Origin of the sequence: Pseudomonas mucoides, assembly GCF_015461845.1 — a bacterium.
GTDB lineage: Bacteria > Pseudomonadota > Gammaproteobacteria > Pseudomonadales > Pseudomonadaceae > Aquipseudomonas > Aquipseudomonas mucoides.
Genome location: NZ_JACOPW010000006.1, coordinates 282197 through 324046, shown reverse-complemented (window position 1 = coordinate 324046; position 41850 = coordinate 282197). Strand labels below are relative to the sequence as shown.

49 protein-coding genes, 4 tRNA genes and 1 rRNA gene are annotated in these 41850 nt (G+C 55.4%); 53 read left to right on the top strand and 1 reads right to left on the bottom strand.

All coding sequences use genetic code 11. The features are described 5' to 3' along the window. From rrf to bfr, 51 genes are all read left to right on the top strand, one after another. Nucleotides 1-95: ribosomal RNA gene (gene rrf / locus H8F22_RS24880) — 5S ribosomal RNA — on the top strand; the annotation flags it as partial. Between the two features lie 135 nt (nucleotides 96-230). After that, on the top strand, nucleotides 231-1190 hold the full coding sequence (gene birA, locus H8F22_RS24875; protein ID WP_027924381.1) for a bifunctional biotin--[acetyl-CoA-carboxylase] ligase/biotin operon repressor BirA: 960 nt from the start codon (nucleotides 231-233) through the stop codon (nucleotides 1188-1190). Beyond that, a complete protein-coding gene (locus H8F22_RS24870) occupies nucleotides 1180-1929 on the top strand; it encodes a pantothenate kinase (protein WP_027924380.1) in 750 nt (249 codons plus the stop codon). The genes birA and H8F22_RS24870 overlap by 11 nt, the downstream gene beginning before the upstream one ends. A 7-nt stretch (nucleotides 1930-1936) precedes the next feature. After that, nucleotides 1937-2377 (top strand): hypothetical protein, encoded by a 441-nt coding sequence (locus H8F22_RS24865; RefSeq protein WP_027924379.1) that lies wholly within the window; start codon nucleotides 1937-1939, stop codon nucleotides 2375-2377. A gap of 144 nt (nucleotides 2378-2521) precedes the next feature. Continuing rightward, nucleotides 2522-2606 (top strand) — tRNA-Tyr (locus H8F22_RS24860). Nucleotides 2607-2630: 24 nt separating this feature from the next. Next, nucleotides 2631-2704, top strand: a tRNA-Gly gene (locus H8F22_RS24855). 26 nt (nucleotides 2705-2730) lie between these two features. Then, a tRNA-Thr gene (locus H8F22_RS24850) sits at nucleotides 2731-2806 on the top strand. An 84-nt stretch (nucleotides 2807-2890) separates the two neighbouring features. Then, a complete protein-coding gene (gene tuf, locus H8F22_RS24845) occupies nucleotides 2891-4084 on the top strand; it encodes an elongation factor Tu (RefSeq protein WP_027924378.1) in 1194 nt (397 codons plus the stop codon). A gap of 53 nt (nucleotides 4085-4137) precedes the next feature. Then, nucleotides 4138-4213 (top strand) — tRNA-Trp (locus tag H8F22_RS24840). Between the two features lie 45 nt (nucleotides 4214-4258). Then, on the top strand, nucleotides 4259-4627 hold the full coding sequence (secE, locus tag H8F22_RS24835) for a preprotein translocase subunit SecE (protein WP_007896620.1): 369 nt from the start codon (nucleotides 4259-4261) through the stop codon (nucleotides 4625-4627). Between the two features lie 9 nt (nucleotides 4628-4636). Beyond that, nucleotides 4637-5170, top strand: a complete 534-nt coding sequence (nusG, locus tag H8F22_RS24830; RefSeq protein WP_007896622.1) for a transcription termination/antitermination protein NusG — start codon at nucleotides 4637-4639, stop codon at nucleotides 5168-5170. Nucleotides 5171-5287: 117 nt separating this feature from the next. Further along, nucleotides 5288-5719 (top strand): 50S ribosomal protein L11, encoded by a 432-nt coding sequence (gene rplK, locus H8F22_RS24825; protein ID WP_007933726.1) that lies wholly within the window; start codon nucleotides 5288-5290, stop codon nucleotides 5717-5719. Beyond that, a complete protein-coding gene (gene rplA, locus H8F22_RS24820) occupies nucleotides 5719-6414 on the top strand; it encodes a 50S ribosomal protein L1 (protein WP_003186095.1) in 696 nt (231 codons plus the stop codon). Before rplK ends, rplA begins: the two co-directional genes overlap by 1 nt. 198 nt (nucleotides 6415-6612) lie before the next feature. Further along, nucleotides 6613-7113, top strand: coding sequence for a 50S ribosomal protein L10 (rplJ, locus tag H8F22_RS24815; RefSeq protein ID WP_027926086.1), 501 nt, complete (start codon nucleotides 6613-6615; stop codon nucleotides 7111-7113). Nucleotides 7114-7191: 78 nt separating this feature from the next. Next, nucleotides 7192-7557 (top strand): 50S ribosomal protein L7/L12, encoded by a 366-nt coding sequence (gene rplL, locus H8F22_RS24810; protein ID WP_027926087.1) that lies wholly within the window; start codon nucleotides 7192-7194, stop codon nucleotides 7555-7557. 220 nt (nucleotides 7558-7777) lie between these two features. Beyond that, complete coding sequence (rpoB, locus tag H8F22_RS24805) at nucleotides 7778-11851, top strand: DNA-directed RNA polymerase subunit beta (RefSeq protein WP_027926088.1); 4074 nt, start codon at nucleotides 7778-7780, stop codon at nucleotides 11849-11851. Nucleotides 11852-11915: 64 nt separating this feature from the next. Continuing rightward, nucleotides 11916-16115, top strand: coding sequence for a DNA-directed RNA polymerase subunit beta' (gene rpoC / locus H8F22_RS24800; protein WP_007896632.1), 4200 nt, complete (start codon nucleotides 11916-11918; stop codon nucleotides 16113-16115). Nucleotides 16116-16331: 216 nt separating this feature from the next. After that, nucleotides 16332-16703 carry a 30S ribosomal protein S12 gene (gene rpsL / locus H8F22_RS24795; protein WP_002555494.1) on the top strand — a complete coding sequence of 124 codons (372 nt, stop codon included), beginning with the start codon at nucleotides 16332-16334 and terminating at the stop codon, nucleotides 16701-16703. 118 nt (nucleotides 16704-16821) lie between these two features. Then, on the top strand, nucleotides 16822-17292 hold the full coding sequence (rpsG, locus tag H8F22_RS24790) for a 30S ribosomal protein S7 (RefSeq protein ID WP_002555493.1): 471 nt from the start codon (nucleotides 16822-16824) through the stop codon (nucleotides 17290-17292). A gap of 30 nt (nucleotides 17293-17322) precedes the next feature. Beyond that, on the top strand, nucleotides 17323-19428 hold the full coding sequence (gene fusA, locus H8F22_RS24785) for an elongation factor G (RefSeq protein ID WP_027926089.1): 2106 nt from the start codon (nucleotides 17323-17325) through the stop codon (nucleotides 19426-19428). Between the two features lie 30 nt (nucleotides 19429-19458). Next, entirely contained in the window at nucleotides 19459-20652 is a 1194-nt protein-coding gene (tuf, locus tag H8F22_RS24780; protein WP_027924378.1) for an elongation factor Tu, read from the top strand. 159 nt (nucleotides 20653-20811) lie between these two features. After that, complete coding sequence (gene rpsJ / locus H8F22_RS24775) at nucleotides 20812-21123, top strand: 30S ribosomal protein S10 (protein ID WP_003186070.1); 312 nt, start codon at nucleotides 20812-20814, stop codon at nucleotides 21121-21123. A gap of 80 nt (nucleotides 21124-21203) precedes the next feature. Beyond that, nucleotides 21204-21839, top strand: a complete 636-nt coding sequence (gene rplC / locus H8F22_RS24770; protein WP_003186059.1) for a 50S ribosomal protein L3 — start codon at nucleotides 21204-21206, stop codon at nucleotides 21837-21839. A gap of 12 nt (nucleotides 21840-21851) precedes the next feature. After that, on the top strand, nucleotides 21852-22454 hold the full coding sequence (gene rplD / locus H8F22_RS24765; RefSeq protein WP_007896707.1) for a 50S ribosomal protein L4: 603 nt from the start codon (nucleotides 21852-21854) through the stop codon (nucleotides 22452-22454). Next, complete coding sequence (gene rplW, locus H8F22_RS24760) at nucleotides 22451-22750, top strand: 50S ribosomal protein L23 (protein ID WP_002555488.1); 300 nt, start codon at nucleotides 22451-22453, stop codon at nucleotides 22748-22750. Before rplD ends, rplW begins: the two co-directional genes overlap by 4 nt. A 14-nt stretch (nucleotides 22751-22764) precedes the next feature. Further along, the gene (gene rplB, locus H8F22_RS24755) at nucleotides 22765-23589 is read left to right on the top strand and encodes a 50S ribosomal protein L2 (protein WP_003176423.1); all 825 of its coding nucleotides are present in this window, start codon (nucleotides 22765-22767) and stop codon (nucleotides 23587-23589) included. A gap of 16 nt (nucleotides 23590-23605) precedes the next feature. Continuing rightward, on the top strand, nucleotides 23606-23881 hold the full coding sequence (rpsS, locus tag H8F22_RS24750; RefSeq protein WP_002555486.1) for a 30S ribosomal protein S19: 276 nt from the start codon (nucleotides 23606-23608) through the stop codon (nucleotides 23879-23881). 11 nt (nucleotides 23882-23892) lie between these two features. Continuing rightward, nucleotides 23893-24225, top strand: coding sequence for a 50S ribosomal protein L22 (gene rplV, locus H8F22_RS24745; protein ID WP_003103908.1), 333 nt, complete (start codon nucleotides 23893-23895; stop codon nucleotides 24223-24225). A gap of 13 nt (nucleotides 24226-24238) precedes the next feature. Continuing rightward, nucleotides 24239-24925 carry a 30S ribosomal protein S3 gene (rpsC, locus tag H8F22_RS24740; protein ID WP_003176422.1) on the top strand — a complete coding sequence of 229 codons (687 nt, stop codon included), beginning with the start codon at nucleotides 24239-24241 and terminating at the stop codon, nucleotides 24923-24925. Between the two features lie 12 nt (nucleotides 24926-24937). Further along, nucleotides 24938-25351, top strand: coding sequence for a 50S ribosomal protein L16 (gene rplP, locus H8F22_RS24735; RefSeq protein ID WP_007943783.1), 414 nt, complete (start codon nucleotides 24938-24940; stop codon nucleotides 25349-25351). Then, nucleotides 25351-25542, top strand: coding sequence for a 50S ribosomal protein L29 (rpmC, locus tag H8F22_RS24730; protein WP_002555481.1), 192 nt, complete (start codon nucleotides 25351-25353; stop codon nucleotides 25540-25542). Before rplP ends, rpmC begins: the two co-directional genes overlap by 1 nt. A 2-nt stretch (nucleotides 25543-25544) precedes the next feature. Next, entirely contained in the window at nucleotides 25545-25811 is a 267-nt protein-coding gene (gene rpsQ / locus H8F22_RS24725; RefSeq protein ID WP_003176419.1) for a 30S ribosomal protein S17, read from the top strand. A 23-nt stretch (nucleotides 25812-25834) separates the two neighbouring features. Continuing rightward, entirely contained in the window at nucleotides 25835-26203 is a 369-nt protein-coding gene (gene rplN / locus H8F22_RS24720; RefSeq protein WP_002555479.1) for a 50S ribosomal protein L14, read from the top strand. An 11-nt stretch (nucleotides 26204-26214) separates the two neighbouring features. After that, a complete protein-coding gene (rplX, locus tag H8F22_RS24715; RefSeq protein WP_003176416.1) occupies nucleotides 26215-26529 on the top strand; it encodes a 50S ribosomal protein L24 in 315 nt (104 codons plus the stop codon). Between the two features lie 20 nt (nucleotides 26530-26549). Next, nucleotides 26550-27089 carry a 50S ribosomal protein L5 gene (rplE, locus tag H8F22_RS24710; RefSeq protein WP_003176415.1) on the top strand — a complete coding sequence of 180 codons (540 nt, stop codon included), beginning with the start codon at nucleotides 26550-26552 and terminating at the stop codon, nucleotides 27087-27089. 13 nt (nucleotides 27090-27102) lie between these two features. Beyond that, nucleotides 27103-27408 carry a 30S ribosomal protein S14 gene (gene rpsN, locus H8F22_RS24705; protein WP_003176414.1) on the top strand — a complete coding sequence of 102 codons (306 nt, stop codon included), beginning with the start codon at nucleotides 27103-27105 and terminating at the stop codon, nucleotides 27406-27408. A gap of 209 nt (nucleotides 27409-27617) precedes the next feature. Further along, the gene (rpsH, locus tag H8F22_RS24700; RefSeq protein ID WP_003186040.1) at nucleotides 27618-28010 is read left to right on the top strand and encodes a 30S ribosomal protein S8; all 393 of its coding nucleotides are present in this window, start codon (nucleotides 27618-27620) and stop codon (nucleotides 28008-28010) included. 12 nt (nucleotides 28011-28022) lie between these two features. After that, a complete protein-coding gene (gene rplF / locus H8F22_RS24695; protein ID WP_003176412.1) occupies nucleotides 28023-28556 on the top strand; it encodes a 50S ribosomal protein L6 in 534 nt (177 codons plus the stop codon). 10 nt (nucleotides 28557-28566) lie between these two features. Next, nucleotides 28567-28917: a 50S ribosomal protein L18 gene (rplR, locus tag H8F22_RS24690; RefSeq protein WP_003186037.1), complete on the top strand. Its 351-nt coding sequence runs from the start codon at nucleotides 28567-28569 to the stop codon at nucleotides 28915-28917. A 3-nt stretch (nucleotides 28918-28920) separates the two neighbouring features. Next, nucleotides 28921-29421 (top strand): 30S ribosomal protein S5, encoded by a 501-nt coding sequence (gene rpsE / locus H8F22_RS24685; RefSeq protein WP_007943782.1) that lies wholly within the window; start codon nucleotides 28921-28923, stop codon nucleotides 29419-29421. Nucleotides 29422-29423: 2 nt separating this feature from the next. Continuing rightward, nucleotides 29424-29600, top strand: a complete 177-nt coding sequence (gene rpmD, locus H8F22_RS24680; RefSeq protein WP_003186033.1) for a 50S ribosomal protein L30 — start codon at nucleotides 29424-29426, stop codon at nucleotides 29598-29600. 3 nt (nucleotides 29601-29603) lie between these two features. After that, nucleotides 29604-30041, top strand: coding sequence for a 50S ribosomal protein L15 (rplO, locus tag H8F22_RS24675; RefSeq protein ID WP_007896782.1), 438 nt, complete (start codon nucleotides 29604-29606; stop codon nucleotides 30039-30041). After that, nucleotides 30042-31370 (top strand): preprotein translocase subunit SecY, encoded by a 1329-nt coding sequence (gene secY, locus H8F22_RS24670; protein ID WP_003228718.1) that lies wholly within the window; start codon nucleotides 30042-30044, stop codon nucleotides 31368-31370. A 27-nt stretch (nucleotides 31371-31397) separates the two neighbouring features. Further along, entirely contained in the window at nucleotides 31398-31514 is a 117-nt protein-coding gene (gene rpmJ, locus H8F22_RS24665) for a 50S ribosomal protein L36 (protein WP_002555468.1), read from the top strand. Nucleotides 31515-31644: 130 nt separating this feature from the next. Next, entirely contained in the window at nucleotides 31645-32001 is a 357-nt protein-coding gene (gene rpsM, locus H8F22_RS24660) for a 30S ribosomal protein S13 (protein ID WP_003186020.1), read from the top strand. A gap of 30 nt (nucleotides 32002-32031) precedes the next feature. Beyond that, the gene (gene rpsK / locus H8F22_RS24655) at nucleotides 32032-32421 is read left to right on the top strand and encodes a 30S ribosomal protein S11 (protein WP_002555466.1); all 390 of its coding nucleotides are present in this window, start codon (nucleotides 32032-32034) and stop codon (nucleotides 32419-32421) included. Nucleotides 32422-32439: 18 nt separating this feature from the next. Beyond that, on the top strand, nucleotides 32440-33060 hold the full coding sequence (rpsD, locus tag H8F22_RS24650; protein WP_003210056.1) for a 30S ribosomal protein S4: 621 nt from the start codon (nucleotides 32440-32442) through the stop codon (nucleotides 33058-33060). A gap of 22 nt (nucleotides 33061-33082) precedes the next feature. Next, nucleotides 33083-34084, top strand: a complete 1002-nt coding sequence (locus H8F22_RS24645; protein ID WP_003186012.1) for a DNA-directed RNA polymerase subunit alpha — start codon at nucleotides 33083-33085, stop codon at nucleotides 34082-34084. 42 nt (nucleotides 34085-34126) lie between these two features. Further along, nucleotides 34127-34513, top strand: coding sequence for a 50S ribosomal protein L17 (rplQ, locus tag H8F22_RS24640; RefSeq protein WP_007918448.1), 387 nt, complete (start codon nucleotides 34127-34129; stop codon nucleotides 34511-34513). A gap of 239 nt (nucleotides 34514-34752) precedes the next feature. After that, nucleotides 34753-36207, top strand: a complete 1455-nt coding sequence (locus H8F22_RS24635) for a catalase (protein WP_194940792.1) — start codon at nucleotides 34753-34755, stop codon at nucleotides 36205-36207. A gap of 149 nt (nucleotides 36208-36356) precedes the next feature. After that, the gene (bfr, locus tag H8F22_RS24630; RefSeq protein WP_027924376.1) at nucleotides 36357-36821 is read left to right on the top strand and encodes a bacterioferritin; all 465 of its coding nucleotides are present in this window, start codon (nucleotides 36357-36359) and stop codon (nucleotides 36819-36821) included. Between the two features lie 64 nt (nucleotides 36822-36885). Here bfr and uvrA read toward each other — a convergent pair whose 3' ends face one another. Beyond that, on the bottom strand, nucleotides 36886-39720 hold the full coding sequence (uvrA, locus tag H8F22_RS24625) for an excinuclease ABC subunit UvrA (protein ID WP_027924375.1): 2835 nt from the start codon (nucleotides 39718-39720) through the stop codon (nucleotides 36886-36888). Nucleotides 39721-39911: 191 nt separating this feature from the next. On the opposite strand from uvrA, the gene H8F22_RS24620 reads away from it, so the two are divergent. Together H8F22_RS24620 and H8F22_RS24615 are read left to right on the top strand one after the other, a co-directional pair. After that, entirely contained in the window at nucleotides 39912-41309 is a 1398-nt protein-coding gene (locus H8F22_RS24620) for an MFS transporter (protein WP_059182082.1), read from the top strand. A gap of 9 nt (nucleotides 41310-41318) precedes the next feature. Next, nucleotides 41319-41846, top strand: a complete 528-nt coding sequence (locus tag H8F22_RS24615) for a single-stranded DNA-binding protein (protein ID WP_017341065.1) — start codon at nucleotides 41319-41321, stop codon at nucleotides 41844-41846. Nucleotides 41847-41850 lie beyond the last annotated feature (4 nt).

Here is a 41850-nt window from a genome sequence, read left to right as displayed (position 1 = left end):
GAACCACCTGATCCCATCCCGAACTCAGCAGTGAAACGATGCATCGCCGATGGTAGTGTGGGGTTTCCCCATGTGAGAGTAGGTCATCGTCAAGATTAAATTCCGAAACCCCTATCTGCGTATGCAGGTAGGGGTTTTGTTTTGCCCGCTGGAAATCCGTCTTGTCGGTTTTCTATGCAACGGCTCGGGGCATGGCTATCATGCGGGCCTCATTGTGAGGCGAGACTTGCATGCTGACGTTGTTAAAGCTTCTTAAAGATGGCCGGTTCCATTCGGGCCAGACCCTGGGTGCTGCACTGGGGATCAGTCGTAGTGCGGTGTGGAAGCAGCTTCAGCATCTAGAGGCTGAGCTTGGCTTGTCAGTTCATAAGGTGCGCGGTCGCGGATATCAGCTGGCTGCACCGTTGACGCTATTGGATCCTGTCGCCATATCGGACGAGGCGCCTGCTTGTGGCTGGCCAATTTTGCTCTTCGACTCAATAGACTCCACCAACGCTGAGGCCTTGCGCGCTATCGAGCGTGGTCAGGCTGCGCCATTTTTGGTGCTTGCCGAGCGCCAGACAGCTGGTCGCGGGCGGCGAGGGCGCAAGTGGGTCAGCCCTTTTGCAGAGAACGTCTATTACAGCCTGGTATTGCGCATTGATGGTGGAATGCGGCAGCTGGAGGGTTTGAGCCTCGTTGTCGGTCTTGCTGTCATGCAGACATTGCGAGCGCTCGGTGTTCCAGGAGCGGGATTAAAATGGCCCAACGATGTTTTGGTGGGGCAGAAAAAGATCGCCGGGATATTGCTCGAATTGGTGGGTGATCCTGCGGATGTCTGTCACGTAGTGCTGGGTGTTGGAATAAACGTCAATATGCAGATGACTGAAGAGGTTGATCAGCTATGGACGTCAATGCGTCTGGAGTCAGGTAAGGCCTTTGACCGCAATCACCTGGTTTCGGAATTGGGCTCGATGCTCCAGAAATACCTGGCTCGACACCAGTTAGACGGATTTTCCTCTATCCAGTCGGAGTGGGAGCAAAACCATCTTTGGCAGGGGCGGGCAGTGTCTTTGATTGCCGGCGTAAGCCAGATAGATGGTGAGGTATTGGGTATCGACAGTCAGGGGGCTTTGCGCTTGAAAGTAAATGGCGTTGAAAAAGTCTTTAGTGGTGGTGAGCTCAGTTTGAGGTTGCGCGATGATTCTTGAGCTCGACTGTGGAAACAGTTTTATCAAATGGCGTGTGCTCTGTGCAGATGTCCGGCGAGTGTTTAGTGAAGGTGTGGTTGATTCGGATGATGCTTTGTTGGAGGGCTTGAGCAATCTAGATGGGCTCGCACTTAAGCATTGTCGGTTGGTCAGCGTTAGAACGGCTGAAGAAACCGCTGCTTTAGCTTCTATATTGACGCAAGCTTTCGGTGTATCCGTGGTGTGCGCGACTCCAGCCCGCGAAATGGCCGGAGTACGCAACGGGTATGACGAGTTTGAGCGGCTGGGTCTCGATCGCTGGCTTGCGATGCTCGGAGGGTTTCATCTGGCTTCCGGCGCGTGTCTGGTGCTTGATTTCGGTACCGCTGTGACGGCCGACTTCATTGCAGCGGACGGGGAGCACCTCGGTGGCTTTATCTGTCCTGGGATGCCCTTAATGCGCAACCAGTTGCGAACCCATACTCGAAAAATTCGATACGGTGACCTGGCTGCCGAGCGAGCGCTCGAAAGTCTCGCTCCTGGCCGTACAACCGTCGAAGCGGTAGAGCGAGGGTGCTCTCTTATGCTGAGGGGGTTTGTCCTGACTCAGTTGGAGTTGGCGCGTAGTTACTGGGGGGATGAGTTTACTGTATTCCTTACCGGGGGCGATGCGACGCTGGTTTCCGGAATCGTGCCCGAAGCCAGGCTGGTTCCAGACCTGATTTTTGTAGGTTTAGCGATGGCATGTCCATTGTCCTGAGGTTTTTATGCGCTGGTTGTTCCTCTTGCTGCTCGTACTCAACGTCTTCTATTACATTTGGCATCAACAAGAGGCCCCGCTGCGGGCGAAAGATGTAACGCCTTTGAGCTTGTACCGAGGGGCGCAACAGGATATTCGCTTGTTAAGCGAGGCGGCGGAAACGACTCGAGATAAAGGAAAATCCGCAGAGGCGGTTAATGGTTGTCTCTATTTGGGGGGCTTTGCTCGCCAGGAGACCGTCCTGCTGGTAGGGCGCCGACTGGGAGAGATAGGCGTCAAGTATCAGTCTTTGCCGAAAGACGCCGTCGAGTCGTCTGGTTATTGGGTGCGTGTAGCCCCCGAAAGCCAGCGTTTGCTGGATGATTTGCAGCTGCTAAACCTTTCTAAAGAATTCAATGAGTTAAAACATAAAATAATGCCGTGTGAGGGGGTTGCACCGGCTGAATAGTTTGCATAGAATGGCGCCCGCTTCGCAGTGAAGACCTTTAGCGGTCAGCAGTGCGGAAGCGGTGTTAATGCAGCTAACCTCAGGTTTTTAATGAGAAAAATGCTTGACAGAAGGCTGGCATGATGTAGAATGCCGGCTCGCTTAGGAGGGGTTCCCGAGCGGCCAAAGGGATCAGACTGTAAATCTGACGTCTACGACTTCGAAGGTTCGAATCCTTCCCCCTCCACCAATTTTAGCGAGAGCTGCAAGCTCCGCGGGTATAGTTTAGTGGTAGAACCTCAGCCTTCCAAGCTGATGATGCGGGTTCGATTCCCGCTACCCGCTCCAAGTTTGCAGATCCTGCAAAGTGTTACGCTCTTGTAGCTCAGTTGGTAGAGCACACCCTTGGTAAGGGTGAGGTCAGCGGTTCAAATCCGCTCAAGAGCTCCATATAACAAGGCAGATATGAAAATATCTGCCTTTGTTTTAATGGTTGATATTACTTGCTCAATTCTTTTGTTGGGGGTTGTTTCGATGGCTAAGGAAAAGTTCGATCGTTCGCTGCCGCACGTTAACGTTGGTACTATCGGTCACGTTGACCATGGTAAGACTACGCTGACTGCTGCTCTGACTCGCGTTTGCTCCGAGGTTTTCGGTTCGGCCATCGTTGATTTCGATAAAATCGACAGCGCGCCAGAAGAAAAAGCTCGCGGTATCACCATTAACACCGCACACGTCGAGTACAACTCGAAGATTCGTCACTATGCTCACGTTGACTGCCCAGGTCACGCTGACTATGTGAAGAACATGATCACTGGTGCTGCCCAGATGGACGGCGCTATCCTGGTTTGCTCGGCCGCTGATGGTCCGATGCCGCAAACCCGTGAGCATATCCTGCTGTCCCGTCAGGTAGGCGTTCCGTACATCGTGGTTTTCCTGAACAAGGCTGACCTGGTAGACGACGCTGAGCTGCTGGAACTGGTTGAGATGGAAGTGCGCGATCTGCTGAGCACTTACGACTTCCCAGGTGACGACACTCCGATCATCATTGGTTCGGCGCGTATGGCTCTGGAAGGTAAAGACGACAACGAAATGGGCACCACTGCCGTTCGTAAACTGGTTGAGACTCTGGATAGCTACATCCCAGAACCAGTTCGTCTGACCGACAAGCCGTTCCTGATGCCAATCGAAGACGTATTCTCGATCTCCGGTCGCGGTACTGTTGTGACTGGTCGTATCGAGCGCGGTATCGTTCGCGTTCAGGACCCACTGGAAATCGTTGGTCTGCGTGACACTACCGTCACCACCTGCACCGGTGTTGAAATGTTCCGCAAGCTGCTCGACGAAGGTCGTGCTGGCGAGAACTGCGGCGTGCTGCTGCGCGGCACCAAGCGTGACGACGTTGAGCGTGGCCAGGTTCTGGTTAAGCCGGGTTCGGTTAAGCCGCACACCAAGTTCACCGCAGAAGTTTACGTTCTGAGCAAGGAAGAAGGCGGCCGTCATACTCCGTTCTTCAAAGGCTACCGTCCACAGTTCTACTTCCGTACTACTGACGTGACTGGTAACTGCGAGCTGCCAGAAGGCGTTGAAATGGTAATGCCAGGTGACAACATTCAGATGACTGTTACCCTGATCAAAACCATCGCGATGGAAGATGGTCTGCGTTTCGCTATCCGTGAAGGCGGTCGTACCGTCGGCGCTGGCGTCGTAGCCAAAATCATCGAGTAAATTGTTGTAATGTCTTTTTCGGGCCGGCATAATGGTCGGCCTGATTTTGTTTTAGGTCAGTAGCTCAATTGGCAGAGCGACGGTCTCCAAAACCGTAGGTTGGGGGTTCGATTCCCTCCTGACCTGCCAGATTCACTTGGTGTGTCTGGCTTTCTTTTCACAGGATCTTCATAGATGACTCCTAAAGCTGAAGCTCAAGGCTCTCGCTTCGATCTGCTCAAGTGGCTAGTAGTAGTCGCTTTGGTGGTTGTTGGCGTTGTTGGCAATCAGTATTACTCTGCTTCGCCGATCCTGTACCGTGTACTTGCACTGCTCGTCATTGCTGCTGTAGCTGCCTTTGTAGGCCTGCAGACAGTCAAGGGCAAGTCTTTCTTTGTACTGGTTAAGGAAGCTCGCACTGAGATTCGTAAAGTCGTATGGCCAACTCGCCAAGAAACCACGCAGACCACGTTGATTGTTGTGGCTGTTGTTCTGGTTATGGCGTTGCTGTTGTGGGGGCTTGATTCCCTCCTCGGCTGGCTTGTTTCCTTGATTGTCGGCTAAGGGTGTCCCGTGGCTAAGCGTTGGTACGTTGTGCATGCTTACTCCGGTTACGAGAAGCATGTCATGCGCTCGTTGGTAGAGCGCGTAAAGCTGGCTGGCATGGAAGATGGCTTCGGCGAAATTCTGGTTCCCACTGAAGAAGTGGTTGAAATGCGTAATGGCCAGAAGCGCAAAAGCGAGCGCAAGTTCTTCCCAGGTTACGTGCTGGTACAGATGGATATGAACGAGGGTACTTGGCACTTGGTCAAGGATACGCCTCGGGTGATGGGCTTCATTGGCGGTACTGCCGATAAGCCTGCGCCAATTACAGATAAAGAGGCAGAAGCAATTCTGCGTCGCGTCGCTGATGGTAGTGATAAGCCGAAGCCGAAGACATTGTTCGAGCCGGGTGAGTCGGTACGGGTCAATGACGGGCCGTTTGCTGATTTTACCGGCACGGTTGAAGAAGTTAATTACGAGAAGAGCCGGATCCAAGTGGCAGTGCTCATTTTCGGTCGCTCTACCCCGGTAGAGCTAGAGTTCAGCCAGGTCGAAAAGGTCTAGCTGAGCAAGCATCCCAACCCCGCAGCCCTAGGCTGTGGGGTTTTGTCGTCACTGGGATAAACGCGCAAGTAACCGGGGAGCCTTTCGAGGCGTTTGAACCCGTAATTGGAGTGCCTCATGGCCAAGAAAATTACCGCTTACATCAAGCTGCAAGTGAAGGCCGCTCAGGCTAACCCAAGCCCACCTGTTGGTCCTGCTCTGGGTCAGCACGGCGTGAACATCATGGAATTCTGCAAGGCCTTCAACGCCCGTACTCAGGGTCTTGAGCCAGGTCTGCCGACTCCAGTGATCATCACTGTCTACAGCGACCGTAGCTTCACTTTTGAAACCAAGTCCACCCCTGCTTCGGTTCTGCTGAAGAAGGCTGCTGGTCTGACTAGCGGTTCCGCTCGTCCGAACACCGTTAAGGTTGGCACCGTGACCCGTGCTCAGCTGGAAGAAATCGCGAAAACCAAAAACGCGGATCTGACTGCAGCTGATATGGAAGCAGCCGTGCGTACTATCGCCGGTTCTGCTCGTAGCATGGGCCTTAACGTGGAGGGTGTGTAATGGCTAAGTTGACCAAGCGTCAAAAGGCTATCGCCGGCAAAATCGAAGCAGGCAAGGCCTACAACTTTGTAGACGCTGCTGCTCTGCTGGCTGAGCTGTCGACTGTCAAGTTCAGCGAGTCGTTCGACGTTGCTGTTAACCTGGGTGTTGACCCGCGTAAATCTGACCAGGTTGTTCGTAGCGCTACTGTGCTGCCGCACGGCACTGGCAAGACCGTTCGCGTTGCTGTGTTCACCCAGGGTCCAGCTGCTGAGGCCGCTCTGGCTGCCGGCGCTGACCGTGTAGGTATGGACGACCTGGCTGCCGAAATGAAAGGCGGCGACCTGAACTATGACGTAGTTATCGCATCCCCGGATGCAATGCGCGTTGTTGGTCAGTTGGGTCAGATCCTCGGTCCACGCGGCCTGATGCCTAACCCTAAAGTCGGCACCGTAACTCCAGACGTAGCTACCGCGGTTAAAAACGCCAAAGCTGGTCAGGTTCGTTATCGCACCGACAAAAACGGCATCATCCACACTTCCGTTGGCAAGATCGGCTTCGACGCCGTCAAGCTGAAGGAAAACGTTGAAGCCCTGATCGCTGATCTGAAGCGTATCAAGCCAGCTTCCTCGAAAGGCATTTACGTCAAGCGCGTTACCCTGAGCACCACTATGGGCCCAGGTCTGGTCATCGACCAAAGCTCGCTCGACGCGTAAGACACAGGTTGGCGCGAGCGATCGCGCCAATTGAAAGATTGGGGTCCCTGCCTGGCGGGGGCTATCCAAGACCGTAGGCGACGCAAGTCTTAAACCTCAAGCCTACGCAGATGGTGCTCCCGGTTCCTTACCGAATCAGACACCAAAACGACATCCGGCTTCGGCCAGATGAAACGGTAACAAGCAGGAGTTAAACCCGTGGCAATTAATCTCGAAGACAAGAAGGCCATCGTCGCTGAAGTCAACGAGGCTGCCAAAGTCGCTCTGTCCGCTGTCGTGGCTGATGCCCGTGGCGTAACAGTAGGCGCGATGACCGGACTCCGTAAAGAGGCTCGTGAAGCTGGCGTTTACGTACGTGTTGTACGTAACACCCTGCTCAAGCGCGCTGTTGCTGACACTGAATACAGTGTCCTCAACGACGTGTTCACCGGCCCGACTCTGATCGCGTTCTCCAAGGATCATCCTGGCGCTGCTGCCCGTTTGTTCAAGGAATTCGCCAAGAGTCAGGATAAGTTCGAGATCAAGGCAGCTGCGTTCGAGGGCAAGTTCCTCGCAGCTAACCAAATCGACGTACTGGCAACACTGCCGACCCGTGACGAAGCAATTTCTCAGCTGATGAGCGTGATTCAAGGCGCTACCAGCAAGTTGGCTCGTACTCTGGCTGCAGTTCGCGACCAAAAAGAAGCTGTTGCAGCCTAAGGCTGAACATCTCCTTTCGCGTATTTTTGTTTATTTCGATGGCCGCGTAGGCCGTCCCCCAATTCAGGAAATACAGCAATGTCTATCTCCCAAGACGATATCCTCAACGCCGTAGCTGAAATGTCGGTTCTGCAGGTTGTTGAGCTGATCAAAGCTTTCGAAGAAAAATTCGGCGTTACCGCTGCTGCTGCATCGGCTGGTCCAGCTGCTGCTGCCGCTGTTGTTGAAGAGCAAACCGAATTCAACGTCATGCTGACCGAAGCTGGCGAGAAGAAAGTAAACGTGATCAAGGCAGTACGTGAACTGACCGGTCTGGGCCTGAAAGAAGCCAAGGCTGTAGTTGACGGCGCTCCTGCCATGGTTCTGGAAGCTGTTTCGAAAGACGCAGCTGACAAAGCCAAAGCTACTCTGGAAGAAGCAGGCGCTAAAGTCGAGCTGAAGTAAGCATCGACTTTGCTCCTCCAGCCCGAGCGTAAAGCGAAAGGCTGATGGCTGGTGGCTCTTGCCACCGGCCTTTTTCCGTTATTGGCAGCCGACTGGGTCGGTGCTGATAACGAGCTGTAACCACCCGATGTGGTGGCGCAAACCATGGGGTTTGCACGATTTTCTGGCTGCTCCCGTCGGGAGGGGCCAAACAAGCAGGTGACCAAGCTGGGGAACGCTGATGGCTTACTCATATACTGAGAAAAAACGTATCCGCAAGGACTTTAGCAAGTTGCCGGACGTCATGGATGTGCCGTACCTCCTGGCCATCCAGCTGGATTCGTATCGTGAATTCTTGCAAGCGGGAGCGACTAAAGATCAGTTCCGCGACGTGGGCCTGCATGCGGCCTTCAAATCCGTTTTCCCGATCATCAGCTACTCCGGCAATGCTGCGCTGGAGTACGTCGGTTATCGCCTGGGCGAACCGGCATTTGATGTCAAAGAATGCGTATTGCGCGGTGTAACTTACGCCGTACCTTTGCGGGTAAAAGTGCGCCTGATCATTTTCGACAAAGAATCGTCGAACAAAGCGATCAAGGACATTAAAGAGCAAGAAGTCTACATGGGTGAAATCCCCCTGATGACTGAGAACGGTACCTTCGTAATCAACGGTACCGAGCGTGTAATCGTTTCCCAGCTGCACCGTTCCCCGGGCGTGTTCTTCGACCACGACCGTGGCAAGACGCACAGCTCCGGCAAACTGCTGTACTCCGCGCGCATCATTCCTTACCGCGGTTCGTGGTTGGACTTCGAGTTCGACCCGAAAGACTGCGTGTTCGTGCGTATCGACCGTCGTCGCAAGCTGCCTGCATCGGTATTGCTGCGCGCGCTGGGCTATACCACTGAAGAAGTGCTGGATGCGTTCTACACCACCAACGTCTTCCACGTGCAAGGTGAAAACCTCAGCCTGGAACTGGTGCCTCAGCGCCTGCGTGGTGAAATTGCTGTCCTGGATATCCTGGATGACAAAGGCAAGGTTATTGTCGAGCAAGGTCGTCGTATCACCGCTCGCCACATCAACCAGCTGGAAAAAGCAGGGATCAAAGAGCTGCAAGTGCCTCTGGACTACGTCCTGGGTCGCACTACCGCCAAGGTCATCGTGCATCCGGCAACCGGCGAAATCCTGGCAGAGTGCAACACCGAGCTGAACACCGAGATCCTGGCGAAAATCGCCAAGGCCCAGGTTGTTCGCATCGAAACTCTGTACACCAACGATATCGACTGCGGTCCGTTTGTCTCCGACACTCTGAAGATCGACTCCACCAGCAACCAATTGGAAGCGCTGGTCGAGATCTATCGCATGATGCGTCCAGGCGAGCCGCCAACCAAAGACGCTGCCGAGACTCTGTTCAACAACCTGTTCTTCAGCCCTGAGCGCTATGACCTGTCTGCGGTCGGCCGGATGAAGTTCAACCGTCGTATCGGTCGTACCGAGATCGAAGGTTCGGGTGTGTTGTGCAAAGAAGACATCGTCGCGGTACTGAAGACTCTGGTCGACATCCGTAACGGTAAAGGCATCGTCGATGACATCGACCACTTGGGTAACCGTCGTGTTCGCTGCGTAGGCGAAATGGCCGAGAACCAGTTCCGCGTTGGCCTGGTACGTGTTGAGCGTGCGGTCAAAGAGCGTCTGTCGATGGCTGAAAGCGAAGGCCTGATGCCGCAAGACCTGATCAACGCCAAGCCAGTGGCTGCGGCGGTGAAAGAGTTCTTCGGTTCCAGCCAGCTGTCCCAGTTCATGGACCAGAACAACCCGCTGTCCGAGATCACCCACAAGCGTCGTGTGTCTGCACTCGGCCCTGGCGGTTTGACTCGTGAGCGTGCCGGCTTTGAAGTTCGTGACGTACACCCGACTCACTACGGTCGTGTATGCCCGATTGAAACGCCGGAAGGTCCGAACATCGGTCTGATCAACTCCCTGGCTGCCTATGCGCGCACCAACCAGTACGGCTTCCTCGAGAGCCCGTACCGTGTGGTGAAAGACGCTCTGGTCACCGACGAGATCGTGTTCCTGTCCGCCATCGAAGAAGCTGATCACGTGATCGCTCAGGCTTCGGCCACGATGAACGATAAAAAAGTCCTGATCGACGAGCTGGTAGCTGTTCGTCACTTGAACGAGTTCACCGTCAAGGCGCCTGAAGACGTCACCTTGATGGACGTATCGCCGAAGCAGGTAGTTTCGGTTGCTGCGTCGCTGATCCCGTTCCTCGAGCACGATGACGCCAACCGTGCGTTGATGGGTTCGAACATGCAGCGTCAAGCTGTACCAACCCTGCGCGCTGACAAGCCGCTGGTCGGTACCGGCATGGAGCGTAACGTAGCTCGTGACTCCGGCGTTTGCGTCGTGGCTCGTCGTGGCGGTGTTATCGATTCCGTCGACGCCAGCCGTATCGTGGTTCGTGTTGCTGATGACGAAGTTGAAACCGGCGAAGCTGGTGTCGACATCTACAACCTGACCAAGTACACCCGCTCCAACCAGAACACCTGCATCAACCAGCGTCCGCTGGTGCGTAAAGGTGATCGGGTTCAGCGCAGCGACATCATGGCTGACGGTCCGTCCACCGACATGGGTGAACTGGCTCTGGGTCAGAACATGCGCATTGCGTTCATGGCATGGAACGGCTTCAACTTCGAAGACTCCATCTGCCTGTCCGAGCGTGTGGTTCAGGAAGATCGCTTCACCACGATCCACATTCAGGAACTGACCTGTGTGGCGCGTGACACCAAGCTTGGGCCAGAGGAAATCACTGCAGACATCCCGAACGTGGGTGAAGCTGCACTGAACAAACTGGATGAAGCCGGTATCGTTTACGTAGGTGCTGAAGTTGGCGCAGGCGACATTCTGGTCGGTAAGGTCACTCCGAAAGGCGAGACCCAACTGACTCCGGAAGAGAAGCTGTTGCGTGCCATCTTCGGTGAAAAAGCCAGCGACGTTAAAGACACCTCCCTGCGCGTGCCTACTGGCACCAAGGGTACCGTCATCGACGTACAGGTCTTCACCCGCGACGGCGTTGAGCGTGATGCTCGTGCACTGTCGATCGAGAAGACTCAACTCGACGAGATCCGCAAGGATCTGAACGAAGAGTTCCGTATCGTTGAAGGCGCAACTTTCGAACGTCTGCGTTCCGCTCTGGTCGGCCACAAAGCCGAAGGCGGCGCCGGCCTGAAGAAAGGTCAGGACATCACCGACGAAGTTCTCGACGGTCTTGAGCATGGTCAGTGGTTCAAACTGCGCATGGCTGAAGATGCTCTGAACGAGCAGCTCGAGAAGGCTCAGGCCTACATCGTTGATCGTCGCCGTCTGCTGGACGACAAGTTCGAAGACAAGAAGCGCAAACTGCAGCAGGGCGATGACCTGGCTCCAGGCGTGCTGAAAATCGTCAAGGTTTACCTGGCAATCCGTCGCCGCATTCAGCCGGGCGACAAGATGGCCGGTCGTCACGGTAACAAAGGTGTGGTCTCCGTGATCATGCCGGTTGAAGACATGCCGCACGATGCCAATGGCACCCCGGTCGACGTTGTCCTCAACCCGTTGGGCGTACCTTCGCGTATGAACGTTGGTCAGATCCTTGAAACCCACCTCGGCCTCGCGGCCAAAGGTCTGGGCGAGAAGATCAACCGGATGATCGAAGAGCAGCGCAAAGTGGCTGAGCTTCGTACCTTCCTGGACGAGATCTACAACCAGATCGGCGGTCGTAACGAAGATCTGGATAGCTTCTCCGACCAGGAAATCCTGGATCTGGCGAAGAACCTGCGTGGCGGCGTTCCAATGGCCACTCCAGTGTTCGACGGCGCCAAGGAAAGCGAAATCAAGGCCATGCTGAAACTGGCAGACCTGCCGGAAAGCGGCCAGATGCAGCTGACCGACGGCCGTACCGGCAACAAGTTCGAGCGCCCGGTTACTGTTGGCTACATGTACATGCTGAAGCTGAACCACTTGGTAGACGACAAGATGCACGCTCGTTCTACCGGTTCGTACAGCCTGGTTACCCAGCAGCCGCTGGGTGGTAAGGCGCAGTTCGGTGGTCAGCGTTTCGGGGAGATGGAGGTCTGGGCACTGGAAGCTTACGGTGCCGCTTACACTCTGCAAGAAATGCTCACAGTGAAGTCGGACGATGTGAACGGCCGTACCAAGATGTACAAAAACATCGTGGATGGCGATCACCGTATGGAGCCGGGCATGCCCGAGTCTTTCAACGTGTTGATCAAGGAAATTCGTTCCCTCGGCATCGATATCGATCTGGAAACCGAATAACACGTGACGCGAATCGAGAGCGGGGCAGGATTGCCCGCTCTCTGCTCCGCCAGGAGGAAAGGCCTTGAAAGACCTACTGAATTTGCTGAAAAACCAGGGTCAAGTCGAAGAGTTCGACGCCATCCGTATTGGATTGGCATCGCCTGAGATGATCCGTTCGTGGTCGTTCGGTGAAGTTAAAAAGCCGGAAACCATTAACTACCGTACGTTCAAACCTGAACGTGACGGCCTGTTCTGCGCCAAGATCTTTGGCCCGGTAAAGGATTACGAGTGCCTGTGCGGTAAGTACAAGCGCTTGAAGCACCGTGGTGTGATCTGCGAGAAGTGCGGCGTTGAAGTCGCGCTGGCTAAAGTTCGTCGTGAGCGCATGGCGCACATCGAACTGGCCTCGCCAGTTGCCCACATCTGGTTCCTGAAATCGCTGCCGTCGCGTATCGGCTTGCTGATGGACATGACCCTGCGTGATATCGAACGCGTTCTCTACTTCGAGAGCTATGTCGTTATCGATCCAGGCATGACCACCCTTGAAAAAGGTCAGCTGCTCAACGACGAGCAGTACTTCGAAGCGCTGGAAGAGTTCGGCGACGATTTCGATGCCCGCATGGGTGCCGAAGCTGTCCGTGAGCTGCTGCACGCTATCGACCTGGAACACGAGATTGGCCGTCTGCGTGAAGAAATTCCGCAAACCAACTCCGAAACCAAAATCAAGAAGCTGTCCAAGCGTCTGAAGTTGATGGAAGCCTTCCAGGGTTCCGGCAACCTCCCAGAGTGGATGGTGCTGACCGTTCTGCCGGTTCTGCCGCCAGATCTGCGTCCACTGGTCCCGCTGGATGGCGGTCGCTTCGCGACTTCCGACCTCAACGATCTGTATCGTCGAGTGATCAACCGTAACAACCGCTTGAAGCGCCTGCTTGATCTGTCCGCTCCGGACATCATCGTGCGCAACGAAAAGCGTATGTTGCAGGAAGCCGTCGACGCACTGCTCGACAACGGTCGTCGTGGCCGCGCTATCACCGGTTCCAACAAGCGTCCTCTGAAATCCCTGGCTGACATGATCAAGGGTAAGCAAGGTCGTTTCCGTCAGAACTTGCTCGGTAAGCGTGTTGACTACTCCGGTCGTTCGGTAATTACCGTAGGTCCGACCCTGCGTCTGCACCAGTGCGGTCTGCCGAAGAAGATGGCTCTCGAGCTGTTCAAGCCGTTCATTTTCGGCAAGCTGGAAATGCGTGGTCTTGCGACCACCATCAAAGCTGCCAAGAAGATGGTCGAGCGCGAGCTGCCGGAAGTTTGGGACGTTCTCGCTGAAGTGATTCGTGAACACCCGGTTCTCCTCAACCGTGCACCGACCCTTCACCGTCTGGGTATCCAGGCGTTTGAACCGGTACTGATCGAAGGTAAGGCTATCCAGCTGCACCCTCTGGTCTGTGCTGCGTACAACGCCGACTTCGACGGCGACCAAATGGCCGTGCACGTACCGCTGACACTGGAAGCCCAGTTGGAAGCGCGTGCGTTGATGATGTCGACCAACAACATTCTGTCGCCAGCCAACGGTGAGCCAATCATCGTTCCTTCGCAGGACGTTGTATTGGGTCTGTACTACATGACTCGTGAAGCGATCAACGCCAAGGGCGAAGGTCGTGTGTTCGCGGATCTGCAGGAAGTTGACCGTGTGTTCCGTGCCGGCGAAGCCGCACTGCACGCTAAAGTCAAAGTGCGGATCAACGAAACCGTCAACGATCGTGATGGTGGCAGCGTCAAGAACACCCGTATCGTCGACACCACCGTCGGCCGTGCGCTGTTGTTCCAGGTTGTTCCACCTGGTCTGTCGTACGACGTCGTCAACCAGCCGATGAAGAAAAAGGCGATCTCCAAGCTGATCAACCAGTGCTACCGCGTGGTTGGTTTGAAAGAGACCGTGATTTTCGCTGACCAGTTGATGTACACCGGTTTTGCTTATTCGACCATCTCCGGCGTTTCCATCGGTGTTAACGACTTCGTTATCCCGGATGAAAAAGCCCGCATCATCGGTGCTGCCACCGACGAAGTGAAAGAGATCGAAAGTCAGTACGCCTCCGGCCTGGTAACCCAGGGCGAGAAGTACAACAAAGTGATCGACCTTTGGTCCAAGGCGAACGACGAAGTTTCCAAGGCGATGATGGCCAACCTCTCGAAAGAGAAGGTCATCGACCGTCATGGCGTCGAAGTCGACCAGGAATCTTTCAACTCGATGTACATGATGGCCGACTCGGGCGCACGGGGTTCTGCTGCGCAGATCCGTCAGCTCGCCGGTATGCGTGGCCTGATGGCCAAGCCGGACGGTTCCATCATTGAAACGCCGATTACTGCGAACTTCCGTGAAGGTTTGAGCGTACTTCAGTACTTCATCTCCACTCACGGTGCTCGTAAAGGTTTGGCGGATACCGCGTTGAAAACTGCGAACTCCGGTTACCTGACTCGTCGTCTGGTAGACGTGGCGCAGGATCTGGTAGTAACCGAGATCGATTGCGGCACCGAGCATGGCCTGGTAATGACTCCGCACATTGAAGGCGGTGACGTTGTTGAGCCGTTGGGTGAGCGCGTATTGGGTCGTGTTATTGCCCGTGACGTGTTCAAGCCAGGTACTGAAGAAATCATCGTTCCTGCCGGCACGCTGGTAGACGAGAAGTGGGTCGAGTTCATCGAGCTGAACAGCATCGACGAAGTGATCGTGCGTTCGCCGATCAGCTGCGAAACCCGCTACGGCATTTGCGCCAAGTGCTACGGCCGTGATCTGGCTCGTGGTCACCAGGTGAACATCGGTGAAGCGGTCGGCGTTATTGCTGCCCAGTCCATCGGTGAGCCGGGTACCCAGCTGACCATGCGTACGTTCCACATCGGTGGTGCGGCAAGCCGGACCTCCGCAGCTGATAGCGTTCAGGTGAAGAATGGCGGTACCGTCCGTCTGCACAACCTGAAGCACGTTGAGCGAGTGGATGGTTGCCTGGTTGCTGTGTCCCGTTCCGGTGAGCTGGCGATCGCTGATGACTTCGGTCGTGAGCGCGAGCGTTACAAGCTGCCGTACGGTGCTGTGATTTCGGTTAAAGAAGGTGACAAGGTCGACGCTGGCGCAATCGTGGCCAAGTGGGATCCGCACACTCACCCAATCGTTACCGAAATGAAAGGTACCGTGACCTACGTGGGCATGGAAGAAGGCATCACGATCAAGCGTCAGACTGACGAATTGACCGGTATGACCAACATTGAAGTACTCGACGCCAAAGATCGTCCAGCTGCCGGTAAAGATATCCGTCCTGCTGTGAAGATGGTTGATGACAATGGCAAGGATCTCTTGCTGCCGGGTACCGATGTAATTGCTCAGTACTTCCTGCCTGCTAACGCCCTGGTCGGTGTAGCGGACGGTGCGAAAATCGCGATCGGTGATGTTATCGCTCGTATTCCGCAAGAGACTTCGAAGACCCGTGACATCACCGGTGGTCTGCCGCGTGTTGCCGACTTGTTCGAAGCACGTCGTCCGAAAGAAGCCTCGATTCTGGCTGAAGTCAGCGGCACCATCGCGTTCGGTAAAGAGACCAAAGGCAAGCGTCGTCTGGTCATTACCCCGAACGACGGTAGCGATCCGTACGAAGAGCTGATTCCGAAGTGGCGTCACCTGAACGTCTTCGAAGGCGAACAGGTAAACCGCGGCGAAGTTATCTCCGACGGCCCGAGCGATCCACACGACATCCTGCGTCTGCTGGGTGTGAGTGCGCTGGCCAAGTACATCGTGAACGAGATCCAGGACGTTTACCGTCTGCAAGGCGTGAAGATCAACGATAAGCACATCGAGACCATCCTGCGTCAGATGCTGCGTAAAGTTGAAATCGCTGAATCCGGCGATTCCAGTTTCATCAAGGGCGACCAGATGGAATTGACTCACGTTCTGGTAGAGAACGAGCGTCTGGCTGGCGACGAGAAATTCGTTTCCAAGTTCACTCGCGTGCTGTTGGGTATCACCAAGGCGTCGTTGTCCACCGAATCGTTCATCTCGGCGGCTTCCTTCCAGGAAACCACTCGCGTACTGACCGAAGCGGCGGTAACCGGCAAGCGCGATTACCTGCGCGGCCTGAAAGAAAACGTGGTCGTGGGTCGTCTGATCCCGGCTGGTACCGGTCTGGCTTATCACAGCGAGCGCAAGCGTCGCCGTGATGCTGACAAACCGTTGCGCGTAAGCGCCAGTGAAGTGGAAGCTGCACTGACCGAAGCGCTGAACTCTAGCGGTAACTGAGTTCTGCGATAAATGAGCGTAAGGCCCTGGCTGCTCCGTTCATCGAATCGAGACAATTTGTCGAGGTTGGATGGGTGGGGAGGTCGGGGCCTTGCCTTGACTGGGGACAAGATCCTCTTTAGACTCTTGTACCCCTAAATTTGGCGGGAATTCGTTCCTGCCATTTTGCTTTTCTTGCAAGACAATAGCGTCGCAAGACAACAGTGGAGCTAGTAGATGGCAACTATCAACCAGCTGGTACGTCAGCCGCGTAAGCGTATCGTCGAGAAATCCGACGTGCCTGCGCTGCAGAACTGCCCGCAACGTCGTGGCGTATGCACCCGTGTGTATACCACCACGCCGAAAAAACCTAACTCGGCACTGCGTAAAGTATGCCGTGTGCGTCTGACCAACGGTTTCGAGGTTTCCTCGTACATCGGCGGTGAAGGCCACAACCTGCAAGAGCACAGCGTGGTACTGATCCGCGGCGGTCGTGTAAAAGACTTGCCAGGTGTTCGTTACCACACCGTACGCGGTTCTTTGGATACTTCCGGCGTTAAAGGTCGTAACCAGGGTCGTTCGAAGTACGGTACCAAGAAGCCTAAGTAGTAGCGGCTTTTTGTAAAAACTGATTTTCTATTTTTCTGAGTCGATAAGAGTAAGGTCGGAGGCGTCCCGCAAGGGCACCGATTCCGAGCGAACCTGAAGACCGTTTGAGGGCTTATCCATGCCAAGAAGACGCGTAGCAGCCAAGCGCGAAGTGCTTGACGATCCAAAGTACGGCAGCCAGATCCTGGCCAAGTTCATGAACCACGTTATGGAAAGCGGCAAGAAAGCCGTTGCCGAACGTATCGTTTATGGCGCGCTGGAAAAAGTTAAAGAACGCAAGAACAGCGATCCCCTGGAAATCTTCGAGAAAGCTCTCGACGCCATCGCTCCGCTGGTCGAAGTAAAGTCGCGCCGTGTAGGCGGTGCTACTTACCAGGTTCCGGTCGAAGTTCGTCCGTCCCGTCGTAACGCTCTGGCAATGCGCTGGTTGGTAGACTTCGCCCGCAAGCGCGGCGAGAAGTCTATGGCTCTGCGTTTGGCTGGCGAACTGTTGGACGCCGCTGAAGGTAAAGGTGCTGCAGTTAAGAAGCGTGAAGACGTGCACCGTATGGCTGAAGCCAACAAGGCTTTCTCGCACTACCGCTTCTAATTTTAGCGTCACTAATTTTGCGAGGGCTTTATGGCTCGTACTACACCGATTAACCGCTACCGTAACATTGGTATCGTTGCTCACGTGGATGCTGGTAAAACCACCACCACCGAGCGCGTCCTTTTTTACACTGGCAAAAGCCACAAGATGGGCGAGGTGCATGACGGCGCCGCGACCACAGACTGGATGGTGCAGGAGCAGGAGCGTGGTATTACCATTACTTCTGCTGCTATTACCGCCTTCTGGCAGGGTTCCGAGAAGCAGCACAAGGACCAATACCGTTTCAACGTCATCGACACCCCGGGCCACGTTGACTTCACTATTGAAGTTGAGCGTTCCCTGCGTGTTCTCGACGGCGCGGTCGTTGTGTTCTGCGGCACCTCGGGTGTTGAGCCTCAGTCGGAAACCGTATGGCGTCAAGCCAACAAGTACGGCGTTCCACGTCTTGTTTACGTAAACAAGATGGACCGTGCTGGTGCCAACTTCCTGCGCGTGATCGGCCAGATCAAGCAGCGTCTGGGTCACACTCCGGTGCCAATTCAATTGGCCATCGGTTCCGAAGACAACTTCCAGGGTCAGATCGATCTGATGGCTATGGAAGCTGTTTACTGGAATGACTCTGACAAAGGCATGGTTCCAGTTCGTAAGCCTATCCCTGCTGAACTGCAGGAGCTGGCTAACGAATGGCGCGGCAACATGATTGAAGCCGCGGCAGAAGCCAGCGAAGAGCTGATGAACAAGTACCTCGAAGGTGAAGAACTCACCAACGCGGAAATCAAAGCGGCTCTGCGTCAGCGTACTATCGCTGGTGAGATCGTTTTGGCTGTTTGCGGTTCTTCCTTCAAGAACAAGGGTGTTCCCCTGGTTCTCGACGCCGTTATCGACTACCTGCCTGCTCCAACCGACATTCCTGCCATCAAGGGTACTGACCCGGATGACGAGACCAAGGAAATGGAGCGTCACGCAGACGACAGCGAGCCGTTTTCGGCTCTGGCGTTCAAGATCGCTACCGACCCATTCGTGGGTACCTTGACCTTTGTTCGAGTTTACTCGGGCGTGTTGGCCTCCGGCGACGGCGTGATCAACTCGGTTAAAGGCAAGAAAGAGCGCGTGGGTCGTATGGTGCAAATGCACGCAAACGCCCGTGAAGAAATCAAGGAAGTGCGCGCTGGTGACATCGCGGCCTTGATCGGCATGAAGGACGTCACCACTGGTGAGACTTTGTGCAACGCTGACAAGCCAATCATCCTGGTTCGTATGGACTTCCCGGAGCCGGTTATTTCGGTTGCCGTAGAGCCTAAGACCAAGGATGACCAGGAAAAAATGGGTATCGCTCTGGGCAAGCTTGCTCAGGAAGATCCATCTTTCCGCGTCAAAACCGATGAAGAGACTGGTCAAACGATCATCTCCGGCATGGGCGAGCTGCACCTGGACATCCTGGTTGACCGGATGCGCCGTGAGTTCAACGTCGAAGCCAACATTGGTAAGCCTCAGGTTTCCTATCGTGAGCGCATCACGAAGAACTGTGAAATCGAAGGCAAATTCGTTCGTCAATCCGGCGGTCGTGGCCAGTTCGGCCATTGCTGGATTCGTTTTGCTCCTGCTGACGAAGGTCAGGAAGGTCTGCAATTCGTGAACGAAGTCGTGGGTGGTGTGGTTCCTAAGGAATACATCCCGGCGATCCAGAAGGGTATCGAAGAGCAGATGAAGAACGGCGTTGTTGCCGGCTATCCGCTGATCGGCCTGAAGGCTACCGTGTTTGATGGTTCTTACCACGACGTCGACTCCAACGAGATGGCGTTTAAGGTGGCTGCTTCCATGGCGACCAAGCAACTGGCCCAGAAGGGCGGTGGTGAGTTGCTCGAGCCGATCATGGCGGTAGAGGTTGTTACGCCTGAAGACTATATGGGTGACGTGATGGGCGACCTTAACCGTCGTCGCGGCATGATTTTGGGTATGGAAGACACGGTCTCCGGCAAAGTAATTCGCGCCGAAGTTCCGCTGGGCGAGATGTTCGGTTATGCGACCGACGTTCGTTCCATGTCCCAGGGTCGCGCAAGCTACTCTATGGAATTCAAAAAATACAATACAGCTCCGTCGCACATCGTCGAAACTGTTACCAAAAAACAAGGCTGATTCAGCCCTTTAGGCAAGGAGTTAATTGTCGTGGCTAAAGAAAAATTTGATCGTTCCCTACCGCACGTCAACGTTGGCACCATCGGTCACGTTGACCACGGTAAAACCACTCTGACTGCAGCTCTGACTCGCGTCTGCTCCGAAGTATTCGGTTCGGCCATCGTTGATTTCGATAAAATCGACAGCGCGCCAGAAGAAAAAGCTCGTGGTATCACCATCAACACCGCGCACGTCGAGTACAACTCGAAGATCCGTCACTACGCTCACGTTGACTGCCCAGGTCACGCTGACTATGTGAAGAACATGATCACTGGTGCTGCCCAGATGGACGGCGCTATCCTGGTTTGCTCGGCCGCTGATGGTCCGATGCCACAAACCCGTGAGCACATCCTGCTGTCCCGTCAGGTAGGCGTTCCGTACATCGTGGTTTTCCTGAACAAGGCTGACCTGGTAGATGACGCTGAGCTGCTGGAACTGGTTGAGATGGAAGTGCGCGATCTGCTGAGCACTTACGACTTCCCGGGCGACGACACTCCGATCATCATCGGTTCGGCGCGTATGGCTCTGGAAGGCAAAGACGACAACGAAATGGGCACCACTGCCGTTCGTAAACTGGTTGAGACTCTGGACAGCTACATCCCAGAACCAGTTCGTCTGACCGACAAGCCGTTCCTGATGCCAATCGAAGACGTATTCTCGATCTCCGGTCGCGGTACTGTTGTGACTGGTCGTATCGAGCGCGGTATCGTTCGCGTTCAGGATCCACTGGAAATCGTTGGTCTGCGTGACACTACCGTCACCACCTGCACCGGTGTTGAAATGTTCCGTAAGCTGCTCGACGAAGGTCGTGCTGGCGAGAACTGCGGCGTGCTGCTGCGCGGCACCAAGCGTGACGACGTTGAGCGTGGCCAGGTTCTGGTTAAGCCGGGTTCGGTTAAGCCGCACACCAAGTTCACCGCAGAAGTTTACGTTCTGAGCAAGGAAGAAGGCGGCCGTCATACTCCGTTCTTCAAAGGCTACCGTCCACAGTTCTACTTCCGTACTACTGACGTGACTGGTAACTGCGAGCTGCCAGAAGGCGTTGAAATGGTAATGCCAGGTGACAACATTCAGATGACTGTTACCCTGATCAAAACCATCGCGATGGAAGACGGTCTGCGCTTCGCTATCCGTGAAGGCGGCCGTACCGTTGGTGCTGGCGTTGTAGCTAAAATCATCGAGTAATTATCTCTTCTGAGATAGCTCGGTTTTTTTGAGAAGGCCTCCGCTTAGCGGGGGCCTTTTTTATTGGGTTGACACCTATCTGGGGCGTCTATAGAATTGCGCCTCCTTTTAACGGGCGTATTGCGCTCGGTGGGAATAGCAGCCGGAGTCTGAAATCCAATGCAAAATCAGCAAATCCGTATCAGGTTGAAGGCTTTTGACCATCGCCTGATCGACCAATCCACCCAGGAAATCGTGGAAACCGCGAAACGTACTGGTGCTCAAGTGCGTGGTCCAATTCCACTGCCTACCCGTAAAGAGCGGTTCACCGTTCTGGTCTCCCCGCACGTCAACAAAGACGCGCGTGACCAGTACGAGATCCGTACTCATAAGCGCGTTCTGGACATCGTCCAGCCAACGGATAAAACCGTTGATGCTCTTATGAAGCTTGATCTTGCGGCCGGTGTGGAAGTGCAGATCAGCCTCGGCTAAGACTCGGTCTTAGTCGTGTAACGCTCTGAAATGGGCGGCCATAGCGGGTGAAAGCCCCGTACACTCATGAGGTTTACAACATGACTATTGGTGTAGTCGGTCGTAAATGCGGTATGACCCGTATTTTCACCGAAGAAGGTGTCTCCATTCCGGTCACGGTCATTGAGATCGAACCGAATCGCGTCACCCAGTTCAAAACTGAAGAGACCGATGGCTATCGTGCAGTGCAAGTCACTGTAGGCGAGCGTCGTGCTTCGCGTGTTACAGCTGCTCAAGCTGGCCACTTCGCTAAAGCGAACGTTGCTGCTGGTCGTACCGTAATGGAATTCCGTCTTGAAGAAGGCGAGTACCAGGCCGGCGATCTGATCAACGCTGAAATCTTCGCCGCTGGTCAACTGGTTGATGTAACCGGTCAGTCCAAGGGTAAAGGCTTCCAGGGTACGATCAAGCGTTGGAACTTCCGCGGGCAAGATAATACCCACGGTAACTCCGTGTCCCACCGCGTTCCAGGCTCTATCGGCCAGTGCCAGACTCCTGGTCGTGTATTCAAGGGCAAAAAAATGTCCGGTCATATGGGCGCTGAGCGCGTGACCGTGCAGTCCCTCGAAGTAGTGCGCGTGGACGCTGAACGCAATCTGTTGTTGGTCAAGGGCGCTGTTCCTGGCGCTACTGGCGGCAACTTGGTTGTACGTCCAGCAGCCAAGGCTCGCGGTTAAGGGGAAGCTGACATGCAATTAAATGTAAATGACGCTCAAGCGATCGAAGTTTCCGAACTGACATTTGGCGGCGAATTCAACGAGACGCTGGTTCACCAAGCAGTCGTGGCCTACATGGCCGGCGGCCGTCAGGGTTCCAAGCAGCAAAAGACCCGTTCCGACGTTCGTGGTGGCGGTAAGCGCCCATGGCGTCAGAAAGGTACTGGCCGTGCTCGTGCCGGTACTATCCGTAGCCCAATCTGGCGTGGCGGCGGTACCACTTTCGCAGCTCGTCCTCAGGATCACACCCAGAAGCTGAACAAGAAGATGTATCGCGCAGCAATGCGTTCCATCCTTGCTGAGCTGGTGCGTACTGATCGTCTGGTAGTGGTTCAGGACTTCGCTGTTGATGCACCGAAGACCAAAGATCTGCTGAACAAACTGACTGGCATGGGCTTGACTGACGTCTTGATCGTGTCTGAAGTCGTTGATCAGAACCTGTACCTGGCTGCTCGTAACCTGCCACACGTTGATGTACGTGACGTGCAAGGTTCCGATCCAGTTAGTCTGATCGCATACGACAAGGTGTTGATCACCGTGTCGGCCGTGAAGAAATTCGAGGAGCTGCTGGGATGAACCAGGAACGCGTATTTAAAGTTCTGCTTGGCCCGCACGTTTCCGAGAAGGCTACGGTTCTGGCTGACAAGAAAGGCCAGTTCGTTTTCAAGGTTGCAACTGACGCAACCAAGCTGGAAATCAAGAAGGCCGTCGAAAGCCTGTTCAGCGTGAAAGTAGAGCGTGTTACTACCCTGAATGTTCTGGGTAAGAGCAAGCGCACTGCTCGCGGTCTGGGCAAGCGTAATGACTGGAAGAAGGCAGTTATCTCCCTTCAGCCAGGCCAAGATCTCGATTTCAGCAGCAGTGCTGAGTAAGGAAGGGGTGCATCATGGCAATCGTTAAATGCAAACCGACTTCCCCTGGCCGCCGTTTTGTGGTCAAGGTGGTCAACCAGGAGCTGCATAAAGGCGCTCCTCACGCACCGCTGCTCGAGAAAAAATCGAAGACTGGTGGTCGTAACAACAATGGTCGCATTACCACTCGTCACATCGGTGGTGGCCATAAGCAGCATTATCGTCTGGTCGATTTCCGTCGCAACGACAAAGATGGCATCTCTGCCACTGTCGAGCGCATTGAATACGATCCAAACCGTACTGCTCACATCGCTCTGCTGCTGTACGCAGATGGCGAGCGTCGCTACATCATCGCCCCTAAAGGCGTGAGTGCTGGTGACCAGCTGATCGCAGGTGCTCTGGCACCGATCAAGCCGGGCAACGCTCTGCAACTGCGTAACATTCCAGTTGGTAGCACCGTACACGGCATCGAATTGAAGCCAGGTAAAGGCGCACAGATCGCTCGTTCCGCTGGTGCTTCGGCTCAGCTGATCGCTCGTGAAGGTGTCTACGTGACCCTGCGTCTGCGTTCTGGTGAGATGCGTAAAGTGCTGGCTGAATGCCGCGCGACCCTGGGTGAAGTCTCGAACTCCGAGCACAGCCTGCGTTCGCTGGGTAAAGCTGGTGCCAAACGCTGGCGTGGCGTTCGCCCAACCGTTCGTGGTGTTGCCATGAACCCGGTTGACCACCCACATGGTGGTGGTGAAGGTCGTACCTCTGGTGGTCGTCATCCGGTATCGCCATGGGGCTTCCCGACTAAGGGCGCGAAGACTCGTGGTAATAAGCGTACCGACAAAATGATCGTCCGTCGTCGCAAGTAAATAGAGGGATACGACAGTGCCACGTTCTCTGAAAAAAGGTCCTTTTATCGATCTTCACCTACTGAAGAAGATCGAAGTGGCGGCGGAAAAGAATGATCGCAAACCGGTGAAAACCTGGTCGCGTCGTTCGATGATCCTGCCACAAATGGTCGGTTTGACCATCGCAGTACACAACGGTCGTCAACACGTCCCAGTTCTCGTTAACGAAGACATGGTCGGCCACAAACTGGGCGAGTTCGCCGGTACCCGCACTTATCGTGGGCACGTGGCAGACAAGAAAGCCAAGCGTTAAGGGGTTAGGAAATGGAAGTAGCCGCTAAGTTGTCGGGCGCTCGAATCTCCGCCCAGAAAGCCCGCTTGGTCGCCGACCAGATCCGCGGGAAGAAGGTGGGCGAAGCGCTCAACTTGTTGGCTTTCAGCAGTAAGAAAGCCGCCGAGATCATGAAGAAAGTGCTGGAGTCGGCCGTAGCCAACGCCGAGCATAACGAAGGCGCAGACGTTGATGACCTTAAAGTCAGCACCGTTTTCGTCAACGAAGGGCGTTCGCTGAAGCGCATCATGCCACGTGCCAAAGGCCGTGCTGATCGCATCGTCAAGCGGTCTTGCCATATCACTGTCAAGGTTGCTGACAAGTAACGGAGTCGAAGAGATGGGTCAGAAAGTACATCCCATTGGCATTCGCCTGGGAATCGTCAAGGAGCACACCTCCGTCTGGTACGCAGACGGTCGGACTTATGCGGACTATTTGTTCGCTGATCTGAAGGTGCGTGAGTATCTCCAAGACAAACTAAAAAGCGCGTCCGTAAGCCGTATCGATATCCATCGTCCGGCTCAGACTGCACGTATCACCATCCACACCGCTCGTCCAGGTATCGTTATCGGGAAGAAAGGTGAAGATGTTGAGAAACTGCGTCAGGACCTGACCAAGCAAATGGGTGTGCCTGTGCACATCAATATCGAAGAGATCCGCAAGCCGGAGCTCGACGGTATGCTGGTTGCGCAGAGCGTAGCTCAGCAGCTGGAGCGTCGCGTAATGTTCCGTCGCGCTATGAAGCGCGCTGTTCAGAACGCCATGCGCATTGGTGCCAAAGGCATCAAAATCCAAGTGAGCGGTCGTCTCGGCGGTGCTGAAATCGCACGTACTGAATGGTATCGCGAAGGTCGTGTGCCACTGCACACCCTGCGTGCCGACATCGACTATGCCAACTACGAAGCTCACACCACTTACGGTGTGATCGGTGTAAAGGTTTGGATCTTCAAAGGCGAAGTAATTGGTGGTCGCCAAGAAGAACTGAAACCACAAGCACCAGCGCCTCGTAAAAAAGCTGCTAAGTAAGGGGTACGCCAAATGTTGCAACCAAAGCGTACGAAGTTCCGCAAGCAGATGACAGGCCACAACCGTGGTCTGGCACAGCGCGGTAGCAAAGTCAGCTTCGGCGAATATGCGCTGAAGTCTGTAGCTCGTGGTCGTCTCACCGCTCGTCAGATCGAGTCAGCGCGTCGTGCTCTGACCCGTCACGTTAAACGTGGCGGCAAGATCTGGATCCGTGTATTCCCGGACAAGCCTATTTCCAAAAAGCCCCTCGAAGTTCGGATGGGTAAAGGTAAGGGTAGTGTGGAGTACTGGGTTGCCCAGATTCAGCCAGGCAAAGTCCTGTATGAAATCGAGGGTGTTTCTGAAGAGCTGGCGCGTGAGGCTTTTGCCCTGGCTGCTGCAAAGCTGCCGCTCGCCACCGCCTTTGTTAAACGGACGGTGATGTGATGAAAGCGAATGAACTTCGTGAAAAATCCGCACAGCAGCTGAACGAGCAACTGCTCGGCTTGCTGCGCGACCAGTTCAATCTGCGTATGCAGAAAGCAACTGGCCAGTTGGGGCAGTCTCATCTGCTCTCGCAAGTTAAGCGTGACATCGCTCGCGTGAAGACTGTGCTCAACCAGCAGGCAGGTAAGTAATCATGGCTGAAGCCGAAAAAACTGTCCGTACGCTGACTGGCCGTGTTGTCAGCGACAAGATGGACAAAACCATCACCGTACTGATCGAGCGTCGCGTTAAGCACCCGATCTACGGTAAATACGTTAAGCGTTCGACTAAGCTGCACGCGCACGACGAAACCAATCAGTGCCACATCGGCGACAAAGTCACTATTCGTGAAACTCGTCCTTTGGCCAAGACCAAGTCTTGGGCGCTGGTTGATGTTCTCGAACGCGCTGTGGAAGTCTAAGGACTAGGGGTCGGAGAAATTATATGATTCAGACTCAATCCATGCTCGATGTGGCCGATAACAGCGGCGCTCGCCGTGTTATGTGCATCAAGGTGCTGGGTGGCTCCCATCGTCGTTACGCTGGTATCGGTGACATCATCAAAGTTACCGTGAAGGAAGCAATTCCTCGCGGTAAAGTGAAAAAAGGCCAAGTGATGACTGCTGTTGTAGTCCGCACTCGTCACGGCGTACGTCGTGCTGATGGCTCCATTATCCGCTTTGATGGCAACGCTGCTGTTCTTCTGAACAACAAGCAAGAGCCGATCGGCACCCGTATCTTTGGGCCAGTGACCCGTGAACTTCGTACTGAGAAGTTCATGAAGATCGTCTCGCTCGCCCCAGAAGTGCTGTAAGGAGATCCGACATGCAAAAGATTCGTCGTGACGACGAGATCATCGTGATCGCCGGCAAAGACAAAGGTAAGCGCGGTAAGGTGCTTAAGGTTCTCGCAAATAACCGTCTGGTTATCGGCGGTCTGAACCTGGTTAAGCGTCATACCAAGCCTAACCCGATGTCGGGCGTACAAGGCGGTATCGTCGAAAAAGAAGCTCCACTGGACGCTTCTAACGTCGCCATTTTCAACGGCGAAACCAACAAGGCTGACCGCGTTGGTTTCAAAGTAGAAGACGGCAAGAAAATTCGTGTCTTCAAGTCGACCCAAAAAGCGGTTGATGCTTGAACACTGCTAGGTAGAAGACCATGGCACGACTAAAAGAGATTTACTGGAAGGAAATCGCACCGAAACTTAAGGAAGAACTTAAGCTTTCGAACGTGATGGAAGTTCCACGCGTTACAAAAATCACCCTGAACATGGGTCTGGGCGAAGCAGTCGGTGACAAAAAAGTCATCGAGCACGCTGTTGCCGACCTGGAAAAGATCACCGGCCAGAAAGTCGTTGTGACCTACGCTCGGAAATCCATCGCTGGCTTTAAAGTCCGTGAAGGTTGGCCGATCGGCGTCAAAGTGACCCTGCGCCGTGAGCGTATGTACGAGTTCCTGGATCGTCTGCTGTCGATCTCCCTGCCTCGGGTTCGCGACTTCCGCGGCCTGAATGCCAAGTCCTTCGATGGTCGTGGTAACTACAGCATGGGCGTTAAAGAGCAGATCATCTTCCCGGAAATCGACTACGACAAGATCGATGCTCTCCGCGGTCTGGACATTACCCTGACCACCACTGCCAAGAACGATGATGAAGGTCGCGCCCTGTTGCGTGCTTTCAAATTCCCGTTCCGCAACTGATTGGAGTAGGAAAATGGCCAAGATGAGCATGAAAAACCGCGAGCTGAAGCGTCAGCTCACGGTTGCCAAGTACGCCAAAAAGCGTGCAGCACTGAAAGCTATCATCGTTGATCTGAACGCAAGTCCAGAAGCACGTTGGGAAGCTACAGTAGCTCTGCAGAAGCAGCCACGTGACGCAAGCGCCTCGCGCATGCGTAACCGCTGCCGCCTGACCGGTCGTCCACACGGCGTTTACCGCAAGTTCGGCCTCGGCCGTAACAAACTGCGTGAAGCTGCAATGCGTGGTGACGTACCTGGTCTGGTTAAAGCCAGCTGGTAAGCACTATCAAAGTCTCGGTGTTCGGGATCGCAAGATCCTGACCATCGGTGACCTTGAACTTGAATCAAGCCCCTTTTGGGGCTTGATTCATTTGTGGGGTGTGTCTAGAATACCCGGCTCGCCTGAGCCCGTGCTTTTTCCGCATGGATGAGCTCGGCGACAAGTAGTAGCCGCAAGGCTAATTTTTTTGTATTAGGAGCGTCTAGCCCATGAGTATGCAGGACCCGTTAGCGGACATGCTAACTCGAATCCGTAATGCCCAGATGGCTGAAAAGTCCGTCGTAAGCATGCCATCTTCTACTTTGAAGGTAGCTGTTGCCAAAGTCCTGAAGGACGAAGGTTACATTGCGGGTTATCAGATCAGCAGCGAAATCAAACCACTGCTGTCCATCGAGCTGAAGTACTTCGAAGGCCGTCCGGTCATCGAGGAAGTGAAGCGCGTTAGCCGTCCAGGCCTGCGTCAGTACAAGTCCGTCGATGATCTGCCAAAAGTTCGTGGCGGTCTCGGTGTGTCTATCGTCTCCACCAACAAAGGTGTGATGACGGATCGTGCTGCGCGCGCTGCCGGTGTCGGCGGCGAAGTTCTTTGCACTGTGTTCTAAGGGGGGATAAGCATGTCACGCGTCGCTAAGAACCCCGTTAAGCTGCCAGCCGGTGTCGAAGTCAAATTCGCAGGCCAACAGCTTTCGGTGAAGGGTGCCAAGGGCACTCTCGAACTGAACATCCATTCGTCCGTTGAGATCGTTGAAGAAGCTGGTGAGCTGCGTTTCGCTGCTCGCAATGGCGATCAACAAACTCGCGCAATGGCTGGTACCACTCGTGCGTTGGTAAACAACATGGTCCAAGGCGTAAGCCAAGGCTTCGAGCGCAAGCTCCAGCTGGTCGGTGTTGGTTACAAAGCGCAAGCAAAAGGCACAGTGCTGAACCTGGCTCTTGGCTTCTCGCACCCAGTGGATTATGAACTGCCGGAAGGCATCACCGCTGAGACTCCTAGCCAGACCGATATCCTGATCAAGGGCATCGATAAGCAGCTGGTAGGTCAAGTGGCCGCCGAGATCCGCGACTTCCGTCCACCAGAGCCGTACAAAGGCAAAGGTGTGCGCTACGCGGACGAAGTCGTCCGTCGTAAAGAAGCCAAGAAGAAGTAGGGCATAGCAAATGACCGACAAAAAAGTTACTCGACTGCGTCGCGCTCGCAAAGCACGCCTGAAAATGCACGAACTCGAAGTCGTGCGTCTCTGCGTGTTCCGCTCGTCGCAGCACATCTACGCCCAGGTCATTTCGGCCGACGGCAACAAAGTCCTGGCATCTGCCTCGACTTTGGATAAAGAACTGCGTGATGGCGCCACTGGCAACATCGACGCGGCCACTAAGGTTGGCCAGCTGGTCGCTACGCGTGCTAAAGCCGCTGGCGTCTCGCAGGTGGCTTTCGACCGCTCTGGCTTCAAGTACCACGGCCGCGTCAAGGCGCTGGCTGATGCTGCTCGTGAAGCTGGGCTGGAGTTCTAAGTTATGTCAAATAACGACCAAAAGCGCGACGAAGGCTACATCGAGAAGCTGGTTCAAGTTAACCGCGTAGCCAAAACCGTTAAAGGCGGCCGTATCTTCACTTTCACCGCGTTGACCGTGGTTGGTGATGGTAAAGGGCGTGTTGGCTTCGGCCGTGGCAAGTCGCGTGAAGTGCCTGCTGCGATCCAGAAGGCAATGGAAGCTGCTCGCCGCAACATGATCCAAGTTGATCTGAACGGCACCACTCTGCAGTACGCAATGAAGTCCGGTCACGGCGCTTCGAAGGTGTACATGCAGCCTGCTTCTGAAGGTACCGGTATCATCGCTGGCGGCGCTATGCGTGCTGTCCTCGAAGTTGCTGGCGTTCAGAACGTTCTGGCCAAGTGCTACGGCTCGACTAACCCGGTAAACGTGGTTCACGCCACTTTCAAAGGTTTGAAAGCTATGCAGTCTCCTGAATCCATTGCCGCCAAGCGTGGCAAAAGCGTCAAGGAGATCTTCTGATCATGGCTACCGTTAAAGTTACGCTGATCAAAAGCATGACCGGCCGTATCCCTAACCACAAACTGTGCGTTAAGGGTCTGGGTCTGCGTCGCATCGGTCACACTGTAGAAGTACTTGATACTCCCGAGAATCGCGGGATGATCAACAAGGCTTACTACATGCTGCGTGTCGAGGGTTAATCGATGAAACTCAATGATCTGAGTCCAGCGCCGGGTTCCCGTCGCGAAAAGCATCGTCCGGGCCGTGGTATCGGTAGTGGTTTGGGCAAGACCGGTGGCCGTGGCCACAAAGGTCAGTCCTCCCGCTCCGGTGGCACCATTGCTCCAGGCTTTGAAGGCGGTCAACAGCCGCTGCATCGTCGCCTGCCGAAGTTCGGTTTCGTTTCCCTGAAGGCCATGGACCGCGCAGAAGTGCGTCTGTCCGAGCTGGCTAAAGTGGAAGGCGACATCGTCACCGTGCAGTCCCTGAAAGATGCCAACGTGATCAACGTCAACGTTCAGCGTGTGAAAATCATGCTGTCCGGCGAAGTTACTCGCGCTGTCACCATCGGAAAGGGAATCGGCGCCACCAAAGGTGCGCGTGCGGCTATCGAAGCAGCTGGCGGCAAGTTCGAGGAATAAATGGCTAAGCAAGGTGCTCTCTCTGCGCTCGGCAAAGGCGGTATGTCTGAACTCTGGGCTCGTCTGCGTTTTCTGTTCCTGGCGATTATCGTCTACCGAATAGGCGCACACATCCCGGTTCCAGGTATCAACCCGGACCGACTCGCGGACCTGTTTCGACAGAATGAGGGGACCATTCTTAGCTTGTTCAACATGTTTTCCGGCGGCGCGCTGGAACGGATGAGCATCTTTGCACTGGGGATCATGCCGTACATTTCGGCATCGATCATCATGCAACTGATGACCGCCGTCAGCCCGCAGCTGGAACAGTTGAAGAAGGAAGGTGAAGCTGGCCGTCGCAAGATCAGCCAGTACACCCGCTACGGCACTGTCGTCCTCGCTCTCGTTCAGGCAATTGGCATGTCCATTGGTCTGGCAGGGCAGGGCGTTGCGTTCACTGGTGACTTTGGCTTCCATTTCGTCGCGGTATCCACTTTTGTGGCTGGTGCGATGTTCATGATGTGGCTGGGTGAGCAGATTACTGAGCGTGGTGTTGGCAACGGTATCTCGATGTTGATTTTTTCGGGTATCGTCGCCGGTCTTCCGAGAGCGATCGGGCAGTCTTTCGAGTCTGCACGTCAGGGTGATATCAACATCTTCGCCCTGGTTGCCATCGGTTTGCTGGCAGTAGCGATTATCGGTTTCGTGGTGTTCATTGAGCGTGGTCAGCGTCGTATTGCTGTTCACTACGCCAAGCGTCAGCAGGGCCGTAAGGTCTTTGCTGCGCAGACTAGCCACTTGCCGCTGAAGGTGAACATGGCCGGTGTTATTCCGGCCATTTTCGCGAGCAGCATTTTGCTGTTCCCGGCTTCGTTGGGTGCCTGGTTTGGTCAGTCTGAAGGTATGGGCTGGTTGCAGGACATCTCGCAGTCGATCGCTCCTGGTCAGCCGTTGAATATTCTGCTGTTTAGTGCAGGGATTATTTTCTTCTGCTTCTTCTATACGGCGTTGATGTTCAATCCGAAAGACGTAGCGGAAAACCTGAAGAAGTCCGGTGCCTTTATTCCGGGCATCCGTCCAGGTGAGCAGTCTGCGCGCTACATTGATGGCGTTCTGACCCGCTTGACCATGTTCGGTGCTCTTTACATGACGGCCGTGTGCCTGTTGCCCCAGTTCCTGGTGGTTGCAGCAAACGTACCGTTCTACCTTGGCGGGACCTCGTTGCTGATCGTCGTCGTGGTTGTGATGGACTTCATGTCCCAAGTACAATCGCACCTCGTTTCGCACCAGTACGAATCCCTGATGAAGAAAGCCAACCTGAAGGGTTACGGCAGCGGCATGTTGCGCTGAGTACCCATAAGGTTCGAGGAGTTGGTGATGAAAGTTCGTGCATCGGTGAAAAAGCTGTGCCGTAACTGCAAAATTATTCGCCGCGAAGGTGTTGTTCGAGTAATTTGCAGCGCGGAACCGCGTCACAAACAGCGCCAAGGCTGAGTGTGATTGTGCTTCAAGCCCGGTAGCTAGTGCGCTACCGGGTTGATTATTTGTTATTACAGCGATATTATCTCGCGCCCTATTTCTTGGCTTCCGGGGCGTAGGTAGCTGTCAATTGGAGTCCCACTGAATGGCCCGTATTGCAGGCGTTAACATTCCAGATAACAAGCATACTGTTATCTCGCTGACCTACATCTATGGTGTTGGTCGCACTACTGCACAGAAGATCTGTGCAGTGACTGGGGTAAACCCAGCCGCAAAGATCAAAGATCTGAGCGACGAGCAGATTGAACAGCTGCGTGGCGAAGTGGCGAAGTTCACCACTGAAGGTGACCTGCGTCGCGAAATCAACATGAAAATCAAGCGTTTGATGGACCTCGGTTGCTATCGCGGTCTGCGTCATCGTCGTGGTCTTCCAGTGCGCGGTCAGCGTACCAAGACTAACGCGCGTACCCGTAAAGGTCCGCGTAAGCCGATCCGCAAGTAATCGCCCCCGCGAATCGACAGGAAAATTATCATGGCAAAACCTGCTGCTCGTCCTCGTAAAAAAGTTAAAAAGACAGTGGTTGATGGCATCGCCCACATCCATGCATCTTTTAACAACACAATCGTGACCATCACCGACCGTCAAGGCAACGCTCTTTCCTGGGCTACCTCCGGTGGTTCGGGTTTCCGCGGTTCCCGCAAGTCCACCCCGTTTGCTGCTCAAGTAGCTGCTGAACGTGCTGGTCAAGCTGCGCTGGAATACGGTCTGAAAAACCTCGACGTTAACGTCAAAGGTCCAGGCCCAGGTCGTGAATCTGCAGTCCGCGCTTTGAACGGCTGTGGCTACAAGATCGCCAGCATCACCGACGTGACGCCAATCCCGCACAACGGGTGCCGTCCGCCGAAGAAGCGCCGCGTGTAATCCAGGAGATTGTAAAGAATGGCTCGTTACATTGGTCCAAAATGCAAACTCGCTCGTCGCGAAGGCACCGATCTCTTTCTGAAGAGCGGCGTGCGCGCGATCGAATCGAAGTGCAACATTGAAGCAGCACCTGGTATCCACGGCCAACGCCGCGGTCGCCAGTCCGATTACGGCACCCAACTGCGTGAAAAGCAGAAGGTCCGTCGTATCTACGGCGTTCTCGAGCGTCAATTCAGCGGCTACTACAAAGAAGCTGCTGGCAAGAAAGGTGCAACCGGTGAAAACCTGCTGCAACTGCTCGAATGCCGTCTGGACAACGTTGTATACCGTATGGGTTTTGGCTCTACTCGTGCCGAATCCCGTCAGCTGGTATCGCACAAATCCGTCAGCGTTAACGGTCAGACCGTAAACGTACCGTCGTACCAGGTTCGTGCTGGTGACGTGGTCGCGATTCGCGAGAAAGCAAAGAACCAACTTCGCATTGTCCAAGCTCTCGATCTGTGTGCCCAACGTGGCCGCGTAGAATGGGTAGAAGTAGACACTGAGAAGAAGTCGGGCGTTTTCAAGAACGTTCCAGCTCGCAGTGATCTGTCCGCCGACATCAACGAAAGCCTGATTGTCGAGCTCTACTCCAAGTAAGGGCTAGAAAATAGGTGCATCCATGCAGATTTCGGTAAATGAGTTCCTGACACCCCGCCACATTGATGTGCAGGTTGTCAGTCCAACCCGCGCCAAGATCACTCTCGAGCCTCTCGAGCGTGGTTTCGGCCACACCCTGGGCAACGCGCTGCGCCGCATCCTGTTGTCCTCAATGCCCGGCTGTGCAGTAGTCGAGGCCGAGATTGACGGTGTACTCCATGAGTACAGCGCCATCGAAGGCGTACAGGAAGACGTAATTGAAATCCTGTTGAACCTTAAAGGTCTGGCTATCAAGCTGCACGGTCGTGACGAAGTTACGCTGACCTTGTCGAAGAAGGGTTCGGGGGTGGTTACCGCTGCCGATATTCAGCTGGATCATGATGTCGAGATCGTTAACCCCGATCACGTAATCGCTAACCTGGCGTCTAACGGCGCCCTGAACATGAAGCTCACCGTAGCTCGTGGTCGTGGTTATGAACCGGCAGACTCGCGTCAGAGCGATGAAGACGAAAGCCGCAGCATCGGTCGCTTGCAGCTTGACTCTTCGTTCAGCCCGGTTCGCCGTATCGCATACGTGGTGGAAAACGCCCGTGTCGAGCAGCGTACTAACCTGGACAAGCTGGTTATTGATCTGGAAACCAACGGTACCCTGGATCCTGAAGAGGCTATCCGCCGCGCTGCAACCATTCTGCAACAGCAGTTGGCTGCGTTCGTCGATCTCAAAGGTGACAGTGAGCCAGTGGTTGTCGAGCAGGAAGACGAGATCGATCCGATCCTGCTTCGCCCGGTTGACGATCTGGAACTGACTGTACGTTCGGCTAACTGCCTTAAGGCGGAAAACATCTACTACATCGGTGACCTGATTCAGCGTACCGAAGTAGAGCTGTTGAAGACTCCGAACCTTGGCAAGAAATCCTTGACTGAAATCAAGGACGTTCTGGCCTCCCGCGGTCTGTCCCTCGGCATGCGCCTCGACAACTGGCCGCCTGCAAGTCTTAAGAAGGACGACAAGGCGACTGCCTGATCGTCGTAATCACCGAACGTCGTGTTTGGTAAGGAATGAACCATGCGTCATCGTAAAAGTGGTCGTCACCTGAGCCGCACTAGCTCGCACCGCAAGGCCATGTTTCAAAACATGGCAGTGTCGCTGTTCGAGCACGAGCTGATCAAAACTACACTGCCGAAAGCTAAAGAACTGCGTCGCGTTGCTGAGCCGCTGATCACTTTGGCCAAGACAGACAGCCTGGCTAACCGCCGTCTGGCTTTCGACCGTACTCGTTCGAAAGCTATCGTTGGCAAGCTCTTCAACGACCTGGGCAAGCGTTACGCTACCCGTGAGGGTGGCTACCTGCGCATCCTCAAGTGCGGCTTCCGCACTGGCGACAACGCGCCTATGGCGTACGTCGAGTTGGTTGATCGTGCTACTGCCGGCGAAGCTGTATCCGCCGAGTAAGACGTCAGTCTGAAACGAAAAACCGGGCCTAGTGCCCGGTTTTTTGTGCCTGTAAGAAACGCGCGGTTTATACAAGCTTTCCTGCGTTTCATGCCTTCATTCTGTTAACGGCATTCGTTGGTAGTATTTTTCTATTGATCTCTGCAAATTAATGAATTTGTAGCCTTCTTGATCAATGGTCAATACTCCGTCCCAAGCCGATTAGCCGGCAGCTATAGACTGACAAAGGAAGAGATCGCATGAGCCAAAGTAAAACGCTTACCACCGCCAGTGGCGCTCCTGTCGCCGATAACCAGAATTCCCGTTCCGCCGGCCCCCGTGGCCCGCTGCTGCTCGACGACTTTCACCTGATCGAGAAGCTTGCCCACTTCAACCGCGAAAACATCCCGGAACGCCGTGTACACGCCAAGGGCTCGGGTGCTTACGGTACGTTCACCGTCACGCGGGATATCACCGAGTACACTAGCGCCAAACTGTTTGAGTCCGTCGGCAAGCAAACCTCCACTTTCCTGCGGTTCTCCACCGTTGGCGGTGAGCGTGGTTCGGCCGATACCGAGCGCGATCCGCGTGGTTTTGCCCTGAAGTTCTACACCGAAGAAGGTAACTGGGACATTGTTGGCAACAACACGCCCGTGTTCTTCATCCGTGATCCGTTGAAATTTCCGGACTTCATCCACACGCAAAAGCGCCTGCCTCAAAGCAACCTGAAAAGTGCGCAGATGATGTGGGACTTCTGGTCGCATTCGCCTGAGGCGCTGCACCAGGTCACCATCCTGTTCTCCGATCGCGGCATCCCTGACGGCTACCGTCACATGCACGGCTTCGGCAGCCACACCTACAGCCTGATCAACGCCAATGGCGAGCGTCACTGGGTGAAGTGGCACTACAAAACCAAACAGGGAATCAAAAACCTCGCTCCGGCAGAAGCGGCACGCCTGGCGGGTACTGATCCTGATTATGCCCAGCGCGATCTGTTCGGCGCGATCGAGCGCGGTGACTTCCCGAAATGGCGCGTGTGCGTACAAATCATGACGGAAGCTCAAGCTGCGGCGCACCACGAGAACCCGTTCGATGTGACCAAAACCTGGTCGCAGAAAGAGTTTCCACTGATCGAAGTCGGTGAGCTGGAGCTCAATCGCAATCCGCTGAATTACTTTGCTGAAGTCGAGCAAGCGGCGTTCGGTCCGAGCAACATGGTCCCAGGTGTCGGCTTGTCGCCTGACCGCATGCTGCAAGGTCGCGTTTTCGCTTACGCGGATGCTCACCGCTACCGTATCGGCACCAATCACCAGCAATTGCCGGTGAACGCGCCTCGCAGCCCGGTGAACAGCTACCAGCGCGACGGTTCGATGGCGTTTGGCAGTAACGGCGGTGCGGCTCCCAACTACGAGCCGAACAGCTACGTTGACGCACCGAAGCAAGCGCCTCGTTATGCAGAACCGCCATTGGCGCTGAGCGGTGCAGCTGATCGTTACGATCACCGCGAAGATACCGACTACTACAGCCACGCCGGTGCGTTATTCCGTTTGATGACCGACGAGCAGAAAGCGCTGCTGGTCAGCAACATTGCCGGTGCGATGGCGGGGGTATCCAGCGATGTGGTTGACCGTCAATTGCAGCATTTCTACAAAGCGGATCCGGCGTACGGAGAAGCAATCGCAACGCTGCTCAACGTACAGCTTAACGAAGTCTAAATGAGAAGCAGAACCGCCCTCGATTGGGCGGTTTTTGCGTTATTTAAACCACTTTTCTCGGAATATCTTCGCTTTTATCGCGCTAGCGGAGTGACCAATCAGTCTTCGTGGTTCAAACTACAGACTTTCAAGCAGGGAGATGTAGGGCGATGCAAGGCCACCCAGACGTAATCGATTACCTCAACACGTTGCTGACCGGCGAACTGGCGGCGCGTGATCAATATTTCGTCCATTCGCGGATGTATGAGGACTGGGGTTTCACCAAGCTCTACGAACGTATCAACCACGAGATGGAAGAAGAAGCCGGGCACGCTGATGCCTTGATGCGCCGAATTCTGATGCTCGAAGGCACGCCGCGTATGCGTCCGGACGACCTTGATGTCGGCACCACCGTGCCAGACATGCTCGCTGCCGACCTGCGGCTGGAATATAAAGTCCGGGCCGCGCTCTGCAAAGGCATCGAACTCTGCGAGCAGCACGGAGATTACGTCAGCCGTGAGATGCTGCGAATCCAATTGAACGACACCGAAGAAGATCACACCTACTGGCTCGAAAAGCAGCTAGGCCTGATCAAACTGATCGGTCTGGAAAATTACCTGCAATCGCACACCTGATTCAACGAAGACAAAAAAGCCCCTGTCACCGAGAAAGTGACAGGGGCTTTTTCATGGCCGTGATTCAGGCCTTGTCGCGAGCCAGCAGCGGCTTGAGGTAGAAGCCGGTATGAGACTGCTTCATCTCCGACACTTCTTCCGGTGTACCGACGGCAATAATCTGCCCGCCCTTGGAGCCGCCCTCTGGCCCAAGGTCCACCAGCCAATCGGCGGTCTTGATCACGTCCAGGTTGTGCTCGATCACCACCACCGTGTTGCCGTGGTCGCGCAGTCGATGCAGTACATCAAGCAGTTGCTGGATATCCGCGAAGTGCAGGCCGGTCGTTGGCTCATCGAGGATATACAGGGTCTTGCCGGTATCGCGTTTGGACAGTTCGCGGGACAGTTTCACCCGTTGTGCCTCACCACCGGACAGCGTGGTCGCCGATTGCCCGAGCTTGATGTACGACAAGCCAACATCCATCAGCGTCTGAAGTTTGCGTGCCAGCGCTGGAACCGCGTCGAAGAACACCCGGGCTTCCTCGATAGTCATCTCGAGGGTTTCATGGATGCTCTTGCCCTTGTACTTGATCTCAAGGGTTTCACGGTTGTAGCGCTTGCTCTTGCAGACGTCGCACGGGACGTAGATGTCTGGCAGGAAGTGCATTTCCACCTTGATCAACCCGTCGCCCTGGCAGGCTTCGCAGCGTCCTCCCTTCACGTTGAAGGAGAAACGTCCCGGGCCATAACCCCGTGAGCGAGATTCCGGCACGCCGGCGAACAGTTCGCGAATTGGTGTGAACAGCCCGGTGTAGGTGGCAGGGTTGGAACGCGGCGTCCGGCCGATCGGGCTTTGGTCGATGTCGACGACCTTGTCCAGATGCTCCAGGCCCTTGATGCTGTCGTGCGCGGCGGCCTCAAGCGTCGTGGCGCCGTTGAGAGCCGTAGCGCTCAAGGGGAACAGCGTGTTGTTGATCAGCGTCGACTTGCCGGAGCCGGACACGCCGGTCACGCAGGTCAGCAGGCCGATCGGGATCTCCAGGTCGACGTTGCGCAAGTTGTTGCCACGAGCGCCCTTGAGGGACAGCGACAGCTTCTTGTTACGCGGTGTGCGCTTGGCCGGAACAGCGATCTTCACCCGGCCCGACAAGTATTTGCCGGTCAGTGAGTCAGGGTGAGCCATGACCTCGGCCGGTGTGCCTTCGGCGACGATATGCCCGCCGTGTACGCCAGCGCCCGGCCCGATATCCACCACGTAATCCGCCAGGCGAATCGCGTCTTCGTCGTGCTCGACCACAATTACCGTGTTGCCGATGTCGCGCAGGTGCTTGAGCGTGCCCAGCAGTCGATCATTGTCCCGTTGGTGCAGACCAATCGATGGTTCGTCGAGGATGTACAGGACGCCCACAAGACCGGCGCCAATCTGGCTGGCCAGACGAATCCGCTGAGCTTCACCGCCCGACAAGGTGTCGGCACTGCGATCCAGCGACAGGTAGTCGAGACCCACGTTGACCAGGAACTGCAGGCGCTCGCGGATTTCCTTGAGAATCTTGTCGGCAATTTCGCCACGACGGCCTGTCAGCTTCAGCACGCCGAAGTACTCACACGCGTCGCCAATCGGCAGGTTCGTCACCGCTGGCAGGGTTTTCTCGCCCACCCAGACATGCCGCGCCTCACGACGCAGGCGCGTGCCACGGCAATCCGGGCAAGGCTGGGTGCTGAGGAACTTGGCCAGCTCTTCACGCACCGAAGCGGATTCGGTTTCGCGGTAGCGGCGTTCAAGGTTCGGCACGATGCCTTCGAACGGGTGCGAGCGCTTGACGATGTCGCCACGGTCGTTCAGGTATTTGAAATCGACGTTCTGCGAGCCGCTGCCGTGCAGGATGAACTTCTGCTGATCGGCCGGCAGTTCGTTGAACGGCACTTCCAGGCTGAATTTGTAGTGAGACGCCAACGACCCGAGCATCTGGAAGTAATAGACGTTGCGCCTGTCCCAGCCGCGAATCGCGCCCTCGGCCAGTGTCAGCTCGCCGTTGACCAGGCGCTTGATGTCGAAAAACTGCTTCACGCCCAGGCCATCGCAGGTCGGGCAAGCGCCGGCCGGGTTGTTGAAGGAGAACAGCTTGGGTTCCAGCTCGCTGATGGCATGGCCGCAAATCGGGCAGGCGAAGCGGGCGGAGAAGATTATTTCTTCACCCGGCTCGTCGTCCATTGGCGCTACCAGTGCGATGCCGTCCGCCAGCTTCAGCGCGGTCTCGAACGATTCGGCCAGACGCTGTTGCAGATCGGCGCGGACCTTGAAGCGGTCGACCACGACATCGATCGAGTGCTTCTTCTGTTTATCCAGCTTCGGCAGCTCGTCCAGTTCGCAGAGCCGGCCATTGACCCGGGCCCGCACAAAGCCTTGCGCGCGCAATTCTTCGAACACCGACAGATGTTCGCCCTTGCGCTCGCGGATCACCGGCGCCAGCAGCATCAGTTTGCTGCCTTCCGGTTGGGCGAGGACCAGGTCGACCATCTGGCTGACGGTCTGCGCTTCCAGCGGAATGTCGTGATCCGGGCAGCGCGGAATACCCACGCGTGCATACAGCAGGCGCAGGTAATCGTAGATTTCGGTGATGGTGCCGACCGTCGAACGCGGGTTGTGCGAGGTCGACTTCTGTTCGATCGAAATGGCGGGCGACAAACCTTCGATGGTGTCGACGTCAGGCTTTTCCATCATCGACAGAAACTGCCGGGCATAGGCCGACAGCGATTCGACATAGCGACGCTGGCCTTCGGCGTACAGCGTGTCGAATGCCAGGGACGATTTGCCCGACCCGGACAGGCCGGTGATGACGATCAGCTTGTCCCGTGGCAGGGTCAGGTCGATGTTCTTCAGGTTGTGGGTCCGGGCCCCACGAATCAGGATCTTGTCCAAAGTGGCCTCGCTTGGCGGGCGTCGAAAACGTAGGAGTATACGGCCAAATACTGGATGGATGCACACTATCAAACGAGCGGGTTGATGTCTTACATGAAGAGTCTGTCAGCGGAGCGCGTCAAAGCGTCGCGATATACCCTGTCAATCGATGGGACTGGTAGAATCGCGGCCGGTTCACATGAGGTTTTTCCATGCACGATCCCCACAGCGAACGCATGAGTGGCAGCGAGACCCGCGCAGCAAGCGGGCTGGCCCTGGTGTTCGCCTTCCGTATGCTTGGCATGTTCATGGTGTTGCCGGTTCTGGCGACCTATGGGATGGATCTGGCAGGCGCGACACCGGCCCTCATCGGGCTGGCGATTGGCGCTTACGGCCTGACCCAGGCGATCTTCCAGATTCCTTTCGGTTTCATTTCCGACCGCATCGGTCGTCGTCCGGTGATTTACCTGGGGCTGATCGTCTTCGCCCTCGGCAGCGTGCTGGCGGCCAATGCCGATTCGATCTGGGGCGTTATCGCTGGACGAATCCTGCAGGGCGCCGGGGCGATTTCCGCCGCCGTCATGGCCTTGCTGTCAGACCTGACCCGCGAGCAGCATCGGACCAAAGCCATGGCCATGATCGGCATGACGATTGGTCTGTCGTTCGCGGTCGCCATGGTCGTAGGACCGTTGCTGACCCGTGCCTTCGGCCTGTCCGGATTGTTCCTCGCCACCGGCGGCATGGCGCTGTTCGGCATCGTGATCGTGATGTTCATGGTGCCAAAATCCACCGGGCCGTTGCAGCACCGCGAGTCCGGTGTCGCGCGCCAGGCGCTGATCCCGACGCTCAAGCACCCGGACCTGCTGCGCCTGGACCTCGGCATTTTTGTGTTGCACGCGATGTTGATGTCGAGCTTCGTTGCCTTGCCCCTGGCGCTGGTCGAAAAAGCCGGCCTGCCTAAAGAACAGCACTGGTGGGTCTACCTCACCGCGCTGCTGATCTCCTTCTTCGCCATGATCCCGTTCATTATCTACGGCGAGAAGAAACGCAAAATGAAACGAGTTTTATTGGGCGCGGTGCTGACGCTGATGCTCACTGAGCTATTCTTCTGGCAGTTCGGCGATAGCTTGCGGGCTCTGGTGATCGGGACGGTGGTGTTTTTCACCGCGTTCAATCTGCTGGAAGCTTCGTTGCCTTCGCTGATCAGCAAGGTTTCACCGGCAGGCGGCAAAGGCACGGCGATGGGGGTTTATTCCACCAGTCAGTTCCTCGGTTCGGCGCTCGGCGGTATTCTCGGCGGCTGGATGTTCCAGCATGGCGGTCTGTCGGTTGTGTTCCTGGGATGCGCCGGTCTGGCTGCCCTCTGGCTGGCCTTTGCTGTTACCATGCGCGAACCTCCCTACGTGACGAGTCTGCGCTTGCCGCTGTCGCCCGAGGCGATCCGCGAAGCGGGTCTGGTCGAGCGCCTGAAGGCTGTCGTAGGGGTAACAGATGCAGTGATCGTCGCAGACGAAGCGGCGATTTACATCAAATTGGACACCGAACTATTGGATCGCACCACCCTCGAGCGCCTGGTGAACAACCCGCCCGAGGCAGCGTGCGTAGCCTAGGAGAACGTTATGGCCCGTGGGGTTAACAAAGTCATATTGGTCGGCACTTGCGGCCAGGATCCCGAAGTTCGCTACTTGCCTAACGGTAACGCCGTGACCAACCTGAGTCTGGCGACCAGCGAACAATGGACCGACAAGCAAACCGGTCAGAAGGTCGAGAAGACCGAATGGCACCGTGTGTCGATGTTCGGCAAGGTTGCGGAAATCGCCGGCGAATACCTGCGGAAAGGTTCGCAGGTGTACATCGAAGGCAAGCTGCAGACCCGCGAGTGGGAAAAAGACGGTATCAAGCGTTACACCACTGAAATCGTGGTCGACATGCAAGGCACCATGCAACTGCTGGGCGGCCGTCCACAACAGGGCGACCAACAAGGCGGGGGCAACAACTACCAGCAGTCCGCCCCGGCTCCACGCCAGCAGGCTCCACGTCCGCAGCAGTCGTCGGCACCGCAACAATCGCGTCCGGCTCCACAGCAGCAGGCCGCGCCTCAGCCGGCTCCGGATTTCGACAGCTTTGACGACGATATCCCGTTCTAAAAAG

What these genes read in the sequence shown, in the direction of transcription:
- rplN (WP_002555479.1), top strand. Translation starts at nt 25,835, where the DNA reads ATGATTCAGACTCAATCCATGCTCGATGTGGCCGATAACAGCGGCGCT.
- rpsD (WP_003210056.1), top strand. Translation starts at nt 32,440, where the DNA reads ATGGCTCGTTACATTGGTCCAAAATGCAAACTCGCTCGTCGCGAAGGC.
- rplR (WP_003186037.1), top strand. Translation starts at nt 28,567, where the DNA reads ATGACCGACAAAAAAGTTACTCGACTGCGTCGCGCTCGCAAAGCACGC.
- rpmC (WP_002555481.1), top strand. Translation starts at nt 25,351, where the DNA reads ATGAAAGCGAATGAACTTCGTGAAAAATCCGCACAGCAGCTGAACGAG.
- rpmD (WP_003186033.1), top strand. Translation starts at nt 29,424, where the DNA reads ATGGCTACCGTTAAAGTTACGCTGATCAAAAGCATGACCGGCCGTATC.
- rpsG (WP_002555493.1), top strand. Translation starts at nt 16,822, where the DNA reads ATGCCAAGAAGACGCGTAGCAGCCAAGCGCGAAGTGCTTGACGATCCA.
- rplK (WP_007933726.1), top strand. Translation starts at nt 5,288, where the DNA reads ATGGCCAAGAAAATTACCGCTTACATCAAGCTGCAAGTGAAGGCCGCT.
- fusA (WP_027926089.1), top strand. Translation starts at nt 17,323, where the DNA reads ATGGCTCGTACTACACCGATTAACCGCTACCGTAACATTGGTATCGTT.
- rplO (WP_007896782.1), top strand. Translation starts at nt 29,604, where the DNA reads ATGAAACTCAATGATCTGAGTCCAGCGCCGGGTTCCCGTCGCGAAAAG.
- rplW (WP_002555488.1), top strand. Translation starts at nt 22,451, where the DNA reads ATGAACCAGGAACGCGTATTTAAAGTTCTGCTTGGCCCGCACGTTTCC.
- rplB (WP_003176423.1), top strand. Translation starts at nt 22,765, where the DNA reads ATGGCAATCGTTAAATGCAAACCGACTTCCCCTGGCCGCCGTTTTGTG.
- rpoB (WP_027926088.1), top strand. Translation starts at nt 7,778, where the DNA reads ATGGCTTACTCATATACTGAGAAAAAACGTATCCGCAAGGACTTTAGC.
- birA (WP_027924381.1), top strand. Translation starts at nt 231, where the DNA reads ATGCTGACGTTGTTAAAGCTTCTTAAAGATGGCCGGTTCCATTCGGGC.
- rplX (WP_003176416.1), top strand. Translation starts at nt 26,215, where the DNA reads ATGCAAAAGATTCGTCGTGACGACGAGATCATCGTGATCGCCGGCAAA.
- rplE (WP_003176415.1), top strand. Translation starts at nt 26,550, where the DNA reads ATGGCACGACTAAAAGAGATTTACTGGAAGGAAATCGCACCGAAACTT.
- H8F22_RS24645 (WP_003186012.1), top strand. Translation starts at nt 33,083, where the DNA reads ATGCAGATTTCGGTAAATGAGTTCCTGACACCCCGCCACATTGATGTG.
- rpsH (WP_003186040.1), top strand. Translation starts at nt 27,618, where the DNA reads ATGAGTATGCAGGACCCGTTAGCGGACATGCTAACTCGAATCCGTAAT.
- tuf (WP_027924378.1), top strand. Translation starts at nt 2,891, where the DNA reads ATGGCTAAGGAAAAGTTCGATCGTTCGCTGCCGCACGTTAACGTTGGT.
- H8F22_RS24620 (WP_059182082.1), top strand. Translation starts at nt 39,912, where the DNA reads ATGCACGATCCCCACAGCGAACGCATGAGTGGCAGCGAGACCCGCGCA.
- H8F22_RS24615 (WP_017341065.1), top strand. Translation starts at nt 41,319, where the DNA reads ATGGCCCGTGGGGTTAACAAAGTCATATTGGTCGGCACTTGCGGCCAG.
- secE (WP_007896620.1), top strand. Translation starts at nt 4,259, where the DNA reads ATGACTCCTAAAGCTGAAGCTCAAGGCTCTCGCTTCGATCTGCTCAAG.
- rplF (WP_003176412.1), top strand. Translation starts at nt 28,023, where the DNA reads ATGTCACGCGTCGCTAAGAACCCCGTTAAGCTGCCAGCCGGTGTCGAA.
- rplQ (WP_007918448.1), top strand. Translation starts at nt 34,127, where the DNA reads ATGCGTCATCGTAAAAGTGGTCGTCACCTGAGCCGCACTAGCTCGCAC.
- rplD (WP_007896707.1), top strand. Translation starts at nt 21,852, where the DNA reads ATGCAATTAAATGTAAATGACGCTCAAGCGATCGAAGTTTCCGAACTG.
- H8F22_RS24870 (WP_027924380.1), top strand. Translation starts at nt 1,180, where the DNA reads ATGATTCTTGAGCTCGACTGTGGAAACAGTTTTATCAAATGGCGTGTG.
- rplL (WP_027926087.1), top strand. Translation starts at nt 7,192, where the DNA reads ATGTCTATCTCCCAAGACGATATCCTCAACGCCGTAGCTGAAATGTCG.
- secY (WP_003228718.1), top strand. Translation starts at nt 30,042, where the DNA reads ATGGCTAAGCAAGGTGCTCTCTCTGCGCTCGGCAAAGGCGGTATGTCT.
- H8F22_RS24865 (WP_027924379.1), top strand. Translation starts at nt 1,937, where the DNA reads ATGCGCTGGTTGTTCCTCTTGCTGCTCGTACTCAACGTCTTCTATTAC.
- rpsE (WP_007943782.1), top strand. Translation starts at nt 28,921, where the DNA reads ATGTCAAATAACGACCAAAAGCGCGACGAAGGCTACATCGAGAAGCTG.
- H8F22_RS24635 (WP_194940792.1), top strand. Translation starts at nt 34,753, where the DNA reads ATGAGCCAAAGTAAAACGCTTACCACCGCCAGTGGCGCTCCTGTCGCC.
- rplA (WP_003186095.1), top strand. Translation starts at nt 5,719, where the DNA reads ATGGCTAAGTTGACCAAGCGTCAAAAGGCTATCGCCGGCAAAATCGAA.
- rplV (WP_003103908.1), top strand. Translation starts at nt 23,893, where the DNA reads ATGGAAGTAGCCGCTAAGTTGTCGGGCGCTCGAATCTCCGCCCAGAAA.
- rpsN (WP_003176414.1), top strand. Translation starts at nt 27,103, where the DNA reads ATGGCCAAGATGAGCATGAAAAACCGCGAGCTGAAGCGTCAGCTCACG.
- rpsM (WP_003186020.1), top strand. Translation starts at nt 31,645, where the DNA reads ATGGCCCGTATTGCAGGCGTTAACATTCCAGATAACAAGCATACTGTT.
- rplC (WP_003186059.1), top strand. Translation starts at nt 21,204, where the DNA reads ATGACTATTGGTGTAGTCGGTCGTAAATGCGGTATGACCCGTATTTTC.
- rpsL (WP_002555494.1), top strand. Translation starts at nt 16,332, where the DNA reads ATGGCAACTATCAACCAGCTGGTACGTCAGCCGCGTAAGCGTATCGTC.
- rpsJ (WP_003186070.1), top strand. Translation starts at nt 20,812, where the DNA reads ATGCAAAATCAGCAAATCCGTATCAGGTTGAAGGCTTTTGACCATCGC.
- bfr (WP_027924376.1), top strand. Translation starts at nt 36,357, where the DNA reads ATGCAAGGCCACCCAGACGTAATCGATTACCTCAACACGTTGCTGACC.
- rpsQ (WP_003176419.1), top strand. Translation starts at nt 25,545, where the DNA reads ATGGCTGAAGCCGAAAAAACTGTCCGTACGCTGACTGGCCGTGTTGTC.
- rpsK (WP_002555466.1), top strand. Translation starts at nt 32,032, where the DNA reads ATGGCAAAACCTGCTGCTCGTCCTCGTAAAAAAGTTAAAAAGACAGTG.
- rpmJ (WP_002555468.1), top strand. Translation starts at nt 31,398, where the DNA reads ATGAAAGTTCGTGCATCGGTGAAAAAGCTGTGCCGTAACTGCAAAATT.
- rpsC (WP_003176422.1), top strand. Translation starts at nt 24,239, where the DNA reads ATGGGTCAGAAAGTACATCCCATTGGCATTCGCCTGGGAATCGTCAAG.
- rplP (WP_007943783.1), top strand. Translation starts at nt 24,938, where the DNA reads ATGTTGCAACCAAAGCGTACGAAGTTCCGCAAGCAGATGACAGGCCAC.